The sequence below is a fragment of the Lactiplantibacillus sp. C232 genome (assembly GCF_023806725.1).
Taxonomy (GTDB): domain Bacteria; phylum Bacillota; class Bacilli; order Lactobacillales; family Lactobacillaceae; genus Lactiplantibacillus; species Lactiplantibacillus plantarum.
On the sequence record NZ_JAMSKZ010000022.1, the window covers coordinates 1 to 46128 of the forward strand.

The 46128-nt window shown below is 44.8% G+C and carries 38 protein-coding genes; 23 read left to right on the plus strand and 15 right to left on the minus strand.

The features are described from left to right. Positions 1 to 464 precede the first annotated feature (464 nt). The 3 genes from MZO41_RS15200 to MZO41_RS15210 all read left to right on the plus strand — a co-directional run bounded on the left by MZO41_RS15200 (position 465) and on the right by MZO41_RS15210 (position 3967). A complete protein-coding gene (locus MZO41_RS15200) occupies positions 465 to 1940 on the plus strand; it encodes an MFS transporter (protein ID WP_003640572.1) in 1476 nt (491 codons plus the stop codon). A 273-nt stretch (positions 1941 to 2213) separates the two neighbouring features. Next, a complete protein-coding gene (locus MZO41_RS15205; protein ID WP_003640571.1) occupies positions 2214 to 3272 on the plus strand; it encodes an LLM class flavin-dependent oxidoreductase in 1059 nt (352 codons plus the stop codon). Next, positions 3269 to 3967 (plus strand): NADPH-dependent F420 reductase, encoded by a 699-nt coding sequence (locus MZO41_RS15210; RefSeq protein ID WP_013355561.1) that lies wholly within the window; start codon positions 3269 to 3271, stop codon positions 3965 to 3967. Before MZO41_RS15205 ends, MZO41_RS15210 begins: the two co-directional genes overlap by 4 nt. A 103-nt stretch (positions 3968 to 4070) precedes the next feature. Here the strand turns inward: MZO41_RS15210 and MZO41_RS15215 are convergent, their stop codons facing one another. Then, positions 4071 to 5000, minus strand: coding sequence for a LysR family transcriptional regulator (locus tag MZO41_RS15215; RefSeq protein WP_013355560.1), 930 nt, complete (start codon positions 4998 to 5000; stop codon positions 4071 to 4073). Positions 5001 to 5189: 189 nt separating this feature from the next. Here MZO41_RS15215 and MZO41_RS15220 point away from each other — a divergent pair, with 189 nt between their 5' ends. Next, positions 5190 to 6338, plus strand: a complete 1149-nt coding sequence (locus MZO41_RS15220) for a cobalamin-independent methionine synthase II family protein (RefSeq protein ID WP_003640567.1) — start codon at positions 5190 to 5192, stop codon at positions 6336 to 6338. Between the two features lie 335 nt (positions 6339 to 6673). On the opposite strand, the gene MZO41_RS16905 is transcribed toward MZO41_RS15220, so the two are convergent. Further along, positions 6674 to 6796: a hypothetical protein gene (locus MZO41_RS16905; protein WP_257900240.1), complete on the minus strand. Its 123-nt coding sequence runs from the start codon at positions 6794 to 6796 to the stop codon at positions 6674 to 6676. 102 nt (positions 6797 to 6898) lie between these two features. On the opposite strand from MZO41_RS16905, the gene ylqF reads away from it, so the two are divergent. The 9 genes from ylqF (at position 6899) to MZO41_RS15265 (ending at position 17189) form a co-directional block, all read left to right on the plus strand. Then, a complete protein-coding gene (ylqF, locus tag MZO41_RS15225; protein ID WP_003640566.1) occupies positions 6899 to 7753 on the plus strand; it encodes a ribosome biogenesis GTPase YlqF in 855 nt (284 codons plus the stop codon). Continuing rightward, entirely contained in the window at positions 7746 to 8513 is a 768-nt protein-coding gene (gene rnhB / locus MZO41_RS15230) for a ribonuclease HII (protein WP_003640565.1), read from the plus strand. The genes ylqF and rnhB overlap by 8 nt, the downstream gene beginning before the upstream one ends. A 78-nt stretch (positions 8514 to 8591) precedes the next feature. Continuing rightward, positions 8592 to 9458 carry a DNA-processing protein DprA gene (gene dprA / locus MZO41_RS15235; protein WP_013355558.1) on the plus strand — a complete coding sequence of 289 codons (867 nt, stop codon included), beginning with the start codon at positions 8592 to 8594 and terminating at the stop codon, positions 9456 to 9458. Between the two features lie 88 nt (positions 9459 to 9546). Continuing rightward, a complete protein-coding gene (gene topA, locus MZO41_RS15240; RefSeq protein ID WP_003645027.1) occupies positions 9547 to 11694 on the plus strand; it encodes a type I DNA topoisomerase in 2148 nt (715 codons plus the stop codon). Positions 11695 to 11972: 278 nt separating this feature from the next. After that, the gene (gene trmFO, locus MZO41_RS15245) at positions 11973 to 13298 is read left to right on the plus strand and encodes an FADH(2)-oxidizing methylenetetrahydrofolate--tRNA-(uracil(54)-C(5))-methyltransferase TrmFO (protein WP_013355556.1); all 1326 of its coding nucleotides are present in this window, start codon (positions 11973 to 11975) and stop codon (positions 13296 to 13298) included. Positions 13299 to 13377: 79 nt separating this feature from the next. Beyond that, entirely contained in the window at positions 13378 to 14322 is a 945-nt protein-coding gene (gene xerC / locus MZO41_RS15250) for a tyrosine recombinase XerC (protein WP_003640561.1), read from the plus strand. Beyond that, on the plus strand, positions 14306 to 14848 hold the full coding sequence (hslV, locus tag MZO41_RS15255) for an HslVU peptidase proteolytic subunit (RefSeq protein ID WP_003638820.1): 543 nt from the start codon (positions 14306 to 14308) through the stop codon (positions 14846 to 14848). Before xerC ends, hslV begins: the two co-directional genes overlap by 17 nt. A gap of 17 nt (positions 14849 to 14865) precedes the next feature. Continuing rightward, positions 14866 to 16284 carry an ATP-dependent protease ATPase subunit HslU gene (gene hslU, locus MZO41_RS15260; protein ID WP_003640560.1) on the plus strand — a complete coding sequence of 473 codons (1419 nt, stop codon included), beginning with the start codon at positions 14866 to 14868 and terminating at the stop codon, positions 16282 to 16284. A gap of 26 nt (positions 16285 to 16310) precedes the next feature. Continuing rightward, entirely contained in the window at positions 16311 to 17189 is an 879-nt protein-coding gene (locus MZO41_RS15265) for an aldose 1-epimerase family protein (RefSeq protein WP_003640559.1), read from the plus strand. A gap of 196 nt (positions 17190 to 17385) precedes the next feature. On the opposite strand, the gene plsY is transcribed toward MZO41_RS15265, so the two are convergent. Next, a complete protein-coding gene (plsY, locus tag MZO41_RS15270) occupies positions 17386 to 18012 on the minus strand; it encodes a glycerol-3-phosphate 1-O-acyltransferase PlsY (protein WP_003644419.1) in 627 nt (208 codons plus the stop codon). 484 nt (positions 18013 to 18496) lie between these two features. Between plsY and parE the strand changes: the two genes are divergently transcribed. From parE to msrA, 6 genes are all read left to right on the plus strand, one after another. Next, a complete protein-coding gene (gene parE, locus MZO41_RS15275; protein ID WP_003640557.1) occupies positions 18497 to 20503 on the plus strand; it encodes a DNA topoisomerase IV subunit B in 2007 nt (668 codons plus the stop codon). Between the two features lie 13 nt (positions 20504 to 20516). Further along, a complete protein-coding gene (parC, locus tag MZO41_RS15280; RefSeq protein WP_003640556.1) occupies positions 20517 to 22967 on the plus strand; it encodes a DNA topoisomerase IV subunit A in 2451 nt (816 codons plus the stop codon). A 183-nt stretch (positions 22968 to 23150) separates the two neighbouring features. After that, positions 23151 to 24110, plus strand: coding sequence for a LysR family transcriptional regulator (locus tag MZO41_RS15285; protein WP_013355554.1), 960 nt, complete (start codon positions 23151 to 23153; stop codon positions 24108 to 24110). 22 nt (positions 24111 to 24132) lie between these two features. Continuing rightward, complete coding sequence (locus MZO41_RS15290; protein ID WP_013355553.1) at positions 24133 to 25062, plus strand: manganese-dependent inorganic pyrophosphatase; 930 nt, start codon at positions 24133 to 24135, stop codon at positions 25060 to 25062. A gap of 127 nt (positions 25063 to 25189) precedes the next feature. Beyond that, positions 25190 to 25624 (plus strand): peptide-methionine (R)-S-oxide reductase MsrB, encoded by a 435-nt coding sequence (gene msrB / locus MZO41_RS15295; protein ID WP_003644417.1) that lies wholly within the window; start codon positions 25190 to 25192, stop codon positions 25622 to 25624. A 27-nt stretch (positions 25625 to 25651) separates the two neighbouring features. Further along, positions 25652 to 26167 (plus strand): peptide-methionine (S)-S-oxide reductase MsrA, encoded by a 516-nt coding sequence (msrA, locus tag MZO41_RS15300; RefSeq protein WP_003640552.1) that lies wholly within the window; start codon positions 25652 to 25654, stop codon positions 26165 to 26167. Positions 26168 to 26330: 163 nt separating this feature from the next. Here msrA and MZO41_RS15305 read toward each other — a convergent pair whose 3' ends face one another. The 4 genes from MZO41_RS15305 to MZO41_RS15320 form a co-directional block, all read right to left on the minus strand. Then, positions 26331 to 26531, minus strand: a complete 201-nt coding sequence (locus MZO41_RS15305; protein ID WP_003640551.1) for a sterile alpha motif-like domain-containing protein — start codon at positions 26529 to 26531, stop codon at positions 26331 to 26333. A 212-nt stretch (positions 26532 to 26743) separates the two neighbouring features. Next, positions 26744 to 27598, minus strand: a complete 855-nt coding sequence (locus MZO41_RS15310; protein ID WP_013355552.1) for a phage integrase N-terminal SAM-like domain-containing protein — start codon at positions 27596 to 27598, stop codon at positions 26744 to 26746. A gap of 2215 nt (positions 27599 to 29813) precedes the next feature. Then, positions 29814 to 31340 (minus strand): hypothetical protein, encoded by a 1527-nt coding sequence (locus MZO41_RS15315; RefSeq protein WP_013355550.1) that lies wholly within the window; start codon positions 31338 to 31340, stop codon positions 29814 to 29816. Between the two features lie 11 nt (positions 31341 to 31351). Beyond that, positions 31352 to 32659 (minus strand): glycosyltransferase family 2 protein, encoded by a 1308-nt coding sequence (locus MZO41_RS15320; RefSeq protein ID WP_011101566.1) that lies wholly within the window; start codon positions 32657 to 32659, stop codon positions 31352 to 31354. A 202-nt stretch (positions 32660 to 32861) separates the two neighbouring features. On the opposite strand from MZO41_RS15320, the gene MZO41_RS15325 reads away from it, so the two are divergent. Further along, positions 32862 to 33269: a hypothetical protein gene (locus MZO41_RS15325; RefSeq protein ID WP_013355549.1), complete on the plus strand. Its 408-nt coding sequence runs from the start codon at positions 32862 to 32864 to the stop codon at positions 33267 to 33269. A gap of 79 nt (positions 33270 to 33348) precedes the next feature. Here the strand turns inward: MZO41_RS15325 and MZO41_RS15330 are convergent, their stop codons facing one another. The 7 genes from MZO41_RS15330 to MZO41_RS15360 all read right to left on the minus strand — a co-directional run bounded on the left by MZO41_RS15330 (position 33349) and on the right by MZO41_RS15360 (position 40742). Beyond that, entirely contained in the window at positions 33349 to 34698 is a 1350-nt protein-coding gene (locus MZO41_RS15330) for a dihydrolipoyl dehydrogenase family protein (protein WP_013355548.1), read from the minus strand. Between the two features lie 65 nt (positions 34699 to 34763). Next, complete coding sequence (locus MZO41_RS15335; protein ID WP_003644413.1) at positions 34764 to 35201, minus strand: MarR family winged helix-turn-helix transcriptional regulator; 438 nt, start codon at positions 35199 to 35201, stop codon at positions 34764 to 34766. A gap of 171 nt (positions 35202 to 35372) precedes the next feature. Then, positions 35373 to 35900, minus strand: coding sequence for a GNAT family N-acetyltransferase (locus MZO41_RS15340; protein ID WP_022638480.1), 528 nt, complete (start codon positions 35898 to 35900; stop codon positions 35373 to 35375). 98 nt (positions 35901 to 35998) lie between these two features. Further along, positions 35999 to 37894: a CDP-glycerol glycerophosphotransferase family protein gene (locus tag MZO41_RS15345; RefSeq protein ID WP_058906876.1), complete on the minus strand. Its 1896-nt coding sequence runs from the start codon at positions 37892 to 37894 to the stop codon at positions 35999 to 36001. A gap of 25 nt (positions 37895 to 37919) precedes the next feature. After that, positions 37920 to 39026 carry a CDP-glycerol glycerophosphotransferase family protein gene (locus MZO41_RS15350; RefSeq protein ID WP_022638481.1) on the minus strand — a complete coding sequence of 369 codons (1107 nt, stop codon included), beginning with the start codon at positions 39024 to 39026 and terminating at the stop codon, positions 37920 to 37922. Further along, a complete protein-coding gene (locus MZO41_RS15355) occupies positions 39014 to 40039 on the minus strand; it encodes a ribitol-5-phosphate dehydrogenase (protein ID WP_013355544.1) in 1026 nt (341 codons plus the stop codon). Before MZO41_RS15355 ends, MZO41_RS15350 begins: the two co-directional genes overlap by 13 nt. A 1-nt stretch (position 40040) precedes the next feature. Beyond that, positions 40041 to 40742, minus strand: coding sequence for an IspD/TarI family cytidylyltransferase (locus MZO41_RS15360; protein WP_003644410.1), 702 nt, complete (start codon positions 40740 to 40742; stop codon positions 40041 to 40043). Between the two features lie 609 nt (positions 40743 to 41351). On the opposite strand from MZO41_RS15360, the gene MZO41_RS15365 reads away from it, so the two are divergent. The 3 genes from MZO41_RS15365 to MZO41_RS15375 all read left to right on the plus strand — a co-directional run bounded on the left by MZO41_RS15365 (position 41352) and on the right by MZO41_RS15375 (position 44785). Beyond that, positions 41352 to 42701: a hypothetical protein gene (locus tag MZO41_RS15365; protein WP_013355543.1), complete on the plus strand. Its 1350-nt coding sequence runs from the start codon at positions 41352 to 41354 to the stop codon at positions 42699 to 42701. Positions 42702 to 42727: 26 nt separating this feature from the next. Continuing rightward, on the plus strand, positions 42728 to 44320 hold the full coding sequence (locus MZO41_RS15370; protein WP_003640538.1) for an L-lactate permease: 1593 nt from the start codon (positions 42728 to 42730) through the stop codon (positions 44318 to 44320). Positions 44321 to 44434: 114 nt separating this feature from the next. After that, entirely contained in the window at positions 44435 to 44785 is a 351-nt protein-coding gene (locus MZO41_RS15375) for a hypothetical protein (protein ID WP_003640537.1), read from the plus strand. A 150-nt stretch (positions 44786 to 44935) separates the two neighbouring features. Here the strand turns inward: MZO41_RS15375 and MZO41_RS15380 are convergent, their stop codons facing one another. Continuing rightward, positions 44936 to 45814 carry a hypothetical protein gene (locus tag MZO41_RS15380; RefSeq protein WP_013355542.1) on the minus strand — a complete coding sequence of 293 codons (879 nt, stop codon included), beginning with the start codon at positions 45812 to 45814 and terminating at the stop codon, positions 44936 to 44938. Positions 45815 to 46128: the final 314 nt, after the last annotated feature.

The window sequence follows — 46128 nt, forward strand, 5'->3', positions numbered from 1 at the left end:
CTCGCTTTCAATTGGTTTTGGTCGACTTGATTGTAGCACAGGACGATATGTCCTTTTGTTGTACATAAAAATAGTGTTGATGGATTTTATCCATCAACACTAAATATCATAGACCCATTTTAAAAGGCGTAACCGAAATCCGCATGGCTTTCGGTTATGCCTTTTTAGTTGCGGAATTTTAATGCGGTACCGTCAACGAAGCTTTGACAAGATGGAGGTGGATCTACGAATTAGGCTCAAAAATGGCTTGTCACGGGTGCTTTATAAATCGGCAGTGGAAAGTCTTGTTCATCATGAATTTAAATCAAGATTTAGACTTGCCTTGCGGTGGGGGTAAAGCGGTATACTAGAAATTGTGCGTTAATTGATCAGTATGAAATAGTGAATTTCAACGGGTTGGATTGAGGTAACTTTTAGCTGAACGACTGACGAGATGTTTAGCAATTATAGAAAGAAGTTTTGTTGTGAATCGACGGGCCATTTATTTTGTTCAGGGCGCCCTGTTACTATCGAACGTTATGGCTGGTATCGATAGTACGAATGTGAATACGGCGCTACCAGCAATTATTGCGGATTTACACGGTCTACGGTTAATGGCGTGGATCGTCGCTGTTTTCTTACTAGGAACGGCAGTTTCGACCTTGATCTGGTCAAAAATGGGTGAGCGCTTTGGTAATAAGCGAGCTTATCAAATGACGACGGCACTCTTTATTGTCGGCTCCTTACTACAAGGATTAGCACCCAACATCTGGTTTTTGATTATTGCTCGGGGTGTTGCGGGTCTCGGCAACGGGGGGATGATTTCCTTACCTTACATCATGTATGCGGACATTTTTAAGAATCCGCGTGATCGAATGCGGGCACTGGGACTAGTCTCGGCTTGCTTTAGTATGGCAACGATTATTGGCCCCATGGTCGGTGGTGTGATTGTCGATGTGTGGTCTTGGCACTGGATCTTTTACCTCAACGTACCAATTGGGATTGTCTCAGCCGTGCTGTTACAAATCTTCTATCAAGAACCTAAGCGGGAACATAACTTGCAACCAATGGATCGTGCAGGGGCGTTATTGATGGCGGTTGGGATCATCAGTTTGCTTGGTGGTATTGAACTGATCGGCATGGTGTCGTTATGGATTGTCGCGATCGTGATCGTGGGGGCGCTCATTGTGTTGGGCAGTTTAACCATCGTGGAACGTCGCGCTGTGGACCCGGTTATTCCGGGCCGCCTGTTTAAGAACGCGCCGTTAGTGGTCGATTTCGTCTTATTTGTGCTTATTTGGGGCGCGTTCGTTGCCTTTTTGACGTACAGTCCGATGTGGGCTCAGGGCTTGCTAGGGACGTCAGCGTTAATTGGGGGAGCCACGCAGATTCCAAGTGCTTTTGCTAATTTTGGGGGTAGTGAATCAGTTCCCCGCATGCGGCGGCACTTGACGCCCCATCGCGTCTTGACGATCAATATTATCATTTTGACGCTGACCTTCGTTCCATTGATGATTGGCGGTGTTAAGCTTCCATACTGGGTCTTACTCTTAGCTGGCTTCTTTGAAGGTTGGGGCAATGGGGCCTGCTTTAATGAGCTGCAGGTTAAGGTCCAAGTAGACGCTGATCAACGTGACATTCCAGTTGCGACTTCGTTTAGTTATTTGATTCGGATGCTCAGCCAGACGTTTACCACGGCTATCTTTGGGCTAATCATGAACCAAGCTCTGACTAGTGGGGTGGCACGATCGGATGGTAAAATCACCATGGCGATGATGAACCAGTTAAGTGATGCTAGTCGGGCGGGCCGGCTACCAGCGCACCTAGTGCCGATGATGCGTGGCATCTTACACACTGGACTACAAAATATCATGATTGTTGCGTTCGGATTAATGATTGTCGCTTTAGTGATCAACTTATGGGCACAACGTCATGAGACGCAACGGCAGGCCCAGAGCTAGATAGCATGTGCAAACTTGATTTTTGCAATGATGATTGGTTCGGAACAACTTACGGAGAGGTATTCTAATTGAATACCTCTTTTTATTCTGTGCGATGCTTGTATCGCTGAATTACTACCGAACCGGAATTCATCCAATTGGCAGATTGTTTTAATCATGATTGAAGGTGACTGTCAAGCTGTGCCTATCAGTTGCATTTAAAGAGATAATACGATATATTAACATCAACCACTTACTAAAAGTAAGCAAAACAAAAGTAATGGGGGCATTAAGATGATTGATGTTAATCAACTAGAATTTGGGTTAGAAACATTTGGGGATATTGTGGCGAAAACGGATGGTAGTTTACAGTCGGCGGGAGAGTCATTGCGCCAAATCGTGCGCGAAGGTCAGTTAGCGGATCAGTATGGGCTGGATGTTTTTGGCATTGGTGAACATCACCGACCAGACTACAGTGTCTCAAGTCCGGAAACGGTGTTAGCAGCCACCGCTGCCGTGACCCAGCACATCAAATTAGCGTCAGCAGTAACGGTGCTGAGTTCCGATGACCCGGTTCGAGTTTATGAACGGTTTGCAACGTTAGACGGCCTGTCTAATGGGCGCGCCCAAGTGATGTTAGGACGGGGGTCGTTTACCGAATCGTTCCCGTTATTTGGCTATGATTTGACGGATTATGATGACCTATTTAACGAAAAACTCGCACTATATGACCAATTGCGAACGGAAAAGCCGGTGACTTGGTCGGGTAAGTTTCGGGCTTCGTTAACGAATCAAGACGTGTATCCAAAGACAGCTACTGGTGAACTTGAGACTTACATTGGGATTGGTGGTTCACCAGAATCAATTATTCGCGCGGCTAAGATTGGCTATAAAGTCATCATTGCAATCATCGGTGGCCGGGCGGACCGATTTAAACCGTATATCAAACTGTATCACGAAGCCGCTAAAAAGTTCAATCAGCCAGCTTATCCGATTGCGGTGCATTCGCATGGATTCATTGCGGATGATCAGGATGAGGCCTTGACGGTGGCTTATCAAAATATCAAAGCTAATTTTGATCGCATTGGATTGACCCGGGGATGGGCGCCAATGAGTCACGAACAATTTGACCGTGAAACAAAATACGGGTCGTTTTATGTTGGAACGCCGACCGTGGTTGCGCAACGGATCGCGACGACGATTGAAACACTAGGGCTGGGGCGCTTTGACTTGGTATACGGGGCCGGTAATCAAACGGCGGCTCAACGTGAACGGATGATTGAATTGTATGCGACACAGGTGATTCCACAAGTTAAAACTATTTTACAAGCGAAGCAGGTGACGACCAAATGACAGTCAAAAACGTTGGAATCCTCGGCGCCGGTAAAGTTGGTATCGTCTTAGCGGAACTGGCATTGGCGGCCGGGTATGACGTTCGCATTTCGGGCTCTGGCAAAGTAAGCAAAATTGAACTAACGATTCAAACACTAGTTCCGGGTGCAATTGCGTCGGAAAATCAGGATGTCATCGCCAACAGTGAGTTAATTATTTTAGCATTACCGCTGAGTCGTTACCGGCAAATCCCGGCTACGGCGCTTGATGGCAAACTTGTAATTGACGCTATGAATTATTGGTGGGAAACAGACGGGGTACGGGAAGAAGTTCTGGATCCCCAGACGTCTTCCAGCGAACAAGTCCAGCAATACTTCAAAGGGAGCCATCTGGTTAAAACACTGAACCATATGGGTTATCATAATCTGCAAGAAGACGCCAGACCTAATGGCGATCCGGCGCGGAAGGCCCTATTGGTAGCTGGTGATGAGCCCCAAGCCGTAGCAACTGTGGCCCACTTTGTGGAGACGCTTGGGTTTGATCCCATTAGCTATCCCCGACTGGCGGATGGTATTATGACTGAACCCGGCAGTCCGTTATTTGGGGCCAGTTTAAGTGCGACCGCGCTTCAGCAAATCATTGATCATTTTGATGAAACTGATTTTGGTCGTGCGCTTGCGGCCAAACATGCATTGGATGTTGAAACAAACGAGTAGCTAAACCAAACTAAAATACGGCATTCAACCTGAATGTCGTATTTTTTCGTCTGTATGCTGTTGTTAACAAAAAATGAATTCAGTCACGTCATGTGTCGATCAGTCAATTATTATTAAAAACGTCAAAGCCATATCCTTGAATGTGCTGTTTCAATAGTGTCAAATAGCGCTGGGCCGTAGCGCTCAATTCGATTTTCTTATGGCGCAGGTATCCAAGGGTCATTGCATCATCCACTTTTAGTGGAATCGCCACAATTTTTTCGTCATTGAGTTCGCTGCTGATGATGCCTGAACTGATCGTATAGCCGTTTAAACCCACCATCAAGTTGAAGATCGTTGCCCGATCACTGATGCGGATATGCTTTTTATGAGGTAGCGTACTGAGGATTTCTTCTGCAAAATAAAAGGAACTCGTATCGCCTTGCTCATAAGAGAGGTAGGGATAGTCTCGTAGGTCATCCAAAGTCAGTTCTTGCTTGTGCGTTAATGGGTTATCACGACCGACGAAAACATGCGGGCGAGCCTCGAATAGCGGTACGAAGCTTAAGTCTTTGTCAGCAATCAAACGGCTAAGCACGGTCTGATTGAACTTATTAAGATAAATGACGCCGAGCTCGCTTTTCAAAGTCTGAACGTCATTGAGCACGTTGGCCGTTTCAGTCTCGCGTAATGTGAACTGATAGGTATCGCCACCAATTTCCTTGACTAATTCGACAAAGGCGTTCACGACAAACGCATAGTGTTGCGCAGAGACACTAAAGATACGCTTGCGAACGGTTCCCTGACCAAAATGTTCGTTGAGTAAATTAACTTGGTCGAGGACACTGCGAGAATAGTTAATGAATTCACGGCCCGTATCCGTCAAAGTGATCCCCGTTTTATGACGATAAAACAGCTGTACTTGATATTCCTTTTCGAGTTCTTTCATTGCTTGGGATAATGAGGGTTGGCTGATAAATAACTGTTTGGCCGCCTCGTTGATCGAGCCAGTCGTGGCAATTTTTTCTAAGTAGCGCAATTGTTGAATACGCATTAAGTACACCTCCTGAGAAATGTCTGGTTTCAGTATCTAATTAACGCATGATTGTAGCTGGTGTGATTGAATAAATTATTTAGGTTATAGGTATTGCCTATTATATCATCAATGCAATCAGTCTTATCTATTCTTTAATCAGATTGTTATAATAAACTCATTAAGACAGACACGGAGGATGATTACATTATGACAAAAACACATTTCCAATTGGTCGGCTCACTCTTACGCCCGGCTAGTTTACTTACTTATAAAAATCAAATCGAACATCGTGACGATATTCAATACCCATTTTATGAGGCTTTGCCGGGCTACCAGGCTGCCGAAACAGCGGCAGTGAAGACGGTGATTGCCACCGAAAAGGCGCATGGGATTGATGTGCTAACGGATGGCGAATATACGAAGTCAATGTGGCATTTGGATTTTATTTGGGGGTTTAGTGGTGTTCGGCGGTTTATTGCGGATGAAGGTTATAATTTTCGCGATCATGACGGCAGTGATTTTGAAACACGTAAAGATATTGGCATTGAAATCACAGCACCACTTTCTGGCAAGCATCATCATTTTATCGATATTTATCAGCAACTTAAGTCACAAGCCGATGGTAATGACGTTAAATTAACGATCTGGAGTCCCGCACACGCCTTTGTTGAGTTTGGATACATCGATAAGCTATATGGCCCTGACCAGATTTACAAAACTGTTGATGACTTGCATGCAGGCTTACTCGGGGCGTATAAAGAATTCTTAACGGATTATCAAGCTGCGGGTGGCAAAATCATCCAATTCGATGACTGCTTGTGGGAAGTGTTTGCCAGTGATAATCAGCAAAGTCCCTTTGGTGCTGGAAATGGCAGTCTCCAAGAATTAGCTGATGTAGCCGTCAACACCAATAATGAGTTAGTTGATTTTGGCCATCAATTAGGGTTGAAAGTTTGGACGCATAATTGTCGTGGTAATTATGAAAGTCGGCACTTTGCAGAAGGCAGTTACAATACGATTGCTAAGAAATTCCTGCATGACCAACACTACGACCGTTTCTTCCTTGAATGGGACGATGACCGCGCCGGTGATCTTTCAGCGCTCAAGGTACTTGAGGACCGGCCGAATGTGGAAGTCGTCTTGGGCCTGTTATCCAGTAAGACCAATACCTTAGATGATGAAGATCGCGCGTTACGGTTACTGACACAAGCTAGTCAAATTTTGAATAAGAACCAGTTATATTTATCTCATCAATGCGGCTTCGCTTCGTGTGACTCAGGCAACGAGTTAACGGCGGCTCAGCAGTGGGCAAAGATTGATCAGGGACAAAAGATTGCGGCTAAATTCTGGGATTAAGTCACGTCAGTTAATTAGCTGACGGCTATCAAACGACAATCAAACAAGCGCGATGTTGCGGCCATCTTGATGATGAAGGCTGTGACGTCGCGCTTATTTGCATTTGTAGTAGGTGAACTGTGTGTATGATCGTATCGGTGGACGTTAACGCTAAGGACGGTTATGCGATGTGTTTGGACTAACGAGCTAATTGACAGCTACCGCAAGCTTGCAGCCAATAAAATGGTGTCGATGTTCCGGTTAGCTAAATTAACGTGCGGAAGTATTGGGCAGCAGATCAATGGTCGGTTTCAAAGCATGGTCGGTGTAAACATGGTAAAATATAGATTGCTGCATCATGCCAGTCCCGGACTAGCAAGCGTCCGGTGTTTTAGTTCATGGGCGGCATAGCGACCAACGATTTCGTTGAATGAGTGCATTAGTGGCGGTTGGTGCACAGCACTTAAGCGCGTCGCCACTGGAGCTAGCAGCATCGGCTTGACAGCCAGTGCTGCTAAAGAATTTTAACAATGATCAAAGTTTGAAGGCATTCACGCCACGAGAAAAAGGAGCACAACGTAATGGCAAATATTCAATGGTACCCAGGTCACATGGCCAAGGCGATTCATCAAATTCAGGACAATTTACATTTAGTTGATATTGTTTTTGAATTGGTCGACGCCCGGATCCCAGTGGCTTCCCGGAATCCAGAAATTGAAAAAACGGTTCAACAAAAACCACACCTCTTAATTATGACCAAGAAGGACTTGGCAGATCCCCAAGCGACAGCTGACTGGGTCAAGTATTACGAAGACCAGGGTCAAGTTGCGATCGCGGTCGATTCACGTAGCCGTACGATTGGTAAGCAAATGACGCAAGCGGCTAGTGACATGTTAGCTGACAAGTTAGCAAAAATTGCGGCCCGTGGCATTACTAATCGGCCAATCCGCGCAGTTTGTGTCGGTATCCCCAACGTTGGCAAATCGACCTTATTAAACCATATTGTCAATAAAAAAATTGCCAAAGTCGGTGATCGTCCGGGCGTTACCAAGGGCCAACAGTGGCTCAAAGCGTCCAATAAATTGGAATTACTCGACACCCCAGGGATTTTATGGCCGAAGTTTGAAGACCAAGTCGTTGGTACCAAGCTGGCCGTCACGGGTGCGATTAAGGAAAATATCTATCCTAACGATGACGTCGCTTTGTTTGCCTTGGACTTCTTCAAGCAGCACTACGCGGCACGCTTAGTCGATCGTTATCATTTGACGGCTGAGCAGTTGGCCTTACCAAATCCGGAATTACTGATTGCGATGACGAAAAATGCGGGGATGCGCGATGACTGGGAACGTTTCTGCGTGGCCTTCCTCTTAGATATTCGCAAGGGCCGGCTCGGTCGTTTTACGCTCGACTTAACGGGGGATCAACCCGATGCCTGAACGAACGATTGCGGATTTTAAACGGCTACTGGCTGACCAACCAACGGCAGCGCTTCTAGCCGCGGCTCAAGCCGATCCTCGCAAGGGCGTGCAACAGGCTTATCAACACTATTTGCGACAAGCTGAAAAACAGGCGGCGTTAGTGACACGTTTTAATCAACATATGCGTTTAGAACGGGATTTTTGGGCCCACGGCGGACAATACGTTGCTGGGATCGATGAAGTTGGTCGCGGCCCGTTAGCTGGACCAGTCGTAACTGCCGCTGTAGTCTTGGACGATCATTTTGATTTGCTAGAAGTCAATGATTCAAAGCAATTAACCGCTAAGAAACGGGCGGCCCTGATGCCACGGATCCTAGAAGAAGCGGTTGCCGTGGGAATCGGCGTTGCGGATGCCCAACAAATTGATCAATTAAACATTTATGAGGCGACCCGAGTCGCAATGGCCCAAGCCGTCCGTAACCTGTCCGTCCGGCCAACACGTTTACTAGTTGATGCGATGCAGGTGCCGGTACCAATTGAACAGACCCGTCTAATCAAGGGCGATGCGAAAAGCGCGAGCATCTCGGCGGCTAGTATTGTCGCCAAAGTCGTCCGGGATCACTTAATGACAATGTATGATCAAGTGTATCCCGGGTACGACTTTGCTGATAATATGGGCTACGGGACTGCTAAGCATTTGGCCGGGTTGGCCAGTCTCGGCGCTACGCCGATTCATCGCCAATCTTTTTCACCGGTTCGAAATGCTAAGCGGGTCTAAATCCGTAACTACTCTTTAAAGAAGCCGTTCCGTTGACGACTAATGTCAACAAGGGCGAACTTAAGGAGTCGTGATAACATGCAATTAAGAAGTTTATTGATTCGATTACATTTAGCGCACGGCATCGGGTATGCCGGGATGGTACGCGTGTTACAACACTGTCGGCAGGTTCAGACGGTCGTCACTGATCCCCGCCGATTAGGTAAGTTGGCCCATTTAACTGCTAGTCAGCAGGGGCGTTTTACCGCTGATTGGCAAAGTATGGCGTTTCAACAGCGACTAAAACGCCATGCGCAGCTTGATATTTTAACAATCTTGGATGATGATTACCCACCGGCCTTATTAGAAGCCTATCAACCACCATTAGTGTTGTTTTTGCGCGGGCAGCGTGCGTTACTAACGACACGTCAACTTGCGGTTGTTGGTGCTCGGCAGGCCACATCGTATGCGGAGCGGGTCACGACACAATTATTGGCACCGTTAGCAACGGCAAAGTTGACCATTGTCAGTGGACTAGCGAAGGGAGCCGATAGTTTTGCACATCGGACCGCCCTTCGTTTTAGCTTACCGACAATCGGGGTGATTGGGACCGGACTGGATATTAGTTACCCCCGTCAACACCGTGACCTGCAGCAACAAATTAGTCAGGTCGGTTTATTAATCAGTGAGTACCCACTGGGGGTGGGTCCGGAACCATACCACTTCGTTGCTCGTAACCGGATTATTGCCGGGCTGTGCCAAACGGTTATCGTGGTCGAGGCGCAGGCCCATTCTGGGAGTCTGATCACTGCTAATATCGCGTTACAAAACAATCGCAACGTTCTGGCGGTACCTGGACCAATTGATGCACCATTTTCAGTTGGGTGCAATCAATTGATCGTTGCGGGGGCCAAACCAGTCTTAAATTCGCGACATATAATAGAAGAGTTTTTACCAAAAATTTGACAACACGAAATTTTTGAAATATGATTACAGGGATTTCTTAAACTGATATTTATAATAATGATAATGAAACCTGTAAGGAGCTGATCGAGTGGCTGCAAGTACAACTAAAGCCAAACCGGCGGCAAAGCGGAAGACCGCAACTAAAACTGCTACCAAGCGGAAAAGCAAAACACCCGCTAAAAAATTGGTGATCGTGGAATCACCATCTAAAGCAAAAACGATTGAAAAATATTTAGGTCGTTCTTATAAAGTCGTCGCTAGTCTGGGCCATATTCGGGATTTACCGAAGAGCAAGATGGGTGTCGACGTGGATAACGACTACGAACCGCACTATATCTCGATTCGCGGTAAGGGTGATGTGATCAAAGGATTGCGGAAAGAGGCTAAAAAAGCCAAAGCCGTGTACCTCGCATCTGACCCGGACCGTGAAGGGGAAGCCATTGCTTGGCACTTATCCTATTTATTAGGACTTGACCCTAAGGATAAAAACCGGGTCGTCTTCAATGAAATCACCAAGGATACGGTCAAAAACGCTTTTAAGGAACCGCGTTCAATTGATATGGACCTAGTGGATGCCCAACAGGCCCGGCGAATTTTGGACCGGTTAGTGGGTTACTCAATTAGTCCATTATTGTGGAAAAAGGTCAAAAAGGGGTTATCGGCCGGTCGGGTGCAATCGATCGCGCTAGATTTGATCATTCAACGTGAAAATGAAATTAAAGCGTTCAAACCCCAAGAGTATTGGACGATCGATAGTGAATTTCAAAAGGGTCGTTCCAAATTCATGGCAAGTTTTTATGGAACCCATGGTAAGAAGCAACCGTTGGATGACAACGATGCGGTGCAAAAAATCTTGGGCCAATTAGACCGGAATGGCGATTTTAATGTCGTCAAAGTCGTCAAAAAAGAACGTAAACGGTTCCCGGCGCCGCCATTTACAACCTCTACCATGCAACAGGATGCCAACCGGAAGTTGAATTTCCGGACGCGTAAGACCATGATGGCAGCACAACAATTATATGAAGGCATCAATGTTGGTGGTAAGGAAGGTAGCGTCGGCTTAATCACTTATATGCGGACTGACTCGACGCGGATTTCGTCGATTGCGAAGCACGAAGCGTCACAATTCTTGCATAAAGAATACGGCGCAGAATATGCAGCCACCAAACCTGTCAAGGGCAAGTTACCAGAAGGCGCTCAGGATGCCCATGAAGCAATCCGACCCTCATCCGTCTTCCGGACACCAGCTAGCATCAAAGACTACTTGACGAAGGATCAATTCCGGTTATACCAGCTGATCTGGTCACGGTTTGTGGCTAGTCAGATGACGCCCGAAGTACTTGACACAATGGCGGTCACGATCGACCAAAATGACGTCCAATTCCGGGCGAACGGGTCGAAGACGAAGTTTGCTGGTTTTACGAAGATCTACGATAAGACGGAAAAGAATAACGTCTTACCAGATTTAAGTGAAGGTGATGTGGTCAAGTTATCGAAGACTGATCCGCAACAACACTTCACCCAGCCACCCGCACGTTACTCTGAAGCCAACCTCATCAAAGCATTGGAAGAAAATGGTGTGGGGCGGCCGTCAACGTACGCACCAACCCTGGATACGATTCAGCGGCGCTACTACGTCAAATTAGAAGCGCGCCGGTTTGTGCCGACTGAACTCGGCGAGATCGTTAACGATATTATTCAGGAATACTTCCCGGATGTCGTTAATGTCGGCTTTACTGCCAGTTTAGAAGAACAGTTGGATGCGACTGAAGAAGGTAAGGAAAACTGGGTTAAAGTCGTCGATAGTTTCTACAAGCCGTTTTCTAAAGAAGTCGCAACGGCTGAGGAAAGTATGGAGAAGATCCAAATCAAAGACGAATTAGCGGGCTTCAATTGTGATATTTGTGGCGCGCCAATGGTTGTGAAGATGGGCCGTTACGGCAAATTCTTTGCCTGCTCCCGTTTCCCGGATTGTCGTAATACGAAGCCGATCGTTAAAGAAATTGGTGTCGTTTGTCCGCAATGTAAGAAGGGCCAGGTCATTGAGCGGAAATCGAAGAAGAACCGGATTTTTTATGGTTGTTCCCGCTTCCCAGATTGTGACTTTGTCTCTTGGGATAAACCGGTTGGCCGTGATTGCCCGAAGGATGGCCATTACCTGGTCGAAAAGAAGGTCAAAGGTGGCAAGCAAGTGCTTTGTCCGAATGGCGATTATACCGAAAACGTTCAAAAATAAATGAAAAAAAGGTCATCTGGGGATGATCTTTTTTTGTGTATTGTCAAATAATGCGTACAATTTTTGAAAATACGTTGATAAAATTCGTAATTTAAACTGATTAACAAGTGTTTTATCGGGAAAATAAACGCCCGTTTAAATTAATGTTCGCTTTAAGCTTGACGGTGGACATGTCATTGCAGGATTTGCTGATGCCATTAGTTGTCTTCTGCTAGTTTCTCAGGTATGATGACAACAATACTATCAATGGTATGACAACAAGAAAAGAGGAATTCTGGATGGCATCAATACCAACAGTAAACGTAATCGGCGCCGGTTTAGCCGGCTCAGAGGCCGCTTGGCATATTGCTAATATGGGCGTCAATGTCCGGCTGTATGAAATGCGGCCCAGCAAAATGACTCCCGCCCATCACACGGCGCAATTTGCTGAATTAGTGTGCACGAACTCACTGCGGGCGAACCAATTAGCCAACGCGGCGGGCCTACTAAAGGCCGAAATGCGGCAGATGGATTCGATCGTGATGCAAGCGGCTGAACACCACGCTGTCCCAGCTGGTGGTGCGCTAGCCGTTGATCGGGATACGTTCTCTGCAGAAATCACGGCTGCAATCACCGCGTTACCTAATGTTGAAATTATTAATGAAGAAATTACTAGTCTCCCAGATGGCATTACGGTCGTAGCGACTGGACCATTAACGGCAGCGTCCTTAGCGAAATCGATTCAAGCGTTTAACGACGAAGATGACTTACACTTTTTTGATGCGGCCGCACCGATTCTAACGAAAGATTCGATCGACATGGATAAGGTGTATCTCAAATCACGCTATGACCGTGGTGAAGCGGCCTATCTGAACTGCCCAATGACGGAAGCCGAATTTGACGTTTTCTATGACGCGTTGATTCACGCCGAAATGGCCGAAGCGCATGATTTTGAAAATTCAGATGTCTTTGAAGGCTGCATGCCGATCGAAGTGATGGCACAACGTGGGCGCCAAACGATGCTATTTGGCCCACTTAAACCAGTGGGCCTTGAAGATCCGAAGACGGGCAAACAACCCTTTGCGGTCGTTCAGTTGCGCCAAGATGATGCCGCTGGTGATCTATATAATATTGTCGGCTTCCAAACTCATCTTAAGTGGGGCGAACAAAAACGGGTCTTTTCACTGATTCCGGGTCTGGAGAACGTTGAATTTGTCCGTTATGGCGTCATGCATCGTAATACTTTTATGAAGTCACCGAAACTATTAACGCCAACTTATCAGACACAGCAACGGCCCGATTTGTTTTTTGCGGGCCAAATGACGGGCGTCGAAGGCTATATTGAAAGTGCAGCGAGTGGCATCGTTGCTGGAACCAACGCAGCGCGCTTAGCACTTGGTTTAGAACCGGTCGTTTTTCCAACGGACACGATGATGGGGGCGATGGCCCACTATATCACGCATACGAGCGCTAGCAACTTCCAGCCCATGAACGCCAACTTTGGCATTATGCCAAAACTCAAACAGCGCATTCGGGATAAGCGTGAGCGTAATACGGCGATTTCTGAACGGGCCTTGGCTGACCTGACGACTTTTAAAGATGAAACATTGACCGTTAACAACTAAAATATCGCCCCATTGACAGGGTGCATAATTGTGTTTTCCTCCATACTTTGCTAAAGTAGCAACGTATGGAGGTTTTTGCATGGAAACGGATTATTTAACCCTCTTTTTAAAGTACATTCGGGTTGAACGACAGTATTCGGAAGAGACCGCTGCTGCTTATCGGGAAGACATTCAAGCTTTTAATGATTTCTTAACGGCAAATGGTGGCGCGAAAGCGTATACTGAAGTTGACCGGTTGGACGTTAACGTCTATTTAAGTCATTTATATGACCGGCACTTGACCCGCAATTCAATTGCTCGGAAAGTTTCAAGCTTGCGGTCGTTCTATAACTTTTTGGTTAAGAATGATTTAGCTAAATTGAATCCCTTCGTGTACGTCCAACTCAAAAAACACGCGGCGCGCTTACCCCGTTTTTTCTATCAAAAGGAGCTGGACGTATTATTTCAAACCGTCTATGCGGATGATAGCGTGATGGGGGCCCGGAACGCGGCGTTATTAGAAGTCCTGTATGGTACTGGGATTCGGCTGAGTGAGTGTGTCGATCTACAATTAGCCGACGTTGATTACGACCTAAAAATGATGTTGATTCGTGGGAAGGGCGACAAGGAACGTTACGTCCCATTTGGTCGGTACGCGGCTACCGCGCTTCAGCATTACGAAACCGTCTGCCGGCAGCCCGTGATGGCCAAGTATGGTCAAACGCACCAAACGGTGTTTATTAATCGTCACGGCGGCCCCATTACTGGCGGCGGAATCGAATATGTCTTGAATCAAATCGTTAAGAAAAGTAGTTTAACGGCTGATATTCATCCCCACATGCTCCGGCACACGTTTGCAACGCAGATGCTGAATAATGGTGCCGATTTACGGACCGTGCAGGAGCTGTTAGGTCATACAAGTTTGTCAACGACGCAAATTTATGCGCACGTGACAAAGGAACATTTACAACAAGATTATCGTCAATTTTTCCCACGGGCAACGCGGGAATCGACAAAGGAGACTGAACATGACAACGAAATTTGAAGCAACTACCATTTGCGCCGTTCGCCAAAACGGCCATAACGCCATGGCCGGTGATGGTCAGGTCACGATGGGTGAAAAAGTCGTAATGAAAGGGACAGCCCATAAAGTTCGGCGGATTTATAATGATCAGGTCGTCGTAGGTTTTGCCGGGAGTGTCGCGGATGCGTTTAACCTTGAAGATCGTTTTGAAAAGAAACTCAACGAATTTTCTGGGAATTTACAACGGGCAGCCGTTGAGCTTGCCCAGGAATGGCGCAGTGACCAGGCGTTACAGAAATTGGAAGCTTTGTTGATCGTCATGAACAAAGATGACATGTTACTTGTTTCTGGGAGTGGTGAAGTAATCACGCCGGATAACGACGTCTTAGCCATTGGTTCTGGTGGTAACTTTGCCTTAGCCGCAGCTCGCGCAATGCAGCTACATGCTAAGGATATGAGTGCCAAGGAAGTCGCTGAAGCGGCAATCCATATTGCCGGCGACATTGATATCTTTACCAATCATAATGTGATCTCAGAAACGTTGTAATGTAGGAGGAAACGCTCATGGAAGAAATCAATAAGACACCGAAACAAATTGTGGCCGCGCTTGATAATTATGTTATTGGTCAAAACCAAGCTAAAAAAGCGGTGGCGATCGCGCTACGTAATCGTTATCGGCGGATGGAACTTTCTGCTGAAATGCAGGAAGAAATTACCCCCAAAAATATGCTGATGATCGGACCAACCGGGGTCGGGAAGACCGAAATTGCCCGGCGGTTGGCTAAGATTGTGCACGCCCCGTTTGTGAAGGTTGAAGCAACTAAGTTTACGGAAGTCGGCTATGTTGGTCGCGATGTTGAATCCATGGTTCGTGACTTAGTGGACGTGGCTATCGAGATGGAAAAACAACAGGCTTATTCTGGTGTGCGGGCACAAGCGGTGCAGGCTGCTGACAAACGGCTCGTCAAATTATTAGTACCAGCCCAAAAGAAGCAGGCTAAGAACAATGGTAACGAGTTCCAAAACATGATGAACATGTTTAGCCAGATGCAAAACGGCCAGACCCCCAACGTTGACGATTCAAGTAACGAAGAAGTGACCGATGAAGTTCGTAATCAACGATTATCAGTTGCCGATCAGTTGAAAACGGGGCGCTTAGAAAACTCAGAGGTTACCATCGAGATGGATGACCCCCAGCAAGCCGCCGCGGGTAATAATAACATGCTTGGTCAAATGGGTATTGATCTTGGTGATAGTTTAGGTGCCTTAATGCCCAAGAAGCGGATCCAACGGACAATGCCAGTCTCAGAGGCCCGAGAAATTTTAGTCCGGGAAGAATCCGAAAAGTTAGTCAATAACGCTGATATTTATCATGATGCGATTGTCCGTGCTGAAAATACCGGGATTATTTTTATCGATGAAATTGATAAGATTACTAAGGGTGGTCAGCAAGGTTCCGGTGAAGTTTCACGTGAAGGGGTTCAACGAGATATTCTGCCAATCGTTGAGGGGTCGCAAATTTCAACAAAATATGGTCCCATCAATACTGATCACATTCTGTTTATCGCTTCCGGGGCCTTTGCGGAAAGTAAACCTAGTGATCTGATTGCTGAATTGCAAGGCCGTTTTCCAATTCGAGTCGAATTAGACGATTTAAGCAAGGATGACTTTGTTAAGATTTTGACGGAACCTAAGAATGCGTTGATTAAGCAGTATATCGCCTTGATCGGTACGGACAACATTAAAGTGACGTTCACGATTGAAGCTATCGAAGCGATTGCCACGATTGCCTATAAGGTCAACCATGAGACACAAAATATCGGTGCCCGTCGTTTGCACACCATTTTGGAAAAGCTCTTGGAAGAATTGCTATACGAAGGTCCTGACATGGAAATGGGCGAAGTCACAATCACTGAAAGCTATGTCAACGAGCGAATCGGTAACATTGCACAGGATAAGGATCTTAGTCGTTACATCTTATAAAATTTATCAAGGGGGCGTTTACGCGGATGACAGTCGAATTAAAGAATGAGTACCTCACCGTTTTGATTAATGAAGCTGGGGCGGAATTAAGTAGTGTCAAGTCGAGTGACGGTATTGAGTACATGTGGCAGGCCGACAAAACTTTTTGGGGCCGGCACGCACCCGTGCTTTTTCCAATCGTTGGTCGTTTAAAGGATGACCAGTATACTGTTGCTGGTCAGGCTTATCACATGGGACAACACGGTTTTGCCCGCGACAATGACTTTACGGTCGTCAACCAAACGGCCACACAAGCAACATTTGAATTGACCGATAGTCGTGCGACGCGGGAGATGTATCCGTACGCGTTTCGATTACGTTTGATTTATACGTTGACGGATCATGAATTGACCGTTAACTACAATGTGCATAATCCAGCTAATCAAGAGCTGTTATTTTCTGTTGGTGGGCACCCAGCATTTAACGTACCACTCGCTGATCCGGCGGGCACACTAGCTGATTATAAGGTTACTGTGGCACCACGAAAGGTCTACGCGCATATTCCATTACAGGCACCGTTGAACGATGCGGCAAATGCGGATGACTTCGACCTGACCAAGCCATTAGCACTTAGCCGGGATTTGTTTAAGGACGATGCCCTGATTTTGGATTTGAATCATCACGAGACGACGTTAATGTTGGACACTGATCTGGATGATCATGGGGTAGCGATGACGATTGAAGATGCACCATACGTCGGCATGTGGTCACCATACCCCGCAGAAGCGCCGTTCGTGTGCTTAGAGCCATGGTGGGGCATTGCGGATAACGTTGATAGCGATGGTCAATTAAGCCATAAGATGGGCATTAATCGGCTTGCAGCGAACCAGACGTTTGATGCTAAATATGCGATTAGCTTTTTCTGACTAAAATACTGTGGTTTAGTGAAACCGGTCGACAGGTTTGACCGGTTTTTTATTGTGGTCTGAAAAGATAGCAAAATAAAGAATTGTATCATCTTACTTTAACTAGAAGCAAAAAAATACAAACCCAGCACCAAAGCTTACCCGTTCCTAAATAAAAAGACCACTCAGTAATGAAATGGTCTTGAAAGTAACATAATTATTTGCGGTTAGCCCGTTGCTGACGTCGCCAACCAAGTCCGAAGTGTACCAATGATTCGGTCCCGTTTTTGATACGTGCAATATTACTGCGGTGCCGATAGAAGATGAAGAGGGTCAATGCAAAGGCCACGAGTGATAGCAACCAATCCTGATAGTAAAAAATTGCAATCAACGTGACGATTGGAAAAGCCGTCATACTAGCAACACTGACCATACTGGTCGTGTAAACCAATAATAACATGATGGCACTAGCAATTAAGAAGAACTCCCAGTTGTAGGCCAATAAGATCCCAGCACTCGTGGCAACGGCCTTACCACCTTTAAAGCCGATGTAAATTGAGAAAGTATGTCCTAAAATAGCTGCTAGTCCAATCAATAAGGTATACCGGTTATTCATATGAAATAGCAAGGTCGGTTGTAGTGCTGCGATGGTGCCTTTTAGAATATCCATCACCATGACAATTGTCCCAGCGGTCGGGCCTAGGACCCGGTACGTGTTGGTAGTTCCGATATTACCGCTACCTGCTTGACGAATATCAGTGTGAAAGAAAAATTTGCCAATAATGACACCCGAAGGAATCGCGCCAATTAAGTAGGCGATGATCAGCATAATTATTATTTTCAAAGTTGGTTCCTCCTGCAATATAATCACTCAATATTTTAGCATTCTTTTTAAGATTGTGGGGATTAATTAGTTTAAAAAATGATGATTGCGTGTCAAATTATGAAAATAAAATGATTTTTTGATAATTATTATGTGCCTAAAAGCGGGTGGTTAGGGCCTTTAAAGCGCTAACTGTCAAATTAATCACGCATTTTAAGAACTAGTCGTGACCAGTAATAAGTTTATTCATTGAACTGGCGCTTAGAATCAACATGAGGTAAGCTAGTAAGTGGCTTAACTTTTAAAAGATAGTTTTAAACACGAACGTGTGTTTGCTATTTTAATTGTTAACGTGTATGCTAACAGATGAAGAGCCACAAGTGACAATTAGAAATTAACATAATTGTACCTTGACAGGTTGGGGCTTTTAGGACTATTTTATTACGGTTACCTGAAAGCCGCACCTAGTTGAGGTAGATTTTTAAAGATAAAAGGAGTTGTGAGAATGGCCAAGAAAAGCCCAAAATATGATGATTCTTCAATCCAAGTACTTGAAGGATTAGAAGCCGTTCGGAAACGTCCCGGAATGTATATCGGTTCTACAGACGGCCGCGGACTCCATCACTTAGTTTATGAAATTGTCGATAATGCCGTTGATGAAGCCTTAGCTGGCTATGGTAAAGAAATCAACGTGATTATTCACGCCGATAACAGCATCACCGTTGTCGATCATGGTCGTGGGATGCCAGTTGGAATGCATGCTTCCGGTATTCCAACACCTGAAGTTATCCTCACGGTTTTGCATGCTGGTGGTAAGTTCGGCCAGGGTGGTTATAAGACTTCTGGTGGGCTGCATGGGGTCGGTGCGAGCGTCGTTAACGCATTGTCGTCCGAATTGACGGTAACCATCGTCCGTGATGGCTACCGTTACGTTGAACATTTCAAAGATGGGGGTCATCCCGTCGGTACCCTTGAAAAGAAAGGGAAGACTAATAAGCCAACTGGAACGACAATGACTTTTAAGCCGGACGCTAGTATCTTTACAACGACGGTTTATAATTTTCAAACGTTGGCTGAACGGTTGCGTGAATCCGCATTCTTACTGAAAGGCGTTAAAATCACGCTGACTGACGAACGGGAAAATCAACAACAAGAGCTGGTCTTCCATTACGAAGATGGTATCAAGGCGTTTGTCAGTTACCTCAATGAAGATAAGGACACCCTCGGGGATATTATGTTCTTTGACGGCACTAAGGAAGGTGTCGAAGTTGAGGTCGCTGCGCAGTACAACGATGGCTATTCGGAAAACTTGTTGTCATTCGTCAATAACGTGCGGACGCCAGACGGTGGGACTCATGAAGTAGGGTTCCGCAGTGCCTGGACGAAAGCGTTCAATGAATATGCTCGCAAGGTTGGCCTATTGAAGGACAAGGATAAAAATTTGGAAGGCTCCGATGTCCGTGAAGGGTTATCCGCTGTTATTTCATTACGAGTACCGGAAAATCTCTTACAATTTGAAGGTCAAACTAAGGAAAAGCTCGGAACACCCGAAGCACGAACGATTGTTGATAATATTGTGAGTGAACAACTTCAATTCTTCTTGATGGAAAATGGTGAATTTGCTCAAATGCTGATTCGCAAATCCACCAAAGCTCGGCAGGCTCGTGAGGCTGCCCGTAAGGCCCGTGATGAAAGCCGAAACGGTAAGCGGCGTCATAAGCAGGAACGGTTACTTTCTGGAAAATTAACGCCAGCGCAGTCTAAAAACGCTAAGAAGAATGAATTATTCTTAGTCGAAGGGGATTCGGCCGGTGGTTCAGCTAAACAGGGGCGTGATCGAAAGTTCCAAGCAATTTTGCCATTACGTGGTAAGGTGTTGAATACCGAAAAGGCCAAATTAGCTGATATTGTCAAGAATGAAGAAATTAATACCATGATTTACACAATTGGTGCGGGTGTTGGTCCTGAATTTGATATTAAGGCCAGTAATTATGACAAGATCATTATTATGACCGATGCCGATACCGATGGTGCCCATATTCAAATTCTCTTACTGACATTCTTTTATAAGTACATGCGGCCAATGATTGACGCTGGTAAAATCTACATTGCGTTGCCACCGCTGTATCGATTACAAAAGAAGCAGAACAAGCAGTTACGGACGGAATATGCATGGACTGACGAAGAGTTAACGCTCAAGACCAAGTCATTTGGTAAGGGCTATGCACTCCAGCGCTACAAGGGACTTGGCGAAATGAACGCGGAACAGCTATGGGAAACAACCATGGATCCTGAAAAACGGACCTTAGTCCGAGTTCGAATCGATGACGCTGCCTTAGCAGAAAAACGGGTCACAACGTTAATGGGTGACAAAGTTGAACCTCGTCGAAAATGGATCGAAAGTAACGTCCACTTTAATTTGGACGAAGACGGGTCGTTACTAGATAACGAGGCCGTCTCATCCGCACATGAGCAAGCCGACGAAGAATTGGCACAACAGCTAAAACAATAGAGGGGGTCGTAAAATGGCAACTGAACAACCAAAAATTCAAGAACTAACCCTTGAAGACGTCATGGGCGACCGCTTCGGCCGTTATTCTAAATATATTATTCAAGAACGGGCCTTGCCAGACATCCGTGATGGCTTGAAGCCAGTACAACGACGAATCTTATACGCCATGAATCAGGATGGCAACACCTTTGACAAAGCGTTCCGTAAGTCCGCTAAATCAGTCGGAAATGTCATGGGTAATTTTCATCCCCATGGTGATTCTTCGATTTATGAAGCAATGGTTCGTCTTAGTCAGGACTGGAAGTTACGGGAACCGCTGATTGAAATGCACGGGAATAATGGTTCCATGGACGGTGATCCGGCTGCCGCCATGCGGTATACCGAGGCACGTTTGAGTAAAATCGCTGGTGAAATGCTTCAAGACATTGATAAAAAGACTGTCGATATGGTCCTAAATTTTGATGATACGGAGTACGAACCAACTGTTTTACCGGCCCGCTTTCCGAACTTATTAGTTAACGGGGCAACGGGGATTTCAGCCGGTTATGCAACGGAAATTCCGCCGCATAACTTGAGTGAAGTCATTGATGCGATTTTATTCCTGATGAATCACCCTAAGGCAACGCTTGAAGATTTGATGGACTTTGTCAAGGGCCCCGATTTTCCAACTGGGGGGATCATTCAAGGCTTAGCAGGTATCAAGCAAGCCTATGAAACTGGCCGTGGGCGTATCGTCGTGCGTTCGCGAACCAAGATCGTACCGCTTAAGGGGAATAAATCACAGATTGAAGTTTCAGAGATCCCTTATGAAGTTAACAAGGCGCAATTGGTGAAAAAAATTGATGAAATTCGCATTCTGAAGAAGATCGAAGGTATCGCCGAAGTTCGTGATGAAAGTGACCGTCAGGGATTATCAGTAGTGATTGAACTGAAGCGTGACGTCAATGCAGAAGGTATTCTGACTTACTTACTCAAAAATACCGATCTACAAATTACTTATAACTTCAATATGGTCGCCATTTATCATCAACGGCCCGAACACGTTGGGCTGAAAACGATTCTAACGGCCTACTTGGAACATCAACGGGACGTTGTAACCCGTCGGACCCAATTTAACTTACAGAAGGCTATGGATCGCCAACACATCGTTCAAGGATTAATCAAGGCGATGTCCATCCTCGACCAGGTAATTAAAACGATTCGTGGTAGCAAGGATAAGAAGGACGCCAAACAGAACTTGGTCAGTCAATTCGATTTCTCTGAGATTCAAGCTGAAGCCATCGTGACAATGCAACTTTATCGGTTAACCAATACCGATGTGACGCAGCTAGAAAAAGAATCAGCTGAACTGGCCAAGGCTATCGCAACCTATCAGCTGATTCTGGCAGAGCCTAAAGAACTCGATAAAGTTTTACGGCGTGAACTAAAGGCCGTTCAAAAAGCCTATCCAACGAGCCGTTTGACTGAGATTCAAAATGAAATTCAAGAATTAAAGGTCAAGACCGAGGTCGTGATTCCACAAGAAGACGTCATTGTTATGATTAGCCATGATGGTTATATCAAGCGAACCAGCTTACGCTCTTATTCAGCGTCTGAGCCCGATGATAACGGGCTTAAAGATGAGGATTATCCGATCTATCTAGCTAAAAATAGCACGTTAGATCATTTAATGATGTTCACCAACATGGGCCATCTCATTTACCGGCCGATTTATGAAATTGCTGACGCCAAATGGAAAGATACCGGTGAGCACATTTCTCAGACGATTGGGCTGGCTGAAAACGAGCGCATCACGTGGGTCTATTCTTTTGAGAACCTTAAAGCTACCGGAAAATTCTTAGTGGCAACTAGTGACGGCTATATCAAACAAACGGCCTTTGCTGATTACACGCCGGGTCGAACTTATAAGACTCGGGCCAGCCAGTTCATCAAAATGAAGTCAGACGATGCAACCGTTGTAACAGTCGAATACTTACCAGCTGCACCAACGGGAACCCTGATTCTGATAACGCAACATGGGTATGGCCTTCGTTATGATTTAAGCGAGGTCCCAACGATTGGTGCGAAGGCGGTCGGCGTGAAATCTATGGATCTGCGCGACGATGCCATTGTACGGGCAACAATCGCCGCAGATGATGATTTGATTGCCATGATTACGCAACGGGGTTCATTCAAGAAGATGAAGGTGGCAGATTTACCCGTGACAAGTCGTGCACGGCGGGGCGTTCAAGTCTTACGGGAGTTGAAAAATAATCCACACCGGGTCGCTGATTATGTCTTAGTTGCTAGTGACGCAAATGGGGTTGCACTTGATGTGCTGACTGATCGTGGTAAGCACCATTCGATCTTGAATGATGATCATCCTACTAGTGCGCGTTATTCTAATGGCTCTTTTGTAGTTGATACTGATACTGAAGGGGAACCTGTTTCTATGCAGATCCATCCGATCCCACTAACGGTATAGTTTCCAATGCGAATACTTGCACGTTAACGGGCATTCGATTAAGATAATATTATAACAGGGTAAAAGATTATGAATTAGTTAAGCTTTATTTACCAATAACAACCGCTTGCTTTCACTTTGAATCTTGTATAAAATTATAGATATCATAAGATGGCGATAAGAAGAAAGGATCAGGTAAAATTCATGAAGACAACTCAAGAAAGTATTTTCTCATCGAAAACGTTAACGTATTTCTTGCAACTAGCTGAAACTATGAATTACACACAGGCAGCTCAAATTTTAGGAATTACGCAACCAGCATTGACCCAACAGATCAAAAAACTAGAGCGTACCGTTGGTGCCCCTTTATTTTATTCCGTTGGGAAAAAGTTACGTCTCTCTGACGCCGGTTACACAATGCTTAACGCAACCCACAGTATTTATAGTGTATTGAACAAGGCAACTGATGAAATCCAGCAGACAACTAGTGCTACTCAAGGAACAATCAATATTGGCGTGCTAGCTTCAATTGAAGACCATGTATTTGAGGATTTTTCCATTAAGTATTACGAGGCCAATCCAAATGTTATTATTTCGTTGCACATGCTGACGCGTAAAGAGATTTGGGAACGATTAGAAAATAATCGGATTGATTTGGCAGTCATGTACCTACCTGATGAAAGTATCAAGAACTGGAAGCCATACCAGTCTAAGAAGATTATCCAAGACGAATTGCTATTCATTTCGGGTGACGAGAAGTTAGCGAAGAAGAAGCGCATCAAGTTCAAAGATACGACGCTCAATCCATGGGTGACGTATCCTGAAAACTATTACTTGGATCAAGTGGTTAAGGAATCTTATAAGAACCAGTTGGCTGATTTGCCAACGGCAGTCGCACGGTTTACGACGCCACAACAGATTTATCGCTTTGTGGCAGCAACTAATACTAACACGGCGTTGCCAAATTCATTTATGGTGGCTAATCCGGCAACTGATAAGCTCCACACGTTGTCATTTGAACCAGCCATCAAGTTTGACTTAAATTTTGTCTTCCGTAAAGATAAGGACCAAATTCCGCGAATCAAGAATTTCCTTGATGAATTTGATGCCTACTTACGGACCGAAGATTACATTTCACGGTTACAAAAGATTAATCAAAAATAAGTTTTAAGGGAGTTTTGTGCTAATGAGTAAGGAATTAGTTTTTGGACATCAAAATCCTGATACCGACGCAATCGTGGCGGCTAAGGCGTTCTCATACTACGAAAATAAGATGGGAGCGGACACTGAAGCAGTTGCATTAGGCGAACCAAACGAAGAAACTCAATTTGTTTTGGATTACTTCGATGAACCAGCACTACGGGTGATTACTAAGGCCAGTGATGAAGTTGACAGTGTTATGCTTGTTGATCATAACGAACCTCAACAAAGTGTGGGTGACATTGCTGACGTAACTGTTAGTCACGTGGTTGATCATCATCGAATTGCTGGTTTTGACACGGCACAACCATTATTCTACCGGGCTGAACCACTTGGTTGCTGCAGCACTGTCATTTACAAGTTGTTCAAAGAAAATGACATTGAAATTCCAGCCAAGTTAGCTGGATTAATGTTATCTGCAATCATTTCAGATACGTTACTCTTAAAGTCCCCAACCACAACGGAAACTGACGTGGCAGTTGTTAAAGACTTAGCTAAAATTGCTGATATTGATTATGAAACGTATGGTTTAGCAATGCTTAAAGCGGGCACTAACCTTGACAGCAAGACTGAAAAGGAATTAATCGATGCCGATGCGAAGTCATTTGAAATGGCTGGCAAGACCGTGCGCGTTGCGCAAATCAATACAGTTGACTTGGATGATGTTTTCAAGCGTCAAGCTGCTTTAGAAGCTGCTGCAAAAGACGAAAATGCGAGTGACGGCTATGATTTATTCTTAATCTTGGCTACTAATATCTTAGATAGTAACTCGGAATTATTAGTCGTTGGTAACCCAACGCAACCTGTTGAAAAAGCCTTTGGTAAGACGATTGCTAACAACCGGTTAAGCTTACCAGGTGTCGTTTCACGTAAGAAGCAAGTTGTCCCTCAATTAACGGACGCCTTCAACGCTTAATTTACAGATTAATTTAAAAAGAAGCTACCACTTGTTGGAGCTTCTTTTTTGCATTCTAGCTAGATTGGGGTATGATAAATACTGTAATTAGATTGTACACAACTCAATTATGGAAGGACTGATAGTAATGGATAAACAGCAAGGTGAATTACGACAGCGTCTAACGCCTGAACAATACGCCGTTACTCAAGAGGCAGCGACCGAACGGCCATTTAGCGGTGAGTATGATAACTTTTACCAGGAAGGTATTTACGTTGATGTAGTTAGTGGTCAAGCACTCTTTAGCTCGCGTGACAAATATGATGCGGGTTGTGGGTGGCCATCCTTCACTAAACCAATCGATCAGACTAATCTTAACGAACACCGTGACGAGTCGTTTGGCATGCATCGAACAGAAGTGACTAGCACACAAGCAAACTCACATTTAGGTCACGTCTTTCCAGATGGGCCACGAGATCGTGGCGGGCTTCGTTATTGTATTAATTCAGCAGCACTGAAGTTCATTCCAGTTGCCGACCTTGAAAAGGCTGGTTATGGTCAGTATCAGAGTTTATTTAAATAATTGAGTTAATAAACGGGAGGAATTTAGATGACAGAGACTGCAATATTTGCTGGTGGCTGTTTCTGGTGCATGGTCAAACCGTTTGATCAACAGCCCGGGATCAAGTCAGTCATTTCAGGTTACACTGGTGGTACCGTCGCTAATCCGACGTATGAACAAGTTGCCAGCCACACGACTGGGCATACTGAAGCGGTTAAAATCACTTTTGACCCAGATGTAATCAGTTATGCTGACTTGGTCGAAATTTACTGGCGTCAGACTGATCCAACCGATGCTTCTGGCCAATTTCAGGACCGTGGTGACAGTTATCGACCAGTAATTTTTGTTAATAGTGAAGCTCAACGTCGAACTGCAACTGCTTCAAGAGATGCACTTGCAGCTAGCGGTAAGTTTGCTGAGCCGATTGTGACAACCATTGAAGATGCGAAGCCATTTTATCCCGCAGAAGCCGAGCACCAAGACTTTTATCGACGCAATCCATTCCGTTATCAAATCGAAGAAATGGGTGGTCGTGAGGCGTTTATTAAGCAACATTGGCAATAAGCTAGATGGTGATTAAGCGTTGAAAATGGCTCAGATTTGCGATCTTCGTATCGTTTGAGTCTCATCTCGATAAAAATAAGGCTAAAAACACGAATAAACCAACCTGCAACCACAGCAATCGTCGCTGGGCTAGTAGGTTGGTTTTTGAGTTCAATTATGATTGTTAACTTGCTTGGTACGCGTCCAATGCTGAATAAAATGATTTTTTGACTGAGTCACGAATATTTAAGTAAGTAATATAATCAGATAATTCATGAACATTACTAGTCAAAGGAAAATCAAAATCTGAGTGCGCATAACAAGCGGCTGGCGCGAACGGACCATTTTGTTCAATAAACGGTTCTAACCAACGATAGAATGTCATCAAATCATCCTTTCAATACTTTAGTTAAATTCAATAAAACTAGTTTAACTGCAAAAAGGCGCGTTGTATAGGCGTTTTAAGGCTTCTTAATTAACTAGCAAATTCTACGTAATGCTTGTGACGTGTTTGTAAAGTTATGTAAAGATCGTGCAACAACGTAAAGTTACTTTAACTAAAAAAGCTAACTGTAGCAGTTAGCCCATCAGTGTCACTTAGTCGGTTTTAGTGGCTTTTAAAGTTCGCAAATCACGTTGTCGTAGCAAGTTTTGGTAATATTCGAGGCTGGTTTCATCTAACCGTAGTTGTTGCATGATCTCAGTCGGTTCGGACGTCCGGTGTTGATTGAGAAACCACAGCATGAAGTCCTGGCGCAATGCAACCGGCTTTAATGGCACACCTAAACGTTGACTATCACCCGCCAAGTATTTATGCAATGCCGCGAGGGTGAGATGTGGGTCGGTTCCGCGTTGACGCTGCTTTAAAAAAAGGTCCGAACTACCACTTTGAGTCTGTAATGGCTGCAAATAGGCCCGTAGTTTAACCAGAAAAGCCTGTTCTACTGCTGTAAAGGTAATTGCATTCAACTGCTGATAAAACCCTGGGGTTAGCATCTCCGTGGCAGTATAACCCTTGATCGTTAGTAACAAGAATAAGCGGGTGTATGGATGCAGATCATCCATTGCTAGCCATGCCGCCAATTGCTCTGGCCAGGTCGTTGTTTGTTGACGATTGGTCAAGGGTTGCCCTTTGATTGTAAAGGTTGGTAAAGTTGTAATAATTCGGTGTGAAAATAAATAGCTAAAGTAGCCGTTTAGATTCGACAGACATTTGTTCAGTGTCGATGTTTTGAATTGGCGTTGTTCACGGAGCATTGCCAAGTAAGCTTGAATATCATTCTCAGTTAAATCTGCTAGTAATTGATCCTTAGCAAAGGTCTCATTGAAATGCTGCTCATAGTTGAAAAAGTCAGCCAAGGTTAATTCATATTGCTCAATCGTACTAGCTTGCTTGCCAGCAGTTTCTAATGAGGCGAGAAAGCTTTTAGCATACGGAAATTTAGCGGTCATTGATAGTAGGACATCCTTTCTGGGTTAGAATTCTTACTTTAACTAAAACATAAATTTACAACAAAAACAAGCGATTTGACCGATGCTGAGAGACGCGTTCTAAGCGCGTGTTCGTTTATTAGTTGAAGAGTTGTCCCTTAAATAAACCGTAAAATCGATGTTAGTTATCAGCAAATCATGAGCGTGCATGCAAACTAGTGATAATTGGATTTAGGAGTCTGAAAACATTTGAACTTTTAGTGATTCAGATAAGTTGATCCAAATTAACGAAAAATGCTCGGTTGAAATTCAATCGACTAATTTTAGTGTTGATGTTTGTGAATCATAAAAAATAATTTAAGTTAAGCGGACGTCTTGAAAAATTCTGAACAGTTAGAGCCAGCAAAATGATTGCGACAAAATGACAATCTGAGAACTGAATCACCAGAAAGCTAACTTAAAATCAAAAAATTACCACAGGGGACCTAAATCAGGTCGTGGGGGAGCAATTTTGTTTTTGATTCTACTTTGTATAATATATATTATGTAAACTAGAAAATGTAAAAAAAGCCCCCCTAGCTAGATTTACCCATAATCCACACATAAGCCATCATAATCACAACAAACCGCTTTTATCGCGTGAATTGTCATCAAGTTTACTGCTAGCACAGCGATAATTTTTGAGTGGCAAATTAATTTATGGCACATTTTTATAAAATCTACTGAACTCACTGAATCATATTGATGTGACTTACCGTGAATATATGATTATGATTCATAAGGTGGCCACCATGCATCATGAAATAGCTTTTGACTGTGTTAATGATGTTATTGCTCATAACTGTTAGTCAATCGACTGAATTGCTGTGCACCTTGGGTTTAAAACTGGCTTTTAGAACGTAATTGTTTATCAAGCCGATTTATTGAATCGATGGTTTGCTAACGACAGCCTTATTTTTTCAAAAGACATGATTTGCCATGGACCGGAAACGCCAAAAACCGTATCATGACAGTGTTCAATCACGCGCTTAACTGAATCATCAGCCACGTTCAAAAATGTTAAAGATGTGTAATTTAGACCAGTCTGTAATACTAATTTATCTTGTCGGCAACCACATCAGTCTACCGTAATTTATATTAGAGGCCGCTTGCTAAACACCATAAATGTGAGTGGCATCCTTGAGTACTGCGGTTGTATGAAGCCCCGGTAATTAACGGCAACTAGCCTAGCTTTCAACTGTTTTTGGGCGATTATTAGTCAGAATTGTGGCTTGACAACTTGTTAATTTCAGACCATTAGTCCTAAAATTAAGCGTATTTATTGAAGCTGATTGTGCAATTCAATTTAGTGTCAACAATTATTGCAGACTACGAACAATAATTCGCCATGGCCTCATATGTTTGTTGGACATGCGCTAGATCAAAAGTTTGGTGAATAATTTACCGGGGTGATGGGCTCTTTCAATACCACGGTAAATAAAATTGTGTAATTTGCAGCAAGTTGTCACGAACGCAATGTCATCACGCAAACCGATATTACGCCCAAATGGGTCGTTGGGGTTCATTTCAACCTTTTGTGACAACCCCTACCCGGTCGGAAATAGCACCCGGTCGCCCTACTTTTAAGCCTATTCCATTTCAACGCATTCTAAAACCGCTTCAGCACCAGTTCTATCGGATCAATTGGGCAATTCAATGGTTTTGACGACAATATCCATTGCAACACACGTTTTGGCTGAAGCCTGGCGGATTGACATGACGGCTCATAGCAATGATTTTGCTAGCCCACGTAATTACGCCGAACCGCCCCCCAGCCACTAACAGCGTCATCCATCGCCCATAGTACTGACTGTCGCCCTAGCTTGAAAACCCGTTGCCATGACATGTTGGCGAAGATCAATCATTTAGTGGTCATCACCGGGCTGTCCTGGCACCTTGACGAGCGCCCAATCGGCATTAGTAAATGAGGATTACGGGCCATTAAAGTCAATTGATCCGTGGTATTTGCTAACGATACTGGCAGTGCCAGCTATTAACTATGACCGTAGCCACAATAATTTGATGGTACAAATTAGACGATCTGTCCCCTTTTAAACATTATAAAAAGATTATTACTGAAGTAACAGTCACTACTGTCAGTAATAATCTTTTTTATATCATCAGTTTAATTTTCATTCAGTGAGCTTCGAACGCTAACGATTCATTTGGGTATTGATCTTGAAATGGCCACTGCCACTCAACTCTGCTTGATTTGACGCCGCCAGAGCTTGGCCTCCGCGATCCCGCAAGTCATCAACATAAGGATTGGTAAGTACAAGATAATATGATAGCGGCCCTGTACTTCTAATGGTAAAGCACTTAAGGTGAAACCGTCTAACAAAAGCGCTGCCATTAGCAAATAGTGGTTAAGATAGTGTTGATGCCATAGCATTCCCAGCCCCATTAAAACACTGAATAACGCAATCACCAGCATTGCCTGCCAATAAACCGTCGCACTTGTAATCAATATGGGGGCTAAATAAAACCAGTGGCGGTTAAGCAAACCGGGATGATGGCTTAAGTTATATAAGCTCCAATCATAGCCATAATCCTCACGAATAAAGCCCTGCATTTTTTCATTAACAAATGACCCCAACTGTGGCTTGATTTGTTTGAGATTAGTCTGCAAAGTCCTCGCCATCGTTCGTGTGATTCGCGGATAGGCTTGCGTCAACGTGGGCGCCACCCGTAATTCGTGGCTGACGGTAGCTTGTAGTGCCGGGCTATAGGTCCCGTGACTTTTAACATCTGTCCCCGTAGCCAGGCTGTATAAAGTTTCAACTTGGGCTGGCGCAACCTTAAAGCCATATAACCAGCTGTCGAGATTAGTCGCTGTGAACATGAGCCCTAACACGACCGCACTGTATATGAGGAGCTGACGTACTTGAACGCGGTAAAGGTGGTGAGACTTAAGCAGGACACACAAACTCATCAAACACAGTGCAATTAGCCAGACGCCCATGATTGGCCTCAGCATATTGGCCACGACAGTCATCACGATCGCTAACGCTAGGTATAGTCGTCGATCCGTGATTGTGGTCGTCGTGAGTGGAACTAATGCCCGCGTCAGCGCATACATCATGAGTAGGACGCTGGTGAAAAAGAACGGTTCACTACCATTTAAGAGCGTGCCGTACAGCCAATAAGCTGGAATCCAGTAAAAAATGAGGGCAGCCATGATGCCTAATTGTCGTGAGAGCCACCGTGCGACTAGCCAGTAAATTAAGACCATATCGACTAAAGTACACCCAATATTGATTAGTTGGCTGACAAAAAAGTTGGCCCCGCCAAAAGCCGCGACTAAACTGTAGCCGTTCGCGATATTTAAAGCGTGCGGAAAAACGACGTAATTGCCAACGATACCATGGTGTAACAGTTGGGTCCAGGTGAATCCTTGGGCACTAAACGCGGCTAGTGTATGGTAATTCCAGAAATCTGAGGTCGGGTCGATCTTTAACCCTGCAACTAGTGGAAATTTTAAGATAGCTAACCCCATCAGTGCTGCAACTAACCAGCTAGTTTGGTGGCGGCTCAACCACCAGCTGCCAAGGCCAATCGTGGCACCAATGAACAATACGAATAAACCAGCGCCTATCCAAGCACTGATTGCGAGGTGTAATTTCAGGTTGACTTGCCAGTTGGCGACAATCATCCACCCGAGTAAGGCAGCTGCAATCGTGAGAACGGTAATTTGAAATATCTTATAGCACCACTTCATCGGCATGCACCTTCATCTCAATATGAGCGTTTTAAGCCAGTATCTGGATATTTTGCAACGCGGGTCGTAACACCATGGTGCGTTTTGGCCCACCCCGTTTGACCACGTAACTGTCGGTAAATGGCGACGTATGGCGTCAGGCTAATGATCAATAGGAATGCTTGAAAGGTTAAACTCTGCTTGAGAGCATCTAAGAAGCCAACGGGTTGTTTCACGACGGCACAGTTGCGTTGATACAGTGCTGCTAATACCAAGCAAGCCGAAAAAGCAATCACCAGTAATGTCCCGATAGCCAAGTGATGCCACCCAACTTGCCAATGTTGTAGGCTACGGCTCACAAGCACGACTAACGTGATTAGACTGGTCAGTGGCACGATACAACCACTGATAGGCATCAAAATCCAAAAGGTCGTGTCCAATTTTTGAAAATGGTTCAGACGTCCCGAACGCCAAAGTGCTGGTAGATAACGCATGCATTGAACGGCACCCTGACACCAGCGTACCCGTTGACGAAAAAATGGGCGTAGTTGTTCAACGGCCTCTTGCTGGACAACCAAGGTATGATCAAAGGCCGTTCGCGTACCACCTAGCAGCCAGGTCCGCAAAGTGAATTCGAGATCTTCAAGTAAGCTATTCCCCCACGGATTCTGTAACGCTAAATCTAGCCGGACGAACTGACCATTACCTGACGCAATTCCCTGACCAAGGCGATTGCGTAACTGTTGGGTAGCATTATTAACCCCCATGAATTCAAAATTTTGCATCTTAGTCAGCCAGTTGGGCTGATTGTAGATATTCACGCTCGTTTGAATCATGGCCAACTGTGGTTCTTGTTCAAAGTGCGCCAGTACCCGCGTCAAATCAGCAGTATTCATGAATGCGTCCGCATCTAGGACCCCCACGATCGTCCGTTGCGGATCAGATTTTAGCGCTAACGTCTTATGAATATACTGGACGGCAGTGTTGAGGACGGCCCCCTTACCTGCACGCTGGTTGCCCGTGCGGTGTAGGATTTGTAAGAAGCGCGACGATGACTGAGTTAGCAACAACAGACTATGATCTGTCGAATCGTCATCGACGGCAATGATCTGGGCGTGAACGGTTGGTGGTAATTGTTCGAGTGATTCAGTAAGTTGCGTAATCGTGCGCGAGATCACGTGTTCTTCATTGAGCACCGGAATGACCAAAAATAATTCATAGGGTGTGGGCCCTTTTTCATAGCTTTGAATGGGTTCCCGATAGTGATTGATCAACAATAAGTTAATAATAAAATACAAGTAAAAAACAACTGAAATCATAATTGCAACTCTGATTATTATCATCATAACTCCCCCATCGAAACTTATTAAGAAGGTATTATACGCATACTTTTTTAAAATGCCTATTATTTATGTTATGAAAACATAGTGAACGAATCATGCTCATTCTTTACGTCTTTTTCACGAGAAGTTTACAATTATTCGGTAGTTAGGCGCCTATGTAGATTGGTAAGATAGTGTTATTAAACAATAAGGACGGCGTAGACTGATGAAAAAGATAACTTGGGGATTACTCGCACTGTTGATTGGCCAACCAATCATCGTTTATATTGGGCAAGCAGCCCTTTTAACGACGATACCAAATCACTATGGTTTATTGGGGGCAATCGCTTATACGAGCGATCCGTACCATTATTTGGCAATGTTTGAAAGTATGCTCATTCCGGCCCTATTGCTTGCGATTATCCCGCTAAATCGGTATACGACACCCTTTGTATGGTCAATGATTCTGAAAGGCACACTCAGTTGGTGGCTCTTTGGGATGAATTGGTTCATTTTGATCAGTTTATTTGTTCAGGCCAGTTGGTTAAGCTGGGGCGTCTTCATTTGGACGCTCGGTGGGGCCATTATCCTGCTTGTCAAATTATTAGGGGCCCTAGGCATGAACTATCGGTGAGTTAGTCTCGAACGGCAAAAAGATACTGTGTAGGCGACGCCTACACAGTATCTTTTAAATTGGTCAGTTGGTTTAATAACTAGTCATGGTGTAAAAGTGGTGTCAACATATCAATGATACCCGCTGAAGCACTCGGAAAGGCAAAAATCTTCTGACTTAACGTGTTGGCTGAGACGTGATCAGTAATAATCATGGTCAGTAAGTTAATCAAGTCTGGCGCGCCATTACCATAGATGGAGGCGCCAACAAGGTAATTCTCTTGGTCAAAGATCAGTTGTAGATCAGCATCGACCTCGTTTTGATACTGAAAGGCTAACAGTTTACCGTATGGCAGTGCTTGAACGTGAAAGTGTTCAGTATCAAGCTTGGCGGCTTCGACAGGGATACCGACTTGTGCGATTCTTGGTAACGTAAAGACGACCGATGGAATGACCGGATAATCAATCGCGGCCGTACTTCCAAGCAATTGGCCGGCAATGTAGTTAGACTCAAAGGTCGCGGTCGGTGTTAACTTCGGCAAAGTCTTGCTGATGACATCACCGCTAGCGTAAATGTTGGGAATATTTGTCTGCAAATGGTCGTCGACGATAATGCCGTGCCGATCGGTCTTAATGCCAACTTTCGTTAACCCTAAGTGTTCGATGTTTGGAATCCGACCAGTGGCCGTGATGATGTCATCACTCTCAATGGTCAGGCCGTTCTTAGTGGTTGCCAATAATCCCGTGGCGCTTTTAGTCACTTGGCTAAGGGCTTCACCAAAGTGGAAGTGTACCCCGGCTGCCTGTAAATGTGCAATCATTTTTTCAACGTGCTCTGAATAAAATGCAGGTAGTGCCCGGTCGGCAAACTCAATAATATGCACTTCAGATCCTAGTAACACAGCCATGTTGGCAAATTCTAACGAGATAATTCCGGCACCAATCAAGGTCAACCGCTTGGGCATGGTTGGTAGGTCAAGAAAATCACGACTATCATGCATTAGATCAGCGCCCGGAATAGCTAATTTGGCTGGGCGCTGTCCGGTCCCGACAACGATGGTATCCGCCGTATACGTGCTGCCGGCCACTTGAACAGTGTGCGTATCAGTCAGTTCGCCATGTCCTGTAATAATCTTAATCCCTAATTGCTTGAATACGGCCGTCATTTGTACCGATAAGGGTTGAATGACTTGCTGCTTATATGCCATCAACTGTGACCAATCGATACTGGGCGTTGTGTTGACACCAATCCCCTGGTATTGTTTGAGCTGTTCGGTCAGCTCGAAGGGGCCGTCTAACAGAATCTTAGCATCACAACCAAAGTTAGTGCATGTCCCGGCGATTGTATCCTCTTCAATGATTGCTACCTTTTGTTGCGCACGTGCAAGGGTCACTGCAGCGTGCCACGTCGCGTGACCGCTACCGATAAAAATTGTGTCATAATCTGCCATTAAAGATTCCTCCTAAATTTATAATTCAATCGTGCACGATTTAAACAGCCAATAAAAAGGCCCATCTAGGCCAAATCTTGTGATAATGCGGTAATGATCTTCTGGTTCAAGGCCAAAGCCTGCTGATATTCATCGATGGTCAGATGGTAGCGACTGATACAAGTTGCAATCGCGGCTTCGATTGGTGCTTGTTGTTGCTTGCCTTGAGTTGTGAGATGAATAACCAATTGACGCCGATCCGTTGCTGGGCGCTCCCGTTGCAACCACCCGGCGTCTTCCATACGCCGCAAAAGTGGTGTCAGAGTGTTGCTACTTAAACGCAGAACTTGACCCAATTCGTGTAGTGACTGGTCGTCGCGTTCCCACAATGCCATTAGTACGAGATATTGTGCGTAAGTCAGCTTGAATGGCGTTAATGTTTCGACATAAAATTTGTTAAATAACCGATTGGCATTGTATATGCTAAAACAAAGTTGATTTGCTAGGTCAATTTCTAGTGTCATGCAGATGCCCCCTTTCAATCGTGTGCGATTGATTAATAGTATAAGCCCCTTTCTTAACAAAAACAAGGGGTAGTTCGATTTTTAATGGCACAGCCACGAGCTTCGGACAATTTTTAATTTTCAAGAACAAGCTGCTTGGGTGGTGTCGTCAATTAGGCAGCGACTTCCGATCTAGTCCTGAGTCAGCGACTTAATCATGAGTAAATCGGTTTGGCGATCGTCACCCATCACAAAATCGTGAGCACTGAATTGTTCAAAGCCCAATTTCGCATAGAAGTCCTTTGCCGGTTCGTTATGTTCCCAAACGCCAAGCCAAACTTTATGCTTGTGATTAGCTTTAGCAATTTGAATCGCTTGTTGCATAAATTGATTACCGAGCCCTTGGTGTTGGAAAGCTTTTCGGATATAGATTCGTTCAACTTCTAAAGTGTCTGGACCCATTGCTTCTGATTGTGCCGCACCGGTGTTTAATTTCAAGTATCCTAATGATTCACCGGCTCGTTCAACAAAATAAAATTGTGATTCGGGTTCCGCTAATTCATGGGTTAACTTGGGCAAGTTATATGCATCTTGTAAGTATGCGGCCATATTTTCAGAGGTGTTTTGTGCACCAAACGTGTCCTTAAAGGTTTCAATACTGATTTGTTGTAGTTTGTTCACGTCAGCAGTGGTGAGCCGCCGTGTCGTAATTTGTGACATGATCAATTCCTCCTATAGATTCCTAGCAAAAACAGTCGGTCACACAATCAACGCTGTAAATGCGCTGATGATGTGACTGACTGCTTTATCTTAACATATTATTTAGCCTTTTTACCCCAATCAGGGATAATCTTACCATCTTCACTAATGGCGAGACCGTCGTTATTTTCTAACTCAGCTGCGTTCGGATCCTCGAAGTCATTTTCAAGTGCATCCACGAAACGAGCTGTAGACTTACCATCTAGATCATCAAAGAAGAAGTTCACAAAGCCGTCCAATTTAGCTTGGTCAACTTGTGGATGTTGCAACTGGCTGATCAACTCACCCGTGTTTTCCGCTAAACTACCAGGAATAAAATCAAAGTAGTTGAAGTAAAAGCTCCGGGATTGCATGTAATCCGCTAAGTCCGGCGCAAAGAAAATCATTGGCCGGTTCAGTAGTGCGTATTCGAAACAAACTGATGAGTAGTCAGTGATTAATTGGTCAGCAACGAGTAATAAATCGTTGATCTCACGATAATCAGAAACATCGTAATAGAAGTCCGAATATTCATATGGTAACGTTGGTTTGTTTTGCACAAACGGATGAATCTTCAGTAAAAAGACGTAATCTTCGTGTAATGCTTCGTAGATTGCTCTAAAATTCAACATTTCAAATGGATAGTATGCTGATTGCTGGCCATTGCCACGGAACGTTGGGGCAAAGAGAATGACTTTTTTGTCCTTGATGAATGGCAGGTCATGCGCTAGTCGCTCTCGAATCGCCTGTTTCTTAGGTTCATCGAAAAAGATATCCGTCCGTGGTATCCCCAGCGGCTGAATCTTATCTGGAGCAATCCCAAACCCTTCCGCGTACTTATCCGCAATGTTATGCGAAGAAACCAAGGCTTTGGTGTAATTACGATGGTTCAGTGATTGAATCTTAGGACCACCAGGCATCCCGAGTCGGCTGTAACCAAACGTTTTAAAGGCACCGACCGCATGCCATACCTGAATCAAATCCGCATTTTCCCGGATATGCAATGGGTAAACTAGTGGGTAAAAGTCATCTAAAATCACATAACGACTAGTAGCCAACGCTTTAGCTAACGTTCGAACCTCTTTCCAGGATTTTTTGGTTTTAATACTTGGCTTCAAATAGAATGAAATCTTAAAATCAGTATTGCGACGTTTTAATTCCTGATAAATAAACTCGAAATTACCGGAGATCGTCACCCGGCTATCGGAAACAAATGAAATTTGTTTCTTATGAATCGGTTGAAGGCAGTACCACCGATACCAGAGTTTTAGCGCCCGGCGTTTAATGGCACGCATCGCCGCACTATCTAAGCCGACGTCTTCGGTAAATTCATTTTCAAGCGGGTTAACATCACTCAGTTTGTATGAAGTGACCTTCAATGCTTGTGAAGCTAAGCTATAGCGGAAAATTAAGCTGTATGATTTATTACTCTTGGCCGAATAACTCGTCATTTTAGTGGTATAGTTCAAATCCTGATGGGTATCAACGATTTGTCCAATTGAAGTCCGCCGAATTAGCCAACCATTGCCTAAATACTGTTGCAGTTGTAATTTAATTTCATAAGTACCAGGTATTAGTGGCTTTCCATCAGAAATCGTTGAAAAGTTAACGTCACCATGATAACCAGAAGCTGGAAATCCGGGCCGTTCAACAGTCGTATTAACCAACGGAATTTCAATTTCTTCGGCCTGATCGTTAATTAGAATCAAACTCTTAATAATCCGCTCGGCATCTTTTTCAGGATACTTTTCAAACCATGCTGAACCTTCAATAACTAAGTAAGAACTATTAAAATCAAGTTTAGTCACTTGTCGTTTTATCAATGATTCGGCATTCTTGGCGATTCGTTGCGAGTTCATAAATTCAAGCGCATCACTTTGCGGCCCGGTCGGTTCCGTTAATTCTTGCGTATCGTTAACTGGTGCCCGCCGTCCATAGACGACACGCCGCGCAATCCGTTTTAATCGTTGTAACATAAATTATGCGCTCCCTACTAAATATTTAGAGTTGTTTCATCAAAAACTGAAATACTCGTTGTGCGTTATTTCCATCTTGATGCGGAAAAGTCTTTGCTTTCAAATCATGGACATAATCAAGGTCGAGCTTTTCCGAGTCATGATTAATAAACGTCATGATTGCTGAAGCTCGATCAAAATGTGGTGCACCCAAATATTGATAGTAATCAACATAAAAACCACACGTCTTAATATAATTTTGATAATCAGGTGTATAGAGTAAAATTGGACGTTCAAAGTAACTGAAATTAAGTGATAATGACGAGTAATCCGTAATAAACAAGTCCATTGTTGGCATAATTTGCTTAACACGAGTCGCATCTTGAAAAACATGCACATGCGATGGTAAATGCCAATTTGGTAACTTAAGGTACGGATGTAATGAAATATAAATATCCCAAGGCTCCTGTAGCTGTTGACTGGCACTCACAAATTCACGGACATAGGCCAGAACTTGTGCTTCACCATGCACACCTGGTCGGTAAGTGGGCGAATATAGCATGCGTTTAGTACCCGAGTGTGTTTCAGGGTGCTGGCGCATTAATTCGTCCATCATCGGTTCGCCACTGGCAATCACGTGATCAGGATCGACGTCAAAGGCATCCACATAAGCAGGTTTATCAATTTCAGAATTAATAAAGACCCAATCATAATTCGTATGTGGTTTAAGCACACTTTGTGAAGCCGTTGGTAAACTTAAACCAAAACGTTTTAAAGACCCAATTGCGTGCCACAATTGGACGACCTGATTATTAGCATGTTTATTAATAGCATACAGTGGAAAAAAATAATCATCAATAATTAGCATTTCGGAACGAGCAATATTGTGTAAAGCCCGTATTGACGCCACTAAAAATCCGAGTTTACTTTTAAAAGTCCGGTCATAATGATAACAAAAAACGCGAATATCCATCTGGCCATCTTTTTCGAACTGGGCGTATAGCGCCTTCAAATTATCAGTTAACTGGTTACTTCGCATCGTTGCAAAAGTAACCCGATGCTTCCTAGGACCACCTAGAAAGTAAAAAAGCTGGTATAAAAGATTAAAGCTAGCGCGTAATAGCGTTAGCTTTAACGTCTTTAAACGTCCCACTCCATCACCGCCTTGCCCCAATAGTTGGTTAAGGCCCCTTCAAAGAAATCAGTGATGTCCTGGATTGTGCTGACCTTGCGAGTGAAGCCCACTAAGTTCTGCAACCGTTCCCGCGTAACGGGGCTATCAGTCAAAATATCAACAGCTCGTTGGAAATCAGCGCGGCCACTTCGGCTTACGCCACGTAGCGTTAAGCCTTCTGCAAGCACAGAACGCGTGTCAATGCCAACTGGATCCTCTGAAACGCCCATCAAAATGGCAGTCCCCATCGGTCGGATATGCTGGATGATTTGCGCAATTGCTGATTCGCTCCCCCGGCCACCAGTGCATTCCAGTGCCTGGCTAACTTTTAGTGCATTGGGAATATCATCAACTAAATAGGTTTTGTCAGCGAATGAGAAATAATCGAGTTTAGATTGATGGCGCCCAAAAATCATGAGCTGGCTATCTGGAAAAATTTGCTTGACAAGGGTTGCAGTAATAAATCCTAAATTACCATCACCCCAAATACCAATGACTTTACGATCAGCATCCATGACGCCTTCTAATTGTGTGAGCGCGTGAACACCAACTGAGACCATTTCAATAAAAGCAGACATTTGATGATCAAAGTTATCTGGTACGACAATCGCACGGTCCCGATGCAGACTCACATACTCCTGCATGAAGCCATCATAACCACTGGAACGGAACTTAGAAGATGGTAAATAGTTCTCTTTAATGATGGGATCTGTTTCAAACGGAGTATTGGGTACCATTGCCACTAATGTTCCTGGCTTAAATTTATCTTGAGGATCCTTGACGACTTCACCAACGCCTTCGTGAATGAGCGCCATTGGTAATTTCTGCCGTAAGGTCGCTTGTGGTCGTTGACCCGTAAAGTAACGAGTATCCGCATGACAAACGGATAAAAAGCGTGGCCGCACAATAATATCATTATTGGTGATCTCTTCAGCAACAGTTTGCACTTCAAACTGACGAGGATCTACTAAGCGATAAACTTGATTTAACATATTAGTCCCTCGTTTCTACTAAAGCAGAAGCAACTCTTAAATCGTAAGGCGTTGTAATCTTGAAATTATAGTTTTCGCCCCGCACTAAGGTCACTTCTTGACCTGCTAACAAGCAAATCTTGCAAGAATCTGACAAAGTTTCCTTTTGGGCATCAGTTAAGGCGTTGTAAGATTCAACTAGTGTTTTGATATTAAAACTTTGTGGTGTTTGCCCCTGATACATAGTTGAACGCACTGGGATATCGTCGATTTTGCCTTCTGTTCCTTGCACAATCGTATCAATAGCTGGCACCACCGTATCAACTGCTGGGTGTTCTAAAGCCGCCTCAATATTATCATTGATGATGCGTTGCGTGATAAAAGGCCGTACGGCATCGTGAGTCACGACGATATCATCATCGTGGCTACCATAATTTTCTTGGATGTAGTCGATACCCTTCATCAAAGTTTCGTTACGTTCAGAGCCACCGGTAACCACGTGAACTCGTTCGTCTGAGATGTATTTTTTGATTAGATCCTGTGTGTGACTCAACCAGTCGGCTGGGCAAACAACTAAAATCGCATCAAAGCGACTTTCCAGTACAAACTTTTCAACGGTATGAATTAAAATTGGCTTGCCTGCTAAGGTCAAAAACTGTTTAGGCATCGGGACGTTCCCCATGCGAGTACCCTTACCGCCAGCTAAAATCTGAGCATAAATCATATCAACATTACTCCATTCATGGTACATATTATTAAACAATAATAAACGAGAATTATGGATTTTTTATGAACTTGTCCTTATTGAGTCAAACACTAGCAAGACAAGAATAGTATGATACATAATTCGCTATTCCTAAAATAAAACATGGCTACGTTAAGAAAAAGCCTACAAATATAGTACGTTCACTACCATAACATATCTAATTTAATACAAGTACTACCCTGTCGACAAGAGGCAAATAATAAAGAATTATTAATTTTTTGCCGAATTGCAGTATACATAACGACACAGCGATGGTGCTACTCGAAGATATGTGGTGTATTTTAGACTTAAATCTATTTTGGTATAGTAATTTTTAGCATAAAGGGTTACTACTATTATGAACTGTTCTTGACGGTTATTCAATTGATAACGGTTTTTGGATTGTTTTGTGGTTGTGGTGTTTAGATATTAAGTTAAAGTAACACGTTACATAATTATATTATTTGCAACTCATCAGGCTATTTATATTCTAACGATGTTACGGCCGACATATCCTTTTGTCAGCATTAGCTCTAATTAATTGGTATACTAGGCCTAGAAAAACTAACGAAATGGTTGTGATTATCTTTGACTCGTCTACGAAACTCTGGGTTGGACTTCTCTGTCGCGACGCTTAACTTCTTGGCTAACGTCGGTATTGTCCTGCCCTACGTTCTAATTCTCTTTAAGTATCAGCAGACTCACAACGCGAATTACTTAGCTGCGATCGTGGTCTTCTACGTGGCCCGGGCGGCGAGCGTCTTTGGGACTAAACACCTAAACCTCAAGGCTAGTAGTTATTTGCTCATTTGCCTCTGGCTGGGTGCGCTTGGTAGCTTGTTGTTCAGTTTGACGGCTAACATCGTGGCCGTGCTGGCTGGGGCCCTATTCTTAGGATATACATCCGCCAACATCTGGCCCTATTACTTGACGATCAAGTTACACTTGTCCGCGCAGACGGATTTTAAGTTAAAGAAAATTTACTGGTTAATTTTCTTAGTTCTCGGCATTCTCTTTGTGCTAGATTTTGCGCTGAACTGGGGTTACCGGCTTGCCTTTATCCTACTGGCGCTACTATTTATCATTGCGTTGCCTGCTGGCCGTTTGCTGAGTCAGTTTTCGCTCGCATTTTACGATCAACATGAAATGGCCCAAGTACGTCCCGTCAAGCCGTGGCGCGTTGTGGTTTTTATCGTCTTTTTTGCTGCGATTGGTTTACTGACGTTGCTTCGTAAGGCGAGCCTACAAATCGCACTACCGGCCGTATTAGGAATTATCGTCGTGGCCATTGTTCTACTAAATCTAGAACTAGCTGCTGATTGGCAGGCCATGCCGGCTAACAAACTACGGATCGTTGATCGGGGCTTTTTACTGAGTTTTGTCCTACTGTTTAATAGTTTCTTCGGTGTCTTTGTCTTTGGCAAAATGGGGATGTACCTGGTCTTCGCCATCTATTTGTTGGGCTTTGAGACCGGCCGGCCACTATATTTATTATTGGGACGGCATGACTTACATCGTGCCACCACGATTGCACGCGGTGGCCTGATTGTCGGCCACTTGTTAGTTGCCACGGCCCAACCCGTTTTATACGTTGCCGGTTTGCTCCTGATCTCGTTGTACGTCGGTTTTGAAAACCCAGCCATTAATACTAGCGTTTATGCCACTGAGGTTGATGATCCAGATCTCGCAATTATTCATAAATATCGCTTTTCCACTTATGGGGGCCTGCTTTGTCAACTGTGTTTCTTCGGCCTCTTAGTAATTGTTAGCAGTTTTCGACAATTAAACTTGCTCAATTTCTTCAATCCAGCTTCAACCGCTTTGAAGAACACTTATCTAGTAGGGATGGTTTGGCCCTTAACGGCGATTTCTCTGATTGTTACGCTGGTCACGCTCTACGGTCAGTATTATTTCAAACGAGCACAGTCAAACGACTAGGCACCATCTAAGGAGGCTTTACGACCATGATTTTTATTGCAAGTGCTGCAATCATCCTGCCACTGATTCTTCTCGGGGGCCTGAATTTATCCGCGACCCGTGGAATGACCATTAGCGCTCTGGTGGTGATTATTACCGGCTACTTTTTCTGGCAGATTAGTCCAACGGTCCTCACCGCCTCAATTTTGCAGGCGATTCATAAAGCCCTCCCCATCTTATGGATCTTATTTGGCGCCTTACTCATGCTCAACTGTTTGCGTGCCACTGGTGCAATCGACCGGATTAACCAGGGCTTTCAAAGTTTGTCTGCTGACATGCGGCTACAAACCGTTTTGGTAGCCTTCCTATTTGGGGGCTTGATTGAAGGTGTCTCGGGCTTCGGGACCCCAGCGATGGTCACTGCACCATTACTAATTGCACTCGGCTTTTCACCCATGGCGGCCGTTATCTTGGCCTTAGTGGCCGACTCGACCCCCGCAGCGTTCGGCGCCGTTGGAACACCATTGACCGTGGGACTGAGTAATGTGACCGAAAAAGCATCCGTCTTGAACTTGATTGGCCTGCGCATCACGCAACTCGATTTATTCGTTGGTGCGCTAATGCCAGCGGTGCTCATTTTAATTCTCATCATGTGGTTTGGCCCTAAGGCACACCGCTTGAAAAGCTGGCTTTCCGTCTTACCTTGGGCGTTAGTGATCGGTTTCGTTTACAGTCTACTGGCACTCCTCAGTGCTTGGCTAGTGGGTTATGAATTTGTTTCAATCATCGCACCGCTGGGAACGCTGGTTATTGCCATCATCACGATCCGATTGCACTGGTTGTTACCAAAGTCGAGCCAGTTGACGCCATGGCGGACGAACGGGATGGCAGCCCAGACGCCTGCGCCTAGTCCGATGAACCTGATGACCGCTTGGTTTCCTTACCTGCTGGTCGTTGTGCTATTACTCGCTAGCCGGGTCGTGACACCAATCAAACAGGTTTTGACCCGTTATGCTAACTTATCGTGGTCCCACATTCTAGGATATAGTCAAATCAACTCTGATTGGGAACTCCTCTATTCGCCAGGGACAATCTTGGCGGTAGCGGCCATCATTGGGTTACTAGTACAAGCCCGTTCATTAAAGCCCTTACTACCAACTGCCCATTCGGTCATCCGTTCGATGGGCAACACCGCAATTGCCCTCGGTGTTACCCTGATCATGGTTCAAGTCTTCACTAATTCTGGCTTGAATCAGGCCAACCTACCCAGCATGCCAATGTATATCGCCAAGTTTATCGCGACCTATCTAGCTGGTGTTTGGGTCATCATGGCACCATTCCTAGGCCAATTAGGGGCGTTCGTAACTGGTAGTACCACGGTCTCGACACTGACTTTTGCGCAAATTCAAGCTGATATTGCGGCCAATGCGAGTTTGAAGCCCACGATTATCTTGGCAGCCCAGCTCGTCGGTGCGGCAGCCGGCAATATGGTCTGTGTCCATAATATCGTTGCTGTCAGCTCAGTCGTTGGCCTGAGTGGTCAAGAAGGCGCCATCTTACGTAAAACACTACTACCAGGTCTGGGTTACGCCCTGTTAATTGGCGTTGCCGGGTGGCTACTATTACGTCTAGTAGCTTAACTGAATGCGTATAAAGGCACTAATCACCTTAACTGCGGTTGATTAGTGCCTTTATTTCATGAATGGATTAGACTAAAATAGGATTATAATTTTCAACGCAAAGGAGGCACCGACATGCAAGTGCGCTTAGTGCCAAACTTACAACTCGGTGAACGGATTATCGGGCCGACCCCCGACCCTGAGGCCAATCGCGCGCTTTATCAACGTTATGCGAAACGATTACAGGCGCGGCTAGGTATCGGCTTTCAAGTCTACCTAGATATGAGTGACGGTTATGATTTACTGCATGCGCGTGATTACGACACCGATACTTGTTGGGTGGTTGCAGCGGCTGTTTACCAAGCATTAACTGATTCTGCCGTGATCACCCACCACCGTATCATCTCGCTGAGTGACCAAGCACTTATCTTAAAAGCGACGCAGCCCATCGAACAACAACTGCGCCAATCTCCGACTGATCAATAGTCGCGATTCACCAGCTGGCAGTCGAATGAGATGAAAATAACGCCTAACCAACAAAAGTAGCAGTGTACTAGCCATCTCTGGCTGATTACGCTGCTACTTTTGTTTGTCAGCTCACTGCTTAATTTAACGAGCGTAGAAACTAGTTATTGATTATTGCATACTGGCAGCCATTTTGATAGCCGTTGCCATCTCTTGAGCCTTGACTTGATAAACCACTTTACCAGCTTGCCATTGGATAACTTGGTCTAAAGGTCCAGAGCCTGACGAAATCGCGTCAAAAGTGATGGCGCCGACCGACTGTGGTGCTGGTAAGTAGACCTGCTCGAAAGTAGCGACGGCCTGTTTAGCTAACGCGACGCCCGCATCTTCGTGCATCATGTTCGCATGCACGGTCAACGACCAGCGGCCCTCATTCCACATGATATATCGTTGACCAGCACCCGCGTCGATATGCGCGGTGATTTGATGACCGAGATCGACGGTTGGCAGCCCTGCTGTGGATTTATTATCACGATAACCCACCTGCTGGGCCGCGGCATTAGTTGTCGCATAGGTCGTCTTAGTGACAGTCGCATAAGCCGTTTCATCCACCACGGCCGTCGCGTTGAATGGCTGGGCCTGCTGTCCCACACTATAATGGATGGTGTAATTGGCTGCGTCACCTGAATAGCGCATGTTCAACTTCGAACTGCCACTGGTTAACCCATCGACTTGTGGAACGAGCGCCTGCTTTCCCAACGTCTTAGTCAATTGTTGATTCAATGCTGCCAGCCGGGTCGTAGCCGTGGGCTGGGTGACCGACTTGTTAGCAGCGCTGGCCCGCTCACGTGCTGTTTTAGACGAGCGCGTTGTCGCGGTTTGGGTCCGACTACTAGTACTACTGGTAGCCTTAGTCTTCTTTTGGGTGCTGCTGACCGTTGCCTTGGCACTCGTGGTCGTCTGACTAGTCTTGGAATCCTGGTGTGTTGGTGATGAACAGCCGACCAACAAGACGGCAAGTGGTAATACGAGCAAGTTGCGATAATTCATACTGTTCCCCTCCCCAATAATCATGTCACGGCTGATACGTGGTCGTCAGCAACGTCCATGATGTTTGACTTAATTATAGAATAGAATGCACTATTAGGGGTGATTATTGCACCTTACAAAAATCGCCGGCCATTAGCTGGTAAACTAATTGGGTTTACCAAGACTGATGACCGGTGATTACAATTATCGTTTTTAAAGGGTCTATGATATTTAGTGTTGATGGATAAAATCCATCAACACTATTTTTATGTACAACAAAAGGACATATCGTCCTGTGCTACAATCAAGTCGACCAAAACCAATTGAAAGCGAGT

Bases quoted from the DNA above. Each gene is read 5' to 3' on its own strand.
- MZO41_RS15205 (WP_003640571.1), top strand. From the start codon at position 2,214: ATGATTGATGTTAATCAACTAGAATTTGGGTTAGAAACATTTGGGGAT.
- MZO41_RS15210 (WP_013355561.1), top strand. From the start codon at position 3,269: ATGACAGTCAAAAACGTTGGAATCCTCGGCGCCGGTAAAGTTGGTATC.
- MZO41_RS15215 (WP_013355560.1), bottom strand. From the start codon at position 5,000: ATGCGTATTCAACAATTGCGCTACTTAGAAAAAATTGCCACGACTGGC.
- MZO41_RS15220 (WP_003640567.1), top strand. From the start codon at position 5,190: ATGACAAAAACACATTTCCAATTGGTCGGCTCACTCTTACGCCCGGCT.
- ylqF (WP_003640566.1), top strand. From the start codon at position 6,899: ATGGCAAATATTCAATGGTACCCAGGTCACATGGCCAAGGCGATTCAT.
- rnhB (WP_003640565.1), top strand. From the start codon at position 7,746: ATGCCTGAACGAACGATTGCGGATTTTAAACGGCTACTGGCTGACCAA.
- dprA (WP_013355558.1), top strand. From the start codon at position 8,592: ATGCAATTAAGAAGTTTATTGATTCGATTACATTTAGCGCACGGCATC.
- trmFO (WP_013355556.1), top strand. From the start codon at position 11,973: ATGGCATCAATACCAACAGTAAACGTAATCGGCGCCGGTTTAGCCGGC.
- xerC (WP_003640561.1), top strand. From the start codon at position 13,378: ATGGAAACGGATTATTTAACCCTCTTTTTAAAGTACATTCGGGTTGAA.
- hslV (WP_003638820.1), top strand. From the start codon at position 14,306: ATGACAACGAAATTTGAAGCAACTACCATTTGCGCCGTTCGCCAAAAC.
- hslU (WP_003640560.1), top strand. From the start codon at position 14,866: ATGGAAGAAATCAATAAGACACCGAAACAAATTGTGGCCGCGCTTGAT.
- MZO41_RS15265 (WP_003640559.1), top strand. From the start codon at position 16,311: ATGACAGTCGAATTAAAGAATGAGTACCTCACCGTTTTGATTAATGAA.
- parE (WP_003640557.1), top strand. From the start codon at position 18,497: ATGGCCAAGAAAAGCCCAAAATATGATGATTCTTCAATCCAAGTACTT.
- parC (WP_003640556.1), top strand. From the start codon at position 20,517: ATGGCAACTGAACAACCAAAAATTCAAGAACTAACCCTTGAAGACGTC.
- MZO41_RS15285 (WP_013355554.1), top strand. From the start codon at position 23,151: ATGAAGACAACTCAAGAAAGTATTTTCTCATCGAAAACGTTAACGTAT.
- MZO41_RS15290 (WP_013355553.1), top strand. From the start codon at position 24,133: ATGAGTAAGGAATTAGTTTTTGGACATCAAAATCCTGATACCGACGCA.
- msrB (WP_003644417.1), top strand. From the start codon at position 25,190: ATGGATAAACAGCAAGGTGAATTACGACAGCGTCTAACGCCTGAACAA.
- msrA (WP_003640552.1), top strand. From the start codon at position 25,652: ATGACAGAGACTGCAATATTTGCTGGTGGCTGTTTCTGGTGCATGGTC.
- MZO41_RS15305 (WP_003640551.1), bottom strand. From the start codon at position 26,531: ATGACATTCTATCGTTGGTTAGAACCGTTTATTGAACAAAATGGTCCG.
- MZO41_RS15310 (WP_013355552.1), bottom strand. From the start codon at position 27,598: ATGACCGCTAAATTTCCGTATGCTAAAAGCTTTCTCGCCTCATTAGAA.
- MZO41_RS15315 (WP_013355550.1), bottom strand. From the start codon at position 31,340: ATGCCGATGAAGTGGTGCTATAAGATATTTCAAATTACCGTTCTCACG.
- MZO41_RS15320 (WP_011101566.1), bottom strand. From the start codon at position 32,659: ATGATGATAATAATCAGAGTTGCAATTATGATTTCAGTTGTTTTTTAC.
- MZO41_RS15325 (WP_013355549.1), top strand. From the start codon at position 32,862: ATGAAAAAGATAACTTGGGGATTACTCGCACTGTTGATTGGCCAACCA.
- MZO41_RS15330 (WP_013355548.1), bottom strand. From the start codon at position 34,698: ATGGCAGATTATGACACAATTTTTATCGGTAGCGGTCACGCGACGTGG.
- MZO41_RS15335 (WP_003644413.1), bottom strand. From the start codon at position 35,201: ATGACACTAGAAATTGACCTAGCAAATCAACTTTGTTTTAGCATATAC.
- MZO41_RS15340 (WP_022638480.1), bottom strand. From the start codon at position 35,900: ATGTCACAAATTACGACACGGCGGCTCACCACTGCTGACGTGAACAAA.
- MZO41_RS15345 (WP_058906876.1), bottom strand. From the start codon at position 37,894: ATGTTACAACGATTAAAACGGATTGCGCGGCGTGTCGTCTATGGACGG.
- MZO41_RS15355 (WP_013355544.1), bottom strand. From the start codon at position 40,039: ATGTTAAATCAAGTTTATCGCTTAGTAGATCCTCGTCAGTTTGAAGTG.
- MZO41_RS15360 (WP_003644410.1), bottom strand. From the start codon at position 40,742: ATGATTTATGCTCAGATTTTAGCTGGCGGTAAGGGTACTCGCATGGGG.
- MZO41_RS15370 (WP_003640538.1), top strand. From the start codon at position 42,728: ATGATTTTTATTGCAAGTGCTGCAATCATCCTGCCACTGATTCTTCTC.
- MZO41_RS15375 (WP_003640537.1), top strand. From the start codon at position 44,435: ATGCAAGTGCGCTTAGTGCCAAACTTACAACTCGGTGAACGGATTATC.
- MZO41_RS15380 (WP_013355542.1), bottom strand. From the start codon at position 45,814: ATGAATTATCGCAACTTGCTCGTATTACCACTTGCCGTCTTGTTGGTC.